59 protein-coding genes, 1 tRNA gene and 2 pseudogenes (1 of these 62 cut by a window edge) are annotated in these 55654 nt (G+C 63.0%); 27 read left to right on the top strand and 35 right to left on the bottom strand.

What is annotated here, in order from left to right:
* A protein-coding gene (locus HH110_RS04470) for a site-specific integrase (RefSeq protein WP_176988554.1) crosses the window boundary here: on the top strand, positions 1–552 show its 3' portion. The gene continues 840 nt to the left of window position 1, outside the view; the window shows 552 of its 1392 coding nt (coding positions 841–1392); its start codon lies beyond the left edge, outside the window; its stop codon occupies positions 550–552.
* Between the two features lie 89 nt (positions 553–641).
* Here the strand turns inward: HH110_RS04470 and HH110_RS04465 are convergent, their stop codons facing one another.
* Positions 642–905: a PQ-loop domain-containing transporter gene (locus HH110_RS04465; RefSeq protein ID WP_176989114.1), complete on the bottom strand. Its 264-nt coding sequence runs from the start codon at positions 903–905 to the stop codon at positions 642–644.
* Between the two features lie 5 nt (positions 906–910).
* Positions 911–1612 (bottom strand): glycosyltransferase, encoded by a 702-nt coding sequence (locus tag HH110_RS04460; protein WP_176988553.1) that lies wholly within the window; start codon positions 1610–1612, stop codon positions 911–913.
* A 180-nt stretch (positions 1613–1792) separates the two neighbouring features.
* Between HH110_RS04460 and HH110_RS04455 the strand changes: the two genes are divergently transcribed.
* The 4 genes and pseudogenes from HH110_RS04455 (at position 1793) to HH110_RS04440 (ending at position 4907) form a co-directional block, all read left to right on the top strand.
* The gene (locus HH110_RS04455) at positions 1793–1957 is read left to right on the top strand and encodes a hypothetical protein (RefSeq protein WP_165699825.1); all 165 of its coding nucleotides are present in this window, start codon (positions 1793–1795) and stop codon (positions 1955–1957) included.
* Positions 1958–1997: 40 nt separating this feature from the next.
* Complete coding sequence (locus tag HH110_RS04450) at positions 1998–2483, top strand: DUF4126 domain-containing protein (protein WP_153165302.1); 486 nt, start codon at positions 1998–2000, stop codon at positions 2481–2483.
* Positions 2441–2865, top strand: a pseudogene (locus HH110_RS19585) (sensory rhodopsin transducer). Before HH110_RS04450 ends, HH110_RS19585 begins: the two are co-directional and overlap by 43 nt.
* Before the next feature lie 353 nt (positions 2866–3218).
* Positions 3219–4907 carry a diguanylate cyclase gene (locus tag HH110_RS04440; protein ID WP_342589213.1) on the top strand — a complete coding sequence of 563 codons (1689 nt, stop codon included), beginning with the start codon at positions 3219–3221 and terminating at the stop codon, positions 4905–4907.
* 17 nt (positions 4908–4924) lie between these two features.
* On the opposite strand, the gene HH110_RS04435 is transcribed toward HH110_RS04440, so the two are convergent.
* The 5 genes from HH110_RS04435 to HH110_RS04415 form a co-directional block, all read right to left on the bottom strand.
* A complete protein-coding gene (locus tag HH110_RS04435; RefSeq protein ID WP_176988551.1) occupies positions 4925–5854 on the bottom strand; it encodes an NAD(P)/FAD-dependent oxidoreductase in 930 nt (309 codons plus the stop codon).
* Between the two features lie 90 nt (positions 5855–5944).
* Positions 5945–6493 (bottom strand): DUF488 domain-containing protein, encoded by a 549-nt coding sequence (locus tag HH110_RS04430; RefSeq protein WP_342589212.1) that lies wholly within the window; start codon positions 6491–6493, stop codon positions 5945–5947.
* 552 nt (positions 6494–7045) lie between these two features.
* Positions 7046–7612 (bottom strand): isochorismatase family cysteine hydrolase, encoded by a 567-nt coding sequence (locus tag HH110_RS04425; protein ID WP_342589211.1) that lies wholly within the window; start codon positions 7610–7612, stop codon positions 7046–7048.
* 5 nt (positions 7613–7617) lie between these two features.
* Positions 7618–8256, bottom strand: coding sequence for a DUF6766 family protein (locus HH110_RS04420; protein WP_176988549.1), 639 nt, complete (start codon positions 8254–8256; stop codon positions 7618–7620).
* Between the two features lie 377 nt (positions 8257–8633).
* Positions 8634–8870, bottom strand: coding sequence for a hypothetical protein (locus HH110_RS04415; RefSeq protein WP_176988548.1), 237 nt, complete (start codon positions 8868–8870; stop codon positions 8634–8636).
* A gap of 313 nt (positions 8871–9183) precedes the next feature.
* Between HH110_RS04415 and HH110_RS04410 the strand changes: the two genes are divergently transcribed.
* The gene (locus tag HH110_RS04410; RefSeq protein WP_176988547.1) at positions 9184–9618 is read left to right on the top strand and encodes a low affinity iron permease family protein; all 435 of its coding nucleotides are present in this window, start codon (positions 9184–9186) and stop codon (positions 9616–9618) included.
* 569 nt (positions 9619–10187) lie between these two features.
* The gene (locus tag HH110_RS04405; RefSeq protein ID WP_176988546.1) at positions 10188–10688 is read left to right on the top strand and encodes a ferritin-like domain-containing protein; all 501 of its coding nucleotides are present in this window, start codon (positions 10188–10190) and stop codon (positions 10686–10688) included.
* A gap of 229 nt (positions 10689–10917) precedes the next feature.
* Here HH110_RS04405 and HH110_RS04400 read toward each other — a convergent pair whose 3' ends face one another.
* The gene (locus HH110_RS04400; protein WP_176988545.1) at positions 10918–11190 is read right to left on the bottom strand and encodes a BLUF domain-containing protein; all 273 of its coding nucleotides are present in this window, start codon (positions 11188–11190) and stop codon (positions 10918–10920) included.
* 191 nt (positions 11191–11381) lie between these two features.
* Here HH110_RS04400 and HH110_RS04395 point away from each other — a divergent pair, with 191 nt between their 5' ends.
* Entirely contained in the window at positions 11382–11627 is a 246-nt protein-coding gene (locus HH110_RS04395; RefSeq protein WP_176989112.1) for a hypothetical protein, read from the top strand.
* A gap of 31 nt (positions 11628–11658) precedes the next feature.
* On the opposite strand, the gene HH110_RS04390 is transcribed toward HH110_RS04395, so the two are convergent.
* Positions 11659–12027 carry a response regulator gene (locus tag HH110_RS04390; RefSeq protein ID WP_176988544.1) on the bottom strand — a complete coding sequence of 123 codons (369 nt, stop codon included), beginning with the start codon at positions 12025–12027 and terminating at the stop codon, positions 11659–11661.
* A gap of 158 nt (positions 12028–12185) precedes the next feature.
* On the opposite strand from HH110_RS04390, the gene HH110_RS04385 reads away from it, so the two are divergent.
* Together HH110_RS04385 and HH110_RS04380 are read left to right on the top strand one after the other, a co-directional pair.
* A complete protein-coding gene (locus tag HH110_RS04385; RefSeq protein ID WP_176988543.1) occupies positions 12186–13328 on the top strand; it encodes a PAS domain S-box protein in 1143 nt (380 codons plus the stop codon).
* Between the two features lies 1 nt (position 13329).
* On the top strand, positions 13330–13686 hold the full coding sequence (locus HH110_RS04380; protein ID WP_176988542.1) for a response regulator: 357 nt from the start codon (positions 13330–13332) through the stop codon (positions 13684–13686).
* 113 nt (positions 13687–13799) lie between these two features.
* Here the strand turns inward: HH110_RS04380 and HH110_RS04375 are convergent, their stop codons facing one another.
* From HH110_RS04375 to HH110_RS04355, 5 genes are all read right to left on the bottom strand, one after another.
* Entirely contained in the window at positions 13800–14702 is a 903-nt protein-coding gene (locus tag HH110_RS04375; RefSeq protein ID WP_176988541.1) for a manganese catalase family protein, read from the bottom strand.
* A 711-nt stretch (positions 14703–15413) separates the two neighbouring features.
* Positions 15414–16532, bottom strand: a complete 1119-nt coding sequence (locus HH110_RS04370; protein WP_176988540.1) for a sensor histidine kinase — start codon at positions 16530–16532, stop codon at positions 15414–15416.
* A gap of 143 nt (positions 16533–16675) precedes the next feature.
* A complete protein-coding gene (locus HH110_RS04365) occupies positions 16676–17491 on the bottom strand; it encodes an OBAP family protein (RefSeq protein WP_176988539.1) in 816 nt (271 codons plus the stop codon).
* Between the two features lie 40 nt (positions 17492–17531).
* On the bottom strand, positions 17532–20105 hold the full coding sequence (ligD, locus tag HH110_RS04360; RefSeq protein ID WP_176988538.1) for a DNA ligase D: 2574 nt from the start codon (positions 20103–20105) through the stop codon (positions 17532–17534).
* A gap of 13 nt (positions 20106–20118) precedes the next feature.
* A complete protein-coding gene (locus HH110_RS04355) occupies positions 20119–20295 on the bottom strand; it encodes a DUF3606 domain-containing protein (RefSeq protein WP_176988537.1) in 177 nt (58 codons plus the stop codon).
* A 662-nt stretch (positions 20296–20957) separates the two neighbouring features.
* Between HH110_RS04355 and HH110_RS04350 the strand changes: the two genes are divergently transcribed.
* The gene (locus HH110_RS04350) at positions 20958–21458 is read left to right on the top strand and encodes a hypothetical protein (RefSeq protein ID WP_176988536.1); all 501 of its coding nucleotides are present in this window, start codon (positions 20958–20960) and stop codon (positions 21456–21458) included.
* Between the two features lie 71 nt (positions 21459–21529).
* Here HH110_RS04350 and HH110_RS04345 read toward each other — a convergent pair.
* The 3 genes and pseudogenes from HH110_RS04345 to HH110_RS04335 form a co-directional block, all read right to left on the bottom strand.
* Positions 21530–22038: pseudogene (locus HH110_RS04345) on the bottom strand (ferritin-like domain-containing protein).
* Positions 22039–22323: 285 nt separating this feature from the next.
* Complete coding sequence (locus HH110_RS04340; RefSeq protein WP_176988534.1) at positions 22324–22770, bottom strand: BLUF domain-containing protein; 447 nt, start codon at positions 22768–22770, stop codon at positions 22324–22326.
* Between the two features lie 72 nt (positions 22771–22842).
* Entirely contained in the window at positions 22843–23064 is a 222-nt protein-coding gene (locus HH110_RS04335; RefSeq protein WP_176988533.1) for a hypothetical protein, read from the bottom strand.
* A 261-nt stretch (positions 23065–23325) separates the two neighbouring features.
* Between HH110_RS04335 and HH110_RS04330 the strand changes: the two genes are divergently transcribed.
* Positions 23326–25125 carry a bifunctional diguanylate cyclase/phosphodiesterase gene (locus HH110_RS04330; RefSeq protein WP_241696406.1) on the top strand — a complete coding sequence of 600 codons (1800 nt, stop codon included), beginning with the start codon at positions 23326–23328 and terminating at the stop codon, positions 25123–25125.
* 167 nt (positions 25126–25292) lie between these two features.
* Here HH110_RS04330 and HH110_RS04325 read toward each other — a convergent pair whose 3' ends face one another.
* The gene (locus HH110_RS04325; RefSeq protein WP_342589229.1) at positions 25293–25958 is read right to left on the bottom strand and encodes a DUF3800 domain-containing protein; all 666 of its coding nucleotides are present in this window, start codon (positions 25956–25958) and stop codon (positions 25293–25295) included.
* Between the two features lie 54 nt (positions 25959–26012).
* Positions 26013–26339 (bottom strand): helix-turn-helix domain-containing protein, encoded by a 327-nt coding sequence (locus HH110_RS04320; protein WP_176988532.1) that lies wholly within the window; start codon positions 26337–26339, stop codon positions 26013–26015.
* A 106-nt stretch (positions 26340–26445) separates the two neighbouring features.
* Here HH110_RS04320 and HH110_RS04315 point away from each other — a divergent pair, with 106 nt between their 5' ends.
* The 4 genes from HH110_RS04315 to HH110_RS04305 all read left to right on the top strand — a co-directional run bounded on the left by HH110_RS04315 (position 26446) and on the right by HH110_RS04305 (position 29081).
* Positions 26446–27222 carry a hypothetical protein gene (locus HH110_RS04315; RefSeq protein ID WP_176988531.1) on the top strand — a complete coding sequence of 259 codons (777 nt, stop codon included), beginning with the start codon at positions 26446–26448 and terminating at the stop codon, positions 27220–27222.
* A gap of 40 nt (positions 27223–27262) precedes the next feature.
* A complete protein-coding gene (locus HH110_RS04310; RefSeq protein WP_176988530.1) occupies positions 27263–27565 on the top strand; it encodes a hypothetical protein in 303 nt (100 codons plus the stop codon).
* The gene (locus HH110_RS19360) at positions 27544–27930 is read left to right on the top strand and encodes a hypothetical protein (RefSeq protein WP_241696444.1); all 387 of its coding nucleotides are present in this window, start codon (positions 27544–27546) and stop codon (positions 27928–27930) included. Before HH110_RS04310 ends, HH110_RS19360 begins: the two co-directional genes overlap by 22 nt.
* A gap of 416 nt (positions 27931–28346) precedes the next feature.
* A complete protein-coding gene (locus tag HH110_RS04305; RefSeq protein ID WP_206677529.1) occupies positions 28347–29081 on the top strand; it encodes an NAD(P)-dependent oxidoreductase in 735 nt (244 codons plus the stop codon).
* Positions 29082–29228: 147 nt separating this feature from the next.
* Here the strand turns inward: HH110_RS04305 and HH110_RS04300 are convergent, their stop codons facing one another.
* The 8 genes from HH110_RS04300 to HH110_RS04265 all read right to left on the bottom strand — a co-directional run bounded on the left by HH110_RS04300 (position 29229) and on the right by HH110_RS04265 (position 36011).
* The gene (locus tag HH110_RS04300) at positions 29229–29843 is read right to left on the bottom strand and encodes a hypothetical protein (protein ID WP_176988528.1); all 615 of its coding nucleotides are present in this window, start codon (positions 29841–29843) and stop codon (positions 29229–29231) included.
* Positions 29844–30026: 183 nt separating this feature from the next.
* Entirely contained in the window at positions 30027–30350 is a 324-nt protein-coding gene (locus HH110_RS04295; protein WP_176988527.1) for a GrlR family regulatory protein, read from the bottom strand.
* On the bottom strand, positions 30337–31266 hold the full coding sequence (locus HH110_RS04290) for a Kiwa anti-phage protein KwaB-like domain-containing protein (protein ID WP_176988526.1): 930 nt from the start codon (positions 31264–31266) through the stop codon (positions 30337–30339). Before HH110_RS04290 ends, HH110_RS04295 begins: the two co-directional genes overlap by 14 nt.
* Entirely contained in the window at positions 31263–31847 is a 585-nt protein-coding gene (locus tag HH110_RS04285; RefSeq protein ID WP_176988525.1) for a hypothetical protein, read from the bottom strand. The genes HH110_RS04290 and HH110_RS04285 overlap by 4 nt, the downstream gene beginning before the upstream one ends.
* A 522-nt stretch (positions 31848–32369) precedes the next feature.
* Positions 32370–32747 carry a hypothetical protein gene (locus HH110_RS04280; RefSeq protein ID WP_176988524.1) on the bottom strand — a complete coding sequence of 126 codons (378 nt, stop codon included), beginning with the start codon at positions 32745–32747 and terminating at the stop codon, positions 32370–32372.
* A 470-nt stretch (positions 32748–33217) separates the two neighbouring features.
* Positions 33218–34690 carry a site-specific integrase gene (locus HH110_RS04275; protein WP_176988523.1) on the bottom strand — a complete coding sequence of 491 codons (1473 nt, stop codon included), beginning with the start codon at positions 34688–34690 and terminating at the stop codon, positions 33218–33220.
* 84 nt (positions 34691–34774) lie between these two features.
* A tRNA-Ser gene (locus HH110_RS04270) sits at positions 34775–34864 on the bottom strand.
* Positions 34865–35018: 154 nt separating this feature from the next.
* A complete protein-coding gene (locus tag HH110_RS04265; RefSeq protein ID WP_176988522.1) occupies positions 35019–36011 on the bottom strand; it encodes a LysR substrate-binding domain-containing protein in 993 nt (330 codons plus the stop codon).
* A gap of 123 nt (positions 36012–36134) precedes the next feature.
* Between HH110_RS04265 and HH110_RS04260 the strand changes: the two genes are divergently transcribed.
* Positions 36135–36716 carry an FMN-dependent NADH-azoreductase gene (locus HH110_RS04260; protein ID WP_176988521.1) on the top strand — a complete coding sequence of 194 codons (582 nt, stop codon included), beginning with the start codon at positions 36135–36137 and terminating at the stop codon, positions 36714–36716.
* Positions 36717–36818: 102 nt separating this feature from the next.
* Here the strand turns inward: HH110_RS04260 and HH110_RS04255 are convergent, their stop codons facing one another.
* Positions 36819–37472, bottom strand: coding sequence for a hypothetical protein (locus HH110_RS04255; protein ID WP_176988520.1), 654 nt, complete (start codon positions 37470–37472; stop codon positions 36819–36821).
* A gap of 321 nt (positions 37473–37793) precedes the next feature.
* On the opposite strand from HH110_RS04255, the gene HH110_RS04250 reads away from it, so the two are divergent.
* Positions 37794–38153 carry an SH3 domain-containing protein gene (locus tag HH110_RS04250; RefSeq protein ID WP_176988519.1) on the top strand — a complete coding sequence of 120 codons (360 nt, stop codon included), beginning with the start codon at positions 37794–37796 and terminating at the stop codon, positions 38151–38153.
* A 125-nt stretch (positions 38154–38278) separates the two neighbouring features.
* Here the strand turns inward: HH110_RS04250 and serS are convergent, their stop codons facing one another.
* Positions 38279–39559 (bottom strand): serine--tRNA ligase, encoded by a 1281-nt coding sequence (gene serS, locus HH110_RS04245; RefSeq protein ID WP_176988518.1) that lies wholly within the window; start codon positions 39557–39559, stop codon positions 38279–38281.
* Positions 39560–39671: 112 nt separating this feature from the next.
* Between serS and HH110_RS04240 the strand changes: the two genes are divergently transcribed.
* Entirely contained in the window at positions 39672–40307 is a 636-nt protein-coding gene (locus HH110_RS04240) for an energy transducer TonB (RefSeq protein ID WP_176988517.1), read from the top strand.
* A gap of 148 nt (positions 40308–40455) precedes the next feature.
* Positions 40456–41034, top strand: a complete 579-nt coding sequence (locus tag HH110_RS04235) for an energy transducer TonB (protein ID WP_176988516.1) — start codon at positions 40456–40458, stop codon at positions 41032–41034.
* A gap of 160 nt (positions 41035–41194) precedes the next feature.
* Here the strand turns inward: HH110_RS04235 and aroA are convergent, their stop codons facing one another.
* From aroA to HH110_RS04215, 4 genes are all read right to left on the bottom strand, one after another.
* On the bottom strand, positions 41195–42508 hold the full coding sequence (gene aroA / locus HH110_RS04230; protein WP_176988515.1) for a 3-phosphoshikimate 1-carboxyvinyltransferase: 1314 nt from the start codon (positions 42506–42508) through the stop codon (positions 41195–41197).
* Positions 42509–42625: 117 nt separating this feature from the next.
* The gene (gene pheA / locus HH110_RS04225) at positions 42626–43825 is read right to left on the bottom strand and encodes a prephenate dehydratase (protein WP_176988514.1); all 1200 of its coding nucleotides are present in this window, start codon (positions 43823–43825) and stop codon (positions 42626–42628) included.
* A 52-nt stretch (positions 43826–43877) separates the two neighbouring features.
* Positions 43878–44963 carry a 3-phosphoserine/phosphohydroxythreonine transaminase gene (gene serC, locus HH110_RS04220; protein ID WP_176988513.1) on the bottom strand — a complete coding sequence of 362 codons (1086 nt, stop codon included), beginning with the start codon at positions 44961–44963 and terminating at the stop codon, positions 43878–43880.
* Positions 44964–45099: 136 nt separating this feature from the next.
* On the bottom strand, positions 45100–45900 hold the full coding sequence (locus HH110_RS04215) for an FHA domain-containing protein (RefSeq protein WP_176988512.1): 801 nt from the start codon (positions 45898–45900) through the stop codon (positions 45100–45102).
* A gap of 121 nt (positions 45901–46021) precedes the next feature.
* Here HH110_RS04215 and HH110_RS04210 point away from each other — a divergent pair, with 121 nt between their 5' ends.
* From HH110_RS04210 to HH110_RS04200, 3 genes are all read left to right on the top strand, one after another.
* On the top strand, positions 46022–46297 hold the full coding sequence (locus HH110_RS04210) for a polyhydroxyalkanoic acid system family protein (RefSeq protein ID WP_176988511.1): 276 nt from the start codon (positions 46022–46024) through the stop codon (positions 46295–46297).
* Positions 46298–46395: 98 nt separating this feature from the next.
* Complete coding sequence (locus HH110_RS04205; protein ID WP_176988510.1) at positions 46396–46890, top strand: phasin family protein; 495 nt, start codon at positions 46396–46398, stop codon at positions 46888–46890.
* A gap of 261 nt (positions 46891–47151) precedes the next feature.
* Complete coding sequence (locus HH110_RS04200; protein ID WP_176988509.1) at positions 47152–48177, top strand: restriction endonuclease; 1026 nt, start codon at positions 47152–47154, stop codon at positions 48175–48177.
* A 3-nt stretch (positions 48178–48180) separates the two neighbouring features.
* Here the strand turns inward: HH110_RS04200 and hutC are convergent, their stop codons facing one another.
* Positions 48181–48909 carry a histidine utilization repressor gene (gene hutC, locus HH110_RS04195; protein ID WP_176988508.1) on the bottom strand — a complete coding sequence of 243 codons (729 nt, stop codon included), beginning with the start codon at positions 48907–48909 and terminating at the stop codon, positions 48181–48183.
* A 27-nt stretch (positions 48910–48936) separates the two neighbouring features.
* Complete coding sequence (locus tag HH110_RS04190) at positions 48937–50313, bottom strand: formimidoylglutamate deiminase (protein ID WP_176988507.1); 1377 nt, start codon at positions 50311–50313, stop codon at positions 48937–48939.
* A 63-nt stretch (positions 50314–50376) separates the two neighbouring features.
* Between HH110_RS04190 and hutI the strand changes: the two genes are divergently transcribed.
* From hutI to hutU, 4 genes are read left to right on the top strand one after another with little or no spacing between them, the layout of a single operon-like run.
* Complete coding sequence (hutI, locus tag HH110_RS04185; protein WP_176988506.1) at positions 50377–51576, top strand: imidazolonepropionase; 1200 nt, start codon at positions 50377–50379, stop codon at positions 51574–51576.
* 23 nt (positions 51577–51599) lie between these two features.
* Entirely contained in the window at positions 51600–53141 is a 1542-nt protein-coding gene (hutH, locus tag HH110_RS04180) for a histidine ammonia-lyase (RefSeq protein ID WP_176988505.1), read from the top strand.
* Positions 53138–53971 (top strand): N-formylglutamate deformylase, encoded by an 834-nt coding sequence (gene hutG, locus HH110_RS04175; RefSeq protein WP_176988504.1) that lies wholly within the window; start codon positions 53138–53140, stop codon positions 53969–53971. The genes hutH and hutG overlap by 4 nt, the downstream gene beginning before the upstream one ends.
* Positions 53968–55635: a urocanate hydratase gene (hutU, locus tag HH110_RS04170; RefSeq protein ID WP_176988503.1), complete on the top strand. Its 1668-nt coding sequence runs from the start codon at positions 53968–53970 to the stop codon at positions 55633–55635. The genes hutG and hutU overlap by 4 nt, the downstream gene beginning before the upstream one ends.
* Positions 55636–55654: the final 19 nt, after the last annotated feature.

Below are 55654 nucleotides of genomic sequence, written 5' to 3'. Positions count from 1 at the left end.
GAGGACGAGGATTTGGCCAAGAACCCTCGCTTGAAGCGGACCAGTCGGCAAAGCATGAAGGGCAAGGGATGCACCCGCATCATCCCCATCGCACAGCCGCTGTTGGACGCTGGAATACTTGACTACGTCGACGACGTGAGAGCGACAGGCCACCATCGTCTATTCCCTCATCTATCTGCTGGGACGAACCGCAAAACCGGTGAGACAAACGCACACTACAGCCAGACTCTGGTTGCTGAGTTCGGTCGATATATGAAGACCTTAGGATTTGGAAGAGGCATCGGATTCCATGCGTTTAGGCACACACTGGTAACCAACTTGAGTGCGAGCGGAGCTTCTCATAGCGACATCGCCTTACTTACAGGTCACGCACCACGACAGATTGACGTAGTGCCTGTTCTCGATAAGTTCTACCAGCACCGCGAAGCGATCGCCCATCTGCGCGGGAAGGCCAGCACACTCGCTCGCTACCAACCTCCGGTGCAACTGCCCTTGTATCAGCGCGGCCAGTTTGGCGATTTGCTAGCTGACCCAAGCAAGTTTCACCCGTGAGCAACGCCTTTTTACGGGTGCCCCTAGTGGGTGAACCTCAGTGGCCCGAATCCGTTTGATGGTTGTTGGCTGCGCTCGGAATGCTGAGCCTACGAGTGGCGCCGTCGCCGGCGAACAGCCAAGATTTGGCCAACCACGGCGGTGATGAGGATCAGGGTGTTGGTGACTACGAAGACCGTGGACCCCATCAGAGCACTGTAGGCGATGAAAAGCACCGAGGCGGTCATCTGACCTACGAAAAGCCACGTCGATACCGCCTCCACCGAGCCGGCCTGCTGCTGCTTGTAGATCTGTCGAGACAGCGTCGCAATCAGCACTGCCGTGGCTGCCCACCCCAGCAAGTCAGCCGGCATCGTCGTCATCGCGCCAGTTCCCGCGACGGCAACAACGTCGCACCCGCTTCGAGCACTTCGCGCTCCAGGGCACGCAGGAAGCCACTGAACCCGTGGGGTGCCCTGGCTGACCGGCGGGCACTTGTGGTAACCACTGGTCGAGCTCGCCAAGCGATCAATGCGCCTGAGCGCTGAAGTGCCTGAACCAGCGCCACATCCTCGCCCGTGACCAGCGGTGGGAAGCCGCCCACCTCCCGATAGGCCGCAGCACTGACACCCATGTTGGCACCGTGGATATGGCGATGGCCTTCGCGCGCATGCTCGCGCCCTGCGAATGCTTGGCGCACGGCAGCCGGGTAATCAAGCCAGTCACGCACCTCCACTACCCCACAAAACGCATCGGCCCCCAAGTTCGCTTGTTTCCAGAGCCAGTCAGACGGGACATGCGTATCGGCGTCAGTGCTGGCTATCCAGCGCGCGCCCAAGCCCAGCGCATGGTTGGCAGCCGCCGCACGTGCCACGCCCACGCACCGTGCCTCAATCGAGATGGCCACGGCACCGTGGTGCAAACACACGTCAGGCGTTTTATCGGTGCAGGCATCCAGTGCCACGACTGCAACTACGGGCTCGCCTCGAAGTCCAGGATGCCTGGCAGCCACGGTGATTGATTCCAGGCAGCGGCCAATGTCTGCTGCCTCGTTGTGGGCCGGCACTATAACTGCGATCACCGCAGGCCCTCCTTGGTCGGTCCGTGCATCGTAAGGTCCTCCGCCCGTAACGACGAACAGATACCCGCGGCGACGTAGCCAGACGGTGACCGCAGCGTGGTGAAAATGTGGAGCCCGCCCAAACGCCGTTCTCATGGCGGCGGGAGCAGCATAGAGGGCGACACCAACACGGAGCGACCCATGAGCAAACTCCCCCTCAATCCCGGCGCCGACGTGGATGACCAGGACAAAGCGCACACCCCGGACAAGCTCCGAAACGATGACGCCACGTGGAAAGACAAGGACATGCCTGAGGCGGACCACACCGCCAAACCGGAAGATTACGAGCGTCCGGCAAAGCCCTGAGGGCCGGCTCCGGCGATTCCACCCTATTCAGGAGAGCCAGATGGCCTTGATCCATTCGATTCTGATGGGAGCCGTCGCGGGAATGCGCGCGATGACCCCTTTGGCCGCAGTGACCAATGCCGCGCGGAGCGGTAACTTGCCCGCCGACAACGGTGCCCCTCGCCTTCTGGCCAACAAGCTCGCCTCCGCAGGGATGCTCGCATTGGCAGGCGGAGAGCTCGTTGGTGACAAGATGAAAACGGCCCCCGACCGCATCGTTCCGGCAGGCATGGTTGCGCGCGTCGCTACCGGGCTCATTGCAGGCGCGGCGCTCGCTCCCCATCGGCAGCGAAAGCTGGGCGCGCTTCTGGGGGCCGGCGCCGCCGTTGGTATGGCCTACGTCACCTTCAACCTGCGCATTCGGGCGATCGCCCGCTACGGTCAGCGCAGCACCGGCGCCGTGGAAGACGCCATTGCCGTGGGCAGTGCTGCCCTCATCACACAATGGGCTGCCGGGGGCGCCAAGCCAAGAGGACGTCGCGGATGAACCTCAATGAGCCCACGTCCCTCGGTCGGCGGTGCTGGGCTATCGCCGAGGGCTACATCCCTGCGTGGAGCAACGGGCCGGAACCAGAGCTGCAAAGCCACGAGACCTGCTGCATCCTCAACACCGGTTCCACCGATGCGGCGATCACCCTGATCCTGTATTTCGAGGATCGCGACCCGCAGGGCCCTTACCGCTTCACCGTCCCCGCCCGGCGCACGTGTCACAAGCGCTTCAACGATCTGAGGTGCCTGCCCCGGTGCCCCGTGGCGTGGGTTTTTCGTGCGTCATCGAATCCGATGTTCCGGTCGTCGTCCAACACACCCGGCTTGATTCACGCCAAGCCGAGAACAGCATCATGACGACCATCGCCTCCCCGCTCTGACCCTCCGGTCGCTCCGGTCCCTGCACATCGCATCGACACCACTGGGCCGCGGAACCTGGATCGATGAAGCCTGCCCATAGAGATGCGCCAGTAGTATGAGGGCATCTGTCAGGTCCGCGGCGGATATCAAATCTAAGAATGAAGCGCTGCCTGCCGTGCAGAGGAGCCCCCTTTCCAGATCTGAATGATTTAGACATCAGGACCTGCTTGACCGCCGCGACGAGCTGTGAGGGGAATCCCACGCGCGCGTGTGCAGGGCATTCAGGCCCCGAATACGACGCTATTCACGGAAAACTGGCTGAAATTACCCTACCCTTCGGCCCATGTCTGCACAAAGCCATGGAGGGACGCCTGTGATTGAGCAAGCCCGACTGTCTGCTTTGCACTCATTGAACATCTTGGACTCTGACCCGGAGCCGTTTTTTGATGCCCTCACTCGGGCTGCGCGATTTGCGACAGAGATGCCCACCGCGTTGATCTCACTGGTGGACGGTGGCCGTCAATGGTTCAAATCCCAAACAGGCCTAGAAGGCGTGCGCGAGACCCCGCGCGATATCTCCTTCTGCACGTGGGCCATCCTTTCAGAAGACGTATTTGAGGTGGAAGACGCTTCCATTGATCCTCAGTTTTGCGAAAATCCATTGGTGCTGGGCGCGCCATACGTTCGACACTACGTGGGAGCACCGATTCAGGTGGCCGGGGGCCTACGCGTGGGGACGCTGTGTCTGCTGAGCCAGACTCCTGGCAAACTCACGCCCTCCCAGAGGGCGCTCCTGCTGTGCTTGGCTGAAGCTGCTGCCGCGGGGATGGAACAACGATCACAACTGCTCGAGCGGGTGTCCGAGGCCACTCGACTTCACGACGACCTGCAGAAGAGCCAGGCGCTCCTCGAACAGACCAATGCCTTGGCCAAGGTGGGCGGCTGGGAATTCAACGTTGATACGAATGAGCTGGAGTGGACCCAAGAGACCCGCCTTATCCACGGCGTGCCCCATGCGTCACCCTCCTTGGAAGCAGCGCTTGCCTTCTACCCTGAAGCGGTCCAAGGGCTCATTCAAACTGCCCTCGCAAGCTGCGCCCAGCACGGCACCCCGATCGATCTGACGGTGCCCTCGACGAAGGTGGACGGAGAGCGGATCTGGGTTCACGTGGTCGGACAGCGGCTCCGAGATGAACGGGGCAGTCGGCTGATCGGTGCGGTTCAGGACGTCTCGCTTCAGCGCGCCGCGAGTGACGCGTTGGCACTCAGCGAATCCAAATACCGTCGCTTGTTCCAGCACAGCATGGGCTTGATCTGCACTCACACCTTGGAGGGAATCGTCACGTCCCTCAATCCGGCCGCCTCCCTTTCATTGGGTCGGGAAGAGCGCGAGCTCATCGGCCGTCCGCTGTCGGTGATCCTTCCGCCAGACAGGCATATTTATCTGCAAGCTTATCTGGCCAAGATCAAGGAAGATCAGAGCGACTCGGGGGTGATGGAACTCGTTGCCTCGGATGGGTCTCGGCGCTTTTGGGCCTACCACAATGTTCTAGATACGGAGGCGGACCCTCCCTACGTGCTGGGGCACGCCCAAGACATCACCACGCAGCATCTCCAAGAACAACAACTCCAGGAGCTGGCCTCCCGGGATCCCTTGACCCGTTGCTTCAACCGGCGCTATCTCACCGAGCTCGCTCAACGCCAGCTGGCCGCCTGGGGCTGCCTAGTGTTCGACCTGGATCACTTCAAGGAGGTCAACGACACCCAAGGCCACGCTGAGGGAGACGCCGTATTGATCAAGTTTGCTGCGTTTCTGGAGTCCAAACTCCTAGGCGAGGAGGTCGTCATTCGCCTTGGAGGCGATGAGTTCCTGGTCTTCGTTCCCCGCGCTACGATTGAGCGCATGGACCAGCTGGAAACGTGCTATCGAGACCGGGCTGATGAGGCGCCGATTCGATTTTCAGGCGGATGCGCCGTCAGCCGGCCAAATGAGTCGGTCGGTGACACCATCAATCGGGCCGACATGAAGCTCTACGATCGACGAAAGCAAGAGCGCTCGTGACACCTATAGGGCATCCGTCAGGTGAGTAAGCCCAGTAAGGATCGATGGGCAGCCACCCCCGCCAACGCTCCTTCGCCAACCGCCAGGGCAACGTTCCCCGCAAACCGGGCCGCGTCGCCGCAGGCGAACACCCCAGGGATCGTGGTCTGCTTGGCCGAATCGGTGGTGATGCATCCTGCATCCTCGATTGCGCAACCCAAGCGTGTAGATAGATCTGAGGCCAGCGAACTGTCAGGCTGAACGAACAAGGCTTCCATCTTCCGCACGCTGCCGTCGGCGAGACGGAGGGTCGCTTTCTCGGTAACGCCGACTAAGGCGCTTGCCTCCAAGGCCGCACCGATGGCCTTCAGGTCCCTGGATAGCTCTTCCACGTCGGTGGTGGTCAACGCCCCGGCGTGGAACGCCGTGATCGCTCCCCACTGAGAAAGCGCCTTGACCTGATCCATCGCCTCCGCTTTGGACGCAATGAGCACGCCGATGTTTGTCCCGCAGATTTCATAGCCGTGGCAATAAGGGCAATGCAAGACCGTCTCACCCCACCGCTCTGCTAGGCCTGGAATGTCGGGCAACTGATCGACCACCCCGTGGGCGAGGATCAACCGCCGAGCCTGGTAGCAAGAGCCAGATGCGCAATGGATGGCGAAGCCCGTCTCCAGCGAACCGGTAGCCGTGATGGCCTGGTCGGTCGCCCATTGCACTCGGTCATAGGCGAGCAACTGTTGGCGGCCCATCTCGAGGATGTGTGCGGGGGCAACCCCATCCCATCCCAAGCACCCGTGCGCCTTCTCAGCGCGCTCGTTGCGCGGCTGACCTTGGTCAATGACCAGCACCGTGCGGCACGCTCTGGCTAGCTGCAAGGCAGCCGACATGCCGGCATAACTTCCGCCGACCACGACAGCGTCGAAGTGGGGCAGGTCTTGGGAAGTTGGGCTGTTTTGGTTGATCATCGTCGTTCGTTCGCTTTCGTCGACTGGGGAGTGAGTTACTGATGGGTGCAAGGGGCTTGACGCATTCATTTCCTCGCCACGCAGGTCGACTCAGAACAGCTTAGCCTGCACCGGCGGATAGATCAGACCTTGCCCCGCCCCATGCGCCATCGGGCTCAACGGATGCGGTTTGGGTTCTGCGTTGGACACGATGTGCAGGACCTCATCGCCCCGGTGCGTCAGCAGGTCGGAGATGAGGCGTCGATGGCAGCGCCACCACGGCGCCTCCGCGCACATCAGAGCGGTTCGGTGCGCACTCGCCATTGCAAGAGCCTTCTCTAGCCCACTGGCAAACTCGGCAGACGCCATGTGGTCAGCGTAGCCTTGGAATGCAGAGTTATCCCACGCTCCGTTCGGCGAGTTGGGCTGCACCCTGCGCCGCCCGCCTAATTCCGGAATCCACTGATACGTCATGCCGTGGGCAGGCAATGTGTCAGCCATCTGCTCCGTAGAAAACCAAGGGTGGCGGCGCGAACCCGGGAAGCGCCGCACATCCGCGATGGCGGATATCCCTTGCGCGGACAGCAATTGCAAAAACGTATCCAAAGGCCGAGTGGAATGGCCGATGGTCCAGACAGTCAGCGGGTTGCGGGAAGGCACGCTCGGGCCACCTACATCGCGTCTTAGGATCGGCCCCACGATTATGTCTCTCTCCAGTCCAACAAGCGCACGTGATCCGCCCCATCTGCAAGGTGTGCACGCCGATCCTTGAGGCGCGTAGTCCAAGGAACGGCCCACAGGCCGCTGCTACTGACTTCTGCGCACCCCTCTGGACTGTCGAGCTCGACGCTTATTCGAACAGTCCCCTTGGCCTCGCGATGCAGCGCGTCCCACCGCCGCCATCTCCCGCGAGAACCATCGGTAACCTTGGGCACAGATCTCGACAGGCTGGTCATTGGAGTGGGGGTAGTGCGGTAGCAGCTCCGCCAAGTGCTGAGCTGCCTCCGATACCGTTTGATCGGAAAACGCTGTTGAGGCGGCCCACCGCTCCAATAGGCATAGCGATTGGGGGGCATAGCAGGCCCTCATGTTCCACCTGTGAAGGACCTCATCGTGAGGCCATAGGGGTAAATGCGGCGCGAAGGACCACTCGCATGCTTGGTCAACTGGGATGGACGCTCAACGTCGCGCGGGCGGAAGAGCTCTGCCTGATCACCGCCGTGCTGAGAGAAGTGACTTCAACGATACCAAGCTGACGGTGCTGGATTCCTCCAGCAGACGAAGTGCCCGTGCCTTCTTCGCGCCGCTTCCGGCCACCGCCTCAGGCACAACGACCGTGTCGTATTCTCTGGCCTTGCTGTCGTAGCACGTCGACGCGATGCAAGAGTCGGCAGCCATGCCAGTGACCACCAGTTGCGTGCAACCGAGCTTGGCCAGAAGTATCGGCAGGGGCGTGGCGAGAAACGCCGAGTGCTTTGGCTTCAAGACAAAGTAGTCCCCTGGCGTCGGCGACAAGAGCCGTGCGATTGCGGCGGGCGCGCCGTCGCACTTCAGACACACCTGCACGAGTTCCTTGAAATCCATCTGCCAGTCGGCAAAGTTGTCGTTGGCGTAGATCACGGGCCGGTCGGCTGCGTGAAAGTGCTCTCGAAGCCGCGCGATGGTCCGAGCGGCCGAGAGCGCACTAGGCTCCAACGCCTTTGCGTCCGGAAAATCGAACCGGCTGAACATGTCTACGATCAGCAGCGCGGGCCTCGTCTTGGCGATTCTGGACCCCACGGCGATCAATCCCCCGTTTGACTGTGAGGGGCTGCCAGAGGCTTGGATTGCGGGGAATCCTTCTGACGCAAGAAGATGGTCAGGACCACCAACGCAAGGACAGCCAGAAACTCACTTTGCCAGTTCTGGAAGGACTCGAACCAAAAGCTGCTGCTGAAGAGGTGATCCAGCAGGGTCGGTGCCGGCAGGCTTTTAGACACGCTTTCGTCCACCTCACTGCGCCAACTGCCCGCCAAGTGCAAGGAAAAGCTCACAACGAACAGCAAGGTGAAAGCAATGGCTAGGGAGTGGCCATACAGCATTTTCCAAATGCCGCCCTTGCGCACGGGCCAAGGCGTTGGCCCCTCCTCAACCCGTTCTTCCTCTTCGCTCTCAGACAGCGGCCGAGACTCGGCCGAGCCCTTCTGGCGCAATGAGACCGTCAGCAGAACATACATGCCCATCTGAAGAAACTCACTCTCCCAGTTCTCAAACGTAGCGCTGACAAAGTGCCCGCTGTGAAGGTAACCCCACACATCCAGGATTGGTCGATGGGCCTCGCGAAGCTCATCGTTGTGCGTCAGGAAGCCACTCCAGACCTGTCCCAATAGGGATGCAATCAGCAGCAGGAGCAAGACTATCGACAGGCCATTTCTCTTCCACATGTCTACTGTTCGTCCACTTTTTTGGCTTCGAGGACCGGGACCGACGCAAGGGATTGGTGCTGTAGCTAGGGAGCGCCACCCGTTTTGGGATGTGATCGGCGGAAACCTCAACCCCGCTTGGTCTGCAATCAATCAGGCAGTCCGCAATGGGGACGATAGGAGCCGGCTCGTGGGGGCGGCGTGAGCACCGCGGCATCAAGGAGTAAAGTCGGCCGGGCCGGTTCGCCGTTGACGGCGATCGGTCACGTCCGAATGAGAGTTTGGAGCGCAGGACGGCATGGTCCGATCTGCATGCTGGGGGCCGGACAACGCCTTCAAAACTAGAGCGGCCCAGCGAAGCGCGGTAGTCGCGAAGCTCCGCCCCAAGCATTGCCGGGCTACCCGAGTCGGCCCTCCGCGATCAGGTCGACCGCGATCACCTCGGCGTGACGCAGCGCTCCTTCTAACGAGGCGAAGGGGGGCGCCGCCACGGGTCTACTGGGGCCCGACTCCAGCCGAACCTCCTGAAGCGTCCAACCCACGACCGAGTCGCCCCAGAGCTCTGCGGCGTAGTTCCTGCCGTTGACCCCTAGCGTCACGCTGCTGTAGCGGTCGTCATCGCGCTCGATGCTCATCTGAATCACCTATCGTAGGAACCGGCGATCCAGTCCAGACCGATACGGCATATCGATTCGAACTGTCCACCAGTGACTAGCTAAATGCCAGTTCTATGGGTCGCGTCTGCGCCCTGCTGGCTCAATGATTCACCATTACGGCGGCAATCAATGAGCCTGCTCTACGCCTCACCTCGAAAGATGAGGGGCGACGAGAGCCCGAGACTCAGGATACGCCGGACAGAGCAACCGTTCACATTGGCTGACCTACGCTGAGAGCACCAACATAAACCCACCCCGACCTTGGTGTCGATTATCTTTTGCAGAGGAATGAATGAGTAAGCGAACCTTTGGACATTTTGCTGCCGTGGCCGCTCGTGCCTCCGGAAGCCTCGGGGCTTTTGTCGCGGCCCTGGGTGTGGTGGTGGTATGGGCCGGCAGTGGGCCGCTGTTCCATTTCAATGACACCTGGCAACTCGTTATCAACACTGGCACCACTATCGTCACCTTCCTGATGGTCTTCCTCATTCAGCACACTCAAAACGGGGACACCGCCGCCCTACACATCAAGCTTGATGAGCTCATCCGGGTCACCAAGGATGCCAACCAAGAGCTGCTCAACCTTGAATCCATGGAGCCTGCACACCTGGAAGAGATTCGCAAACGATACGAGTCTCTGGCAAAGACCGCGGCGGACATCAAGAGTAAAAAGGAGCGCTGCATGCCTTGCGAAGCCGCCGGGGCAAAAGCTGAGGCAACCACGTCGTAAGCTCTGCGAGTTGAGGCTTTGCTCACATCGACTGGCATAGGGTCTATTCAACCCTCACAGTCCTTTTCCTATGCCAAGCAGCAAGGCTTATCCGGCGGTCCACGGGGACATTCTTGTCCTCGAGGACGACTTTGACTTGGCGCCCCTACTCAAAGACGTGCTGGTCATGGCCGGATACGACGTTTGCTTGGCGCGAACGGTTGCGGAAGCCCGAGCACTGCTGAGCAAGGGATCAGTGGTGGCAGCCGTGTTGGACTGGACCGTCCCAGGCGGAAGTGCGGAGGACCTGGCTGACCAGTTAAAGGCCGGGCGCATTCCCTACGTTTTTGCTTCTGGCGGCAGTCCCTCCGACGTGCCGGAGCGGCACCGATGGGCCCCCTTCTTCGCGAAGCCATTCGCCATTACCGCCCTTATAAATGCGCTGGAGGACGGGCGATCCGGCGGTGTCCCACTAGCCCGGTAGTTCGTGCGTTCCGGACATCACGAACGCTTGAACTCTTTTTCACGCCGGGTCCGCCTCCTCAAGTGCATCGTAATGGCTTGACACACCCTCAGATCAGGAGCTTTCCATGGCCATTAAGACCGCAGAAGAACTGTTCGTGCACGAGTTGTCTGACATCTACAGCGCGGAGAAGCAGCTGACCAAGTCGCTGCCCCGCTTGGCCCGCGCTGCGGAGAATCCTGATCTGGCTGCCGCCTTCGAAATGCACTTGGAGGAGACCCAAGGGCAGATCGAGCGCATTGACCAAGTGGTGGACGTGCTCGGAATTCGCCTCAAGCGCATCAAGTGCGCTGCGATGGAAGGCTTGGTGGAAGAGAGCAAAGAAGTGATCGACTCGATTGAAAAGGGGCCCGTGCGTGACGCTGCCCTGATCGGCGGTGCCCAGAAGGTCGAGCACTACGAGATTGCCTCCTACGGCACCATTGCAGCATTGGCCAAGCAGCTCGGCTACAAGGACGCCCTGCCCTACCTCCTGGAGACCCTGCAGGAAGAGAAGTCCACGGACGAAAAGCTGACGTTGCTCGCCGAGCAGGGCGGCAACCAGAAAGCCGCCGCCGGCAAGAAGTGAAATGACCAGACGGGCCTTCGGGCCCGTCTCTTATAGGGTCAGGTCGTATTCTGAACGTGTCTTCATCGCTACGCGACCTCGCCCCCAATGTGGGGCTCCACGTAATGGTGAAGATGGCCCATGGCCGTCGTTGGCTTCCCGGCCTGCCGGCCAAAGCACACAAAGCCTGTCCAATCGGCTTGTATCATGGTGCGCATATGCAGGGGGTCTGCCAGCAGCCATCGCATGCTCAGTAAGGAAGAATGCGTCGCCCTACCGAACCACGGCAAAGTTCCACGAGATCTTGGTGGTAAGAAGATCCCTGAATTCGGTGGTAGACGGCGGACGTTCCGTCTTCGGGGCCTTCAAAGTACTGGAGGAACCGGACGCCATCGAAGAACAACACGCCCGTAACCCCTGCCTGCACGTTGAAGGACGCTGCGCGCTCCACCATCGCGTCGATTCCCTCCCTGCTCCAGGGCTGGACTGCTTCGCTGACGTAGGCAACTGCGCGAATCGGCATTTCATTCCTTGTGCGTCTCGACCTGCAGAGCCTACCCCTAGTGTGGGAAAGGCGTGGTGACAAAGTGTAGAGATATGAAATCAAGACTCAGGCTATCTATCCGCCTTCGCTCAGGTCACCGTGCTAACGGGTCTGTCACAGCTTGCGCTCCATGCTGCTTCCACCGGCTGCGCCTAGAACTTCCCGTGTCGATGATGATCGGGTTGTTCACCATCACGCGCTACGACGCTGTCTTAAATGCGGTCGGAGGAGTGGAGAGGGTCACGTCGCTGACGGTCGAATGCGGGCTCTGCCACGCCACCACTACGTCAGACTATGAAACCCTGGTGCACCTGCCCGGCGGGACCTTGGTCAGCTGTGAACACTGTGGGACGCATCAGGCCGTCAGCAATTTCAAAGTCGCTGAATGGGGTCGGGTCGCGCCGGCGAGAACCTAGGCTGCGCGCCGAAGGGCGTCTTGGCGGACGCTTAGACCGATTCGGCCATTCGGCTCAGCACTTGGCCAATATCGCGCAAGCGAAACGGCTTCTCCATCAGTGGACTCCCGCGGAACCGTTCTGGAAGGTGGTTGGATCCAAACCCTGTGGTGAAAACGAACGGGATGCCCCGTGCGATAAGCACATCTGCCACAGCAAACGAGTCTGCACCATTAAGGTTGACATCCAGCATGGCTACGTCAAAACCACCTTCCGCTGCCCGTGCCAAAGCGTCCTCGAGTCCATCTGCTCGATGTGTCACCTTGTGACCGAGCTGGGCAATCGATTCGCCCACCACCTGCATCAGGGTCGGCTCGTCCTCCACCAGCAGCACGTTGAGCTTCTTTTCTTCAGTAGGCATGTGCCACTCCCTCGCTTATCTTTGACACTCACGATGAGCGCCTCGGGGTCGATCGCCCGTCGGTGTCCTAGTGTAGAACGTGAAAGGCGCCAGCTCGCCTTCTTTACGCTTTTTTTACATCTGCGGACCTAGTGTGTCCCCAGCCAAGAGGACGTCCTGTGATCGAACCCCAGCGCCCCCGAGTCGCTCTGATTGATGAGTCCCGTCAGTTCACCCTGCTGGTGAACTCTGTCACAGATTACGCCCTCTACATGCTGGACCCGGACGGCGTCATCATGACGTGGAACCCTGGCGGACAGCGCATCAAGGGTTACGCGGCCACCGACGTGGTCGGAACGAATTTCTCCCGCTTCTATCTGCCCGAGGAGGTTCAGGCGGGGATTCCCCAGCGGAACCTACGCACGGCTGCGACGGAGGGACGATACGTCGATGAGGGGTGGCGCTTGAGGCAGGATGGCTCCCGCTTCCGTGCCAGCGTTGTGATTGATCCGATCTGGGACAACGGGGACCTGCTGGGATTCGCCAAAATCACTCGCGATATCACCGAGCGGTATACGGCCCAAGAGCGACTCCAAGAAGCCCAGCAGAGCCTGATGCAAGCCCAGAAGATGGAGGCCATCGGCAAATTCACGCTGGGCCTTGCCCATGACTTCAACAACCTGCTGACCATCATCATCAACTGCCTTGATCTGGTCAGGTTAAAAACCAAAGACAGCGCGGTGGCGGGACTCGTTGAGACGGCTCAACGCGCGGTGGAACGTGGAGCGCTGTTGACTCGCCAGCTTCTCACCTTCGGCCGCGGACAGGCATTGGTGCCTGAGAACTTGGATCTGGGAGCACTACTCGAGGAGACCAAACCTCTGCTTCAGCGGTCGGCGGGAAGTGAGGTCTCAGTCGCGTTGGACATTCCCAGCAACCTTCCCACCCTCCGCTTGGACCGAGCGCAGCTTGAAGCCGCGGTGCTCAACTTGGTATGCAACAGTCGCGATGCCCTGCCCCAAGGTGGGCATATTCGAATCACAGCGTCCAAGCAATTGCTGCAGGATCCTGCCAAGCCGGGGGTCGCCCCATCCCCTTACATCTGTCTCGCTGTCAGAGACGATGGGGAAGGTATTCCATTGAATCAGCAGGCCCGAGTATTCGAGCCTTTCTTTACCACCAAGCCCGTGGGCAGGGGCAGCGGCCTAGGCCTGAGCCAAGTGTTTGGGTTCACGACGCAGTCGGGCGGCTTCACCACGCTCGAGAGCGCTCCCGGCGCAGGCACCCAAATCACGCTTTGCTTCCCCGTCCCCGAGGAATGACATGCCCATCCACGTTCTTTTTGTCGAAGATGAAGCAGACCTGCGGACGGTCGTGGTGGAGGCACTGACGGACCAAGGGTTTGCAGTGACAGCAGCCAGCAACGGGGTCGAGGCGATCAGTGAGCTAAGGGGCGGCATCCAATACTCTATGGTCGTCACTGACGTGTGCATGCCGGAGGGTGTTTCCGGATTGGACGTCGCTGCCGAGGTCGCCCACAGCCAGCCCCAAGCCCGCGTAATGGTGGTTTCAGGCTTACCACGGGCGCAGCTGCCCCCCCTCCCGCCTAGCGTGCGCTACTTGCCCAAGCCCTACCGGTTTTCGCAACTCATCAGGGCCATCCACGAGGAGCTGGGGTGAAATGGCGCTCACGGTTGCTTTAGCGACCGGTCGTGGTCGCCCGTGGAGGCCAGCAAGCAAAGAGCAAAAAACGGGGGCCTGCGCGGCCCCCGTTTCCTTTCCTACCGTCCCGATTAAGGCTCTCGAGGGTTGGCGTCCACCGCGCCGGCACCAGGGCCTGCCCCAAGCTCCGCACCCGTCGGCGGGCGGGCATCGGGATCAGACAATGTTCGGGCCGCCAAGGCTTCCAACGCCGCCGCCTCCTTCTCGTTGAGCGTCACGCCACAGCTGCCGTCGCCACCGTCGAGCGCGGCTTGCGCATCCTCATCCGTTACGCGCTCCCACAGCTCGCCGCTGTTCCAGCTGCCTTCCACATCGCCCTCGCCTTGGGACATGTCCATGTAGAGGTCGGTGAACGCCGGATCGCCGGGGAGCTTGCCCGACGGGAAGTTCGGCTGGATGCTGTAAAGAGCTTTTTCGAACGACTTTTGATGAGCAATCTCACGCGTCATCAGGAAGCGAAGAGCGTCCTTGATGCCCGGATCGTCAGTGACGTTGATCAGCCGCTCGTAGACGATCTTCGCGCGGGCCTCTGCGGCGATGTTGGACCGAAGATCGGCGGTGGGCTCACCAATACTGTCGACATAGGCAGCGCTCCAGGGCACGCCACTGGAGTTCACCAAAGCCGGACCGCCGCCATAAAGAACCTGCTCAGTGTGGCTGGTGCTGTTTTGCCCCATCAAGCGCATGTCCTCGGCTTCCATCATGCCTTCGGAGAGAACTGCCTTAGGCCCCTGATTGAGCATGGCAATGATGGTACCAATGATCTCTAGGTGGCTGATTTCCTCGGTGGCAATGTCCATCAGCAAATCCTTTCGGCCCGGATCGGTCTCCCCGATGCCTTGGGTGAAATACCGCATCGCCGCAGCAAGTTCGCCTTGCGGACCTCCGAACTGTTCAAGCATCAACGCCGCCAAGGCAGGGTTGGACTCTTTGACCCGAACGGTATACATCAGCTTTTTATGGTGAACGAACATTTGCGCATCTCCTGGGCTGGCGTTGGCTTGCCTTACTTGACCGCGGCGGGGTTCTTTTTCTCATCCGTGGTGGATGCATGGTGCGCGCTTTGCCATGGTCACCCTGTGCAAAGATGTGACGAAACAACGTTCCCAACCAACACGCAGTGCTGATGCGTGCGTAACGTAAAGTGGGGAGGCGAAGGATGTATATCGGTGGCGAACGCCCTCAAGCCCCTCGATGAAAGGGCCGATCGGCACTGCGCCCCGCCGGTTGGCCGGTGGCGCAGTGTGGCCGACCTTTAGTCGACGTAGGGCTCTAAGCCTGATTCACTTGAGCGGCGAATCGGGTCTGCTGACACGTCCCAACGAAGGTCCCTTACGTCATTAGATCGCCCTTGGCGGCGTTAAGCACCTTGTCGCGCGTTGCACCCAGCGTGAGGTCGAGTGTCCTGTGCAACGCCAACACCTGGAAAAGGTAGTGGCGGGGCGGGTCGCCGACCCGCTGAGCAAGGCCGCACAGCCGCCTGCGCAGAACTCGCTCCTACCCGGTAGACACGCGGGGCGTTGCCTACACCTACGCCCAAGTCGGTCTCAAACGCCTAGGCGCGGGGTCAGTTCAGCATATGTCGCTGAAGGACAAACTCGGCGCGTGGCTGGATGGTGGTCCCACCTACCGCCTGCTGATAGCTACGTCGGCAAACGGCGAGAATCGGCCCCTGTCCCAGGCGCTTACGGCTGGGCCAATCGCAACTCGAAGGTCGTCTTTCCTTGAGACGACTCTACAGATACGTTTCCCCCATGAGCACGTGCAATCTGCTTTACAACAAACAGTCCCAGCCCGAGGCTGACGCGCTCCTCGTCGCCGCCGGATGCTCCCCCACGCTTCAGTGGATCGAAAATCTGATTGAGAACTTCTTGCGGAATGACGGCGCCAGGATTCGTCACGGCGAGAATCGCCTCACCACCGTCGACCCTCAATTCAACATCAATATTTCCTCCGCGCTGCCCGTATTTATGGGCATTGCCCACGAGATTTGAAATAGCCTCCCGGACCCGACTGGCATCGCACACCATGCGAAGCACCTCTGGTGCATAGAGGTGAATTCGCGCATTCGGCATCGCAGAGCGAAGCAGTTCAATTTCTTCGCGGCACGCGGCTGCTAAGTCAACATCAACCCGGTCGACGTTGATTTCGCCTCCGAGCTGCGCCTGATTGTAGACAAGAAGTTTGTCTAGCAATTCACGCATGTGCTCACAGCTACGCACAGCGCGGTCTGCCGCCTTCACTGTTACTTCGTCCGAGGCGCGCGCAGCGATAAGTTCGGAGGTGAGCAGGATAGCATTGAGCGGATTACGAAGATCATGGCCGAGAACGCTCAGAAAAATGTTGCGCCAACGATCCGTCTCGGCGGCGTAGTAGAGCACGGACTCGGCAATCGCTTCGTCGACCGCCTCGTTGAATCGCGCAACGTCGCTTGGAGGGATCGCGTGCTGCTCTGTTGAGTCGGACCATAGATGCAGGACGGACGTGCGTAGAGCACGATACTCTGACACCAAGTGGACAATGCTGTATCCACTATTCGCACGATGCAGTGCGTGCGTGCCTGCGGCCGATGGCTCTTGGCCTGCTGGAGTAGGAGCGTCCCCAACAGATTTTGCGATCGCCTCAGCCCGCGTCTGACGACTTCGTAGGTCTGCCACTATTGCGCCGATGATCTCAGGAAGGTGATCGCGAAGCTCGACTTCCCCCAAAGCCGGACTCACTTCCACTGATTTCGCGAATTCTATGGCCCGGCCAACAATCGTCTCCGCATGCTCCTCTATAAAATCCGCCAGCTTGCTTTTCATGCCACCAACCTTCGGTCCCAGAGGTTGGATACTAAAGCAAGAGCGCCGGAGAGGCGTGGGCGCGCGCCGAGCACTCTGGCCACACTGGGCTCCTGCTCCAAATACGGCCGCTGATTTTTGGCTCCCGCCTACCCCTCCATCCCCTATTCATCCGTTCGGGGGCCTGCCGTCGCGTTTTCTTCTCCCCTCCTCGGCTCACCACTTCTGCTGCGGCCCCTCGTAGCATGAACGTGGGCAGCGGTAGGATCCTCGATCTGGATGACCTCGCCTCTCTGCCATGCATCTGCTCCTGCATCGATGTGGGGCGCGGCAATGTCGGCACGACGCTTCCGCTTGTCCTCGCTATCGACCCCGAGTCGGGCGTCGCGTGCGCCCACCATCGCCGGGTCGGCTTGGCCATCCGCCGTGAACCCCATCATCAACTGCGGCATCCCTCGGGGCAAATCCCTGTCCAGATCTGTGTGCCAGGTGTGCCAGGTCTTTCCATACGTGTGGATGAGCTTCTCCATGAGTTCATGCTCAGCCACGTCCGGAATCCCTGGTGCAATCAGCTGCCCCGATTTCACTTCGTGGACGTGGCTGTGCCAAAGCGCCTTCTCTTTCTCGGGGAGACCAATGAATAGCTTCGCGCTGATGATGTATTCCACGCCCATCAGCTTGGCGTCTTTCACGTTTCCGTCGTAGATCGTGCACTGGATGACCTCCTCGTTGAGGATCGAGCAGTAATGGTGGGCTTCCATTTGGCCCTCCGGCTGACCGTTGTAGAAATGAAATCCGTCCAGGTAGGCGTTGATAGCATCGATGGGCGGACGGTCCTGCAGCACCGCCGCGCCGGTCTCCAACGCCTTGGTTTTGGCCGTTTCCTCAGCCCCCGGAGCTTGCACACTGGACTCGGTGTTCCCGCCTCCGCAGGCGGTCAAGGCAAGGACTGCTGTGGCAGATAGGATGGGTCGACGCATCGTGCTTTACTCCCAAATCGGTTTCGAGGCAGGGGCCAGATCACTCGTCTTGCGCCCACCGGGCCAGATTTTGCTGGATCGTGTTGACGTCCGCCCAAGGATCTTTGCGGCGCCGCTTCAGCTTTTCAGGCACGTCCTTCATGGTGAAAGCATCCGCACGGGTCAACTTAGCCAGATCGCTCCAGGCGATAGGCATGGCAACGGGCGCGCCGGGCCGACCGCGTAAAGAATACGATGCCACCGCCGTGGCACCGCGGCCGTTTCGCAGGTAGTCCACAAAGATGCGCTTGTTCCGAAGGCTCTTGGTCGAGGTCGCTAAGAAGCGGGTCGGCTCCGACTGCGACAACGCCTCGGCGAACCCCTTGGCAAACCGCTTGGTCAGATCCCAATCGCACCCCGGGTTCAAGGGCACGACCACGTGCAGCCCCTTCCCTCCTGACACCCGCAAGAAGGATTCCAGCTCCAATTGTTCGAGCAGCCTGCGAATGTCCACGGCTGCCTTTTTGACCTCGGAAAACGGCACATCTGGGCCGGGATCCAAGTCGAAGACCACGCGATCGGCCCGATCAGGGGCCTCCGCGTGGCTGCCCCATGGGTGAAACTCCAAGGCGTTGAACTGCACCAGCTCCAGCAGGCTGGCCGCGTCGCGGACCACCAAGTAGTGCGCATTGATGCCGCTGTCTTCTTTCAGGCGGACCGAGTCCACCAGCTCCAAGCCAGCGGTGTGGTGCTTCTGGAAGAAACAAGGCTTGCCTGTCCCGCTGGGGCAACGAATGACCGATAAGGGGCGATCAATCACCTCCGGCAGCAAATGGTCCATCACAGCCGTGTAGTAATCCCATACGTCCTGCTTGGTGACCTTGATGTCAGGAAAGATCACCTTGGTAGGGCTGGACAGCTTGGGCGGCGTGCGCGCTTCACCTGCTGACTTGGCCGCCTCGCCCGCTGAAGATCTTCTGGACGCCTTCCGGGACGGCTTGAGCTGGGCAGCGTCCGTAGGCTTTTCCGCTGGAGGCGCGCTGTCTGAGTCAGCCAGATCAGCTACGCCCTTGTCACGCCGGACGGCCTTAAGCGAGGCTTGGCGCAGCAGTTGCTGCCCGCCGATGCCTCGGTAAAACACCTCCACCACGAAGCGGGGCTTAAACCACGTGGCCGACCGTAGATCGGTCTGCTTCGTCGGCACATGCGCCGTAGGTGTCTTTCCGCCGGCTCGCCCGATAAGGTCGCTCAGCTCTTTGATGAGTTCATCTGAGAAACCCGAGCCCACCCGCCCGACGTAGAGCCAGCCGTGCTTTTGGTCAGGCCTGGCGAGAAGAAGCGATCCAAACCCGGCGCGGTTGCCCTTTGGGGAAGTGTAGCCAACCACCGCAAACTCATCGCTGGCCAACTGCTTGGTCTTCTTCCAGTCCTCGCTCCGGCCTCCGTGATAGGCCCGGTCAGCCCGCTTGGAAATAATGCCCTCGAAGTGGCGTTCACCTGCCAATTGGTAGGCCGATTCCCCGTCGCCCTCGATGTGTGAGCTGTAGGCCAAGTGGTCAGGGCTTTCCTTCAGGAGTTCCTGCAGGACTTGCTTGCGCTCCGACAGGGGAGCGTCGGCAATGTCAATTCCATCGATGTGGAGGAGATCGAACAAGGCGTAGGCCAATGCCCCTTGGCGCTCTCCGGACAACATCGCTTGGAGGAGGTTGAAGTCCTCCTTCGTGCCGCTGCCTGCAATGAGCTCCCCGTCCAATGCCCCCGACTTGAGTCCTAAGGTGGCCACAGCGTCCCGAATTTCAGGGATCTTTGATGTCCACTCCAACGCATTGCGGGACCAAAGCCGCACCTCGCCCTCGGTGATCGTCGCCAGGATGCGGTAACCGTCCCACTTGATTTCGTGGACCCACTGGTCGCCCTTGGGTGGGGCATCGCCAAGCTTGGCCAGCTGCGGTTCGAAAGGGCCCTCGGGAGGTTTGGCTTTCTTTGCCTTGGTCAGCGCCGAGGCCTTCTTCGCCCAATCAATTCGCCGCCGTTTCTTCGGCAATGCCACTGCATTGAGCTTTTTCTTGTCGGCCTTGCCAGCGCCTGCCCGCTTCAGGTCTTCCGCCGGAGGCGCGGTGACATCGCCCAGCAAATCGTCCGCTTCCACGTCACTGGCGAAGGCATCGTCGTCTTTGAACAACAACCACTGCGGCTGCTTGGCTGGCTTTCCCGACCGGACCAGATGCCACGCACCCTTCAGCTTTGTGCCGAACAACTCAAACCGAAGATGCCCCTTGGCAAGCTGCGCTTCGGGGTCGCCCGATGTCGCCCAGACACCGTGATCAAACTGGGCGACGTGCCCGCCTCCATATTGCCCTTTCGGGATGTCGCCCTCGAAGCCGGCATAGTCCACGGGATGGTCTTCCACCTCCACGGCCATACGCTTGACCTTGGGGTCGTAACTGGGCCCTTTAGGAACGGCCCAGCTCTTGAGGGCGTCTCCTACCTGGAGCCGAAAATCGTAGTGGCGCCGGCTGGCGTGATGCAGCTGGACCACGAAGATCGCCCGTTGACCCTGCGGCAACCCTTTACCGGGCTCTGGTTCCTTAGTTTTGTCAAAGCTACGCTTGCGTCGGTATTCGGTGAGGGACATGCCCTACTCCGTCTCACTTGCCCAGGTGCTTGCGAACCGCCACAGAAGTCGGGCCCACTGCCTTTACCGCCGCCCGAAGTTCCTCAGCACTGACGCCCAGCGTCTTAGTCCAATATTGAAGCTCATAGCCCTCGTTGACGTTGATGCGGTCGCGATCCGGACTACCTGCGTTCTTCTTGTCATCAGCCATGGTGATCTCCTCACTTTTCCTGAAAGCACTTGGTCAGTCGGCTTTTACTGGCCCCAAGTCATTGGACCGCTACGTCCACAGCCGAGACAAAGACTGACGGCCGAACGATGTTGGGGGCATAGGCCATCTCGCCTGCCGCCGAGATGACCTCCAAAAGGCGGGGCGCAACAGGGCCGACAGCCTTCCGCACTCCGATGAAGTGGACCCACGAACCCTCCACCTCCACCTTTGCTCCAGTGAGCTCTGGGCACTGACTCACCAATGCTCGAAGGTTCTGGATCCAGGCCTCGCAGGGGAGCGCGTCCAGCTGGACCACGGTTGTGTCGTCGCCCACGTATAGATCAGCCATCTCCATCCGAGTTACACGCGGCGTTGCTGCCCTAAATTGTGGATAAGCGCTCATACGCTTCTCCTAACAAGGTTGGAGACGAATATCCCCTGCACAGAGAGCACGGGGTGTCAGCGTGGCGTCAAGGGTCCGTCAAACCGTTGAAGCCCCTGGTCCGCCAAGCGCAACGGCTAACAGGCCCATACCGAAAACACATTGTCGTGCGGGCAGCCTTCCTAGAATTCCTTGGTCGGCCGATGCTTGACCTGTCAGGAGGAATCGCTATGAGCTATAGACGCAGCCAGACTTTCGACATCGAAAACCCGATCCCTCCATGGACGTAACCATTTGGCATGTCCTGTATGTGCTCTGGTTGGCTGCGGGCGCCATGGATTTCTGGCTGCACAGGGCCAGCAGTATTGAATCCACCTCGGGCATTCCGGAGTCAAGGCTGCACTTGGCTCAGATAGCGATCCTCGGGCTGGGGACGGTTCTCTGGCTGGGATTCCGAGCTTCGCATGGACTTTTCGCCATCCTCTTGGCACTGGTGTGCCTGCACGCAATAACAGGCTATTGGGACACGCGGGTGGCCTATCCCAAGCGCGCGATTCGTCCGTTGGAGCAGCACGTTCACAGCATTCTGGATTTAGCGCCGTGGGTCGCGACAGGTGCCGTTTACTGGTCACTGCCTAGCGCCCATGTCGGGCCAGTCTTGGCATTTGACCCGGCCCCATCCGCCTCATGGGCCTTTGCGCTTGTGCCCGCGATGCTTCTGGTGGTCTTGCCGGCGCTGGGTGAGTTCCGTCGATGCTTGAGCTATCGGCGGACAAGATAAACCGGGCGTCCCCGTCGCCCCGTCGGAGAGTGCCCCCCTCCGACGGGGCGTTGGCGATGATGAGCAGGACCTTACTTCTTCGCCTCAACACCAGGGGTGGCATCGCGCACCAGGAACTCCTCGGCAACTTCCGGCAAGTGCGTTGCAAGCCAGTCGGCCATCGCCTCTTCCTGGACCAAAATTTCCTCACACACGCGTGCGGTTTCCGGGTCACCGGCGGTCTTGGCCGCTGCGATCAAAGCGGTGTAAGAGGCAATTTCAAAGTGCTCGAACACGTAGCCGGCCATCGCGCCTTTCACGATTTCGTCGGATGCGGTCATCCCACCTAGCGCCTGGCCGAATGCGGCCATCTTTCCCATCACGTCTTTGATGGTGGATGGAGACCCGCCGAGGCGCTTGATGCAGCCCTCGAGCAGCTCTCGTTGTCCGATCGTCTCCTGGATGTGCTCTTCGATCCGCGCCTTCAGCACGGGGTAGTGCTCAATACGGGACGCCTGCCCCTTCAACATCGTCTCCGCCTGCTGCTCCATTGCGTGGGCGTCGCGCAGCCAGTCAGCAAGTTCTCTTTAGGTTCGGCCATGGAAATCTCCTGGTTGGACAAGGGAGAAAGCACCCTATCCAGCAAGGCATCGCCGCGAGGCGATGTTTGGGTGAAGACTAGGCGAAGTCATAAGATTGGTTCTGACCGGGATGCGGGTTCTGCTGATTCTGATTGGCCATAATCATTCTCCATGTTCGGGGTCAACATGAAGCCGACGGGCAATCCCTACGTTGCGATCAGTTAGGTTTGCGTAGCCTGCGAAGCGCACGCCTAGACAGGTCGCGCACCTTCCTAACACGTTCACAAAGCTAAGGGCGTGGGCGCTTACGTTGTCGGCGGGACTTGCACGGACCAGAACTCGGCCAAGAGACGCAGGCCCGGGTTGTGCTCAGCATCTTCTTCCAAGTAGGGGTGGCTGCGCTCGCTCCAGCGCGCGGCTTCTATCCTCTGGATCAGGGACGCATCGGCGTGCTGGCAAGCCATCGACCAGTTCCAAAAGTAGCGTTCGGGCACCTCACCACTGGTGAGCACTCGGATATCCGCATGCCGCTTAGATTGCTTTATGCGGTCAAAAACCGAGGCAACCCCCTCCTCGGGGCCTTCCAGGTACTGGAGAAACGTTGTGCCGTCGTAGAGCAGCACCCCCGTCACATCCGCCATTCGATTCTGGGCCGACGCTTCGACGAGGATCTCTTCCAGATCCGAGTTGTCGAGATTTGAAGAGGAGCGGCTGGCGTAGGCCAGCGCGTAGATTGGTGGGCTGTCGGTCATCACCGCTATGTTATCTCAGCGTCTTCGGCCAACGGAAGGGAGTCTGCTGCTATGCATTGAACGCTGAATTGTTCACATAGAAGCCATCATCGGATTGATCGGGCCGGTGAATGGTTGATCATAGCTAGGGTGCCCATTGGCTGAGGGCTTGAGCACGCGATGCACAGACAGAGGAGATGCCGACATGCTTGTGACTGAAAAATTCATCATCACCAATGTCACCGAGGCGAAGCGCTTGACGACGAGCGCACCTAGAAAGGAGTACGGGTGGCCTGGGGCTGAAAGCATGGACATCGAGTGCCTTTCCTGCCACGGCCGCTGGGCGGCAGTACTGACAGGTGTAAACGGCTTTGACCGTCGTGATGGTGCAACTGTGGTTTGGTGCCCAAAGTGCGGAGCAGCCGAACCAGTGCCTGACGCGGCACTTCAAGATGAAGCGACACGATAGTTTTCCGACTTGAACAGGCAGCCTCGACTCGCGCGGGGTTTCATGGAATGTGAGTCGGAATGATGGTATAGAGCTAAATTCAGTGGAATGGCTCTCGCGCAGTTGCTATGAATATGTCTATCACGGAAGTTCCGGAACGGATGGCGGTCTTGGGGATGATGCATGTCTTGGATGCAGAGTCCGGCCCATCCTTGGATCGCATCACCGCGCTGACTGCCTTCGCCTTCAGTGCCCCTGTCGCCTTCGTCTCCATTGTCAGCGAAGACAAACAGCGGTTTATTTCCCGAATCGGCTTGCCAGTCGCCGAGACAGATATTCGGGTCTCGATTTGCGCGCATGCGATCTCTTGCAACGAGGTGATGGTCGTCCCAGATCTCCGGGAGGACCCGCGCTTTGAACACAACCCCTTGGTCGTCGCGCCGCCCCACCTGCGCTTCTATGCTGGAGCGCCCCTTGTAGCGAAGAATGGCGTATCAATAGGCGCCATTTGCATCATGGACACGAAGGTCCGCGAATTCTCGGAGTCAGACCGCACTCAGTTGTCCACGCTAGCACAGTTGGTGATCGCTCAACTCGAACTGAGAAACATGTTCGGGCGCTTGGAACCTGTCAGCGGCATCGCCAATCGGCACCAGTTCCAGATTGACTATGCCGGCTTGGCAGAAAGGCACAGCGGACGGCGGATGTTCGCGGTCCTCTTAGACGTGTTCGATATCCCCAGCGCGAATGAGGCCGGCCAAGCCCTGGGCATGCGGCCGTTAGAGGTCTTGATTCGGCGAGCAGGCATTCGGCTCAAGCTTGCGCTGGAAGGATTGGCGAACATCTACCACGTCGGAGTGACGCATTTTGCATTCTTGGTCGACCGGACCAGTGCAAGAGAGTTGGAGGCACTGGTGAACGAACTTCGCCACCGGATGTCCCGGCCGCTTATGGCTGCCGGGGTTCCTATGTCTCCTCGCTTCCACGCTGGAATTTGCGCCGTGACTTTGGGCGAAGATACCGGTTATAACGTGATTCGCAAGGCGCTAATCGGACTGCACGAATCCTTCGAGGCGCGGCAGCCTTTCGCCTGGTATTCCGAGCAGCGCGACAATCAGATGCGGCGGGGATACCGCTTGGCCGCGGACGCCGAGCGCGGGCTCCGAAAGGGCGAGTTTTACTTGCAATATCAGCCGCGCTACCGCGCGTCTGACCTTCAGCCGGTGTCGGCGGAGGCATTGCTTCGCTGGACGCACCCACGCTTGGGACCGGTGAGTCCGGGGGAGTTCATCCCGATATTCGAGCGGACCGCGCTGATGGAAACCGTCACCCCGTGGGTACTCGATGCCGCGCTGGATCAACTGCTCGCCTGGCGCGCCGCGTGTCACTACTTTGCCCTGTCCATCAACCTGTCCGGCACTGATCTTTCCACTGAAGATGCCTGGACAAGACTTCGTTCAATGCTTGAGGCGCGCCGCCTGCCCTTTGACTGCATTGAAATTGAAATTACGGAAGGCGAGTGGCTACGTGCCGACTCGGTCGCTGGGCGTCAGATCAGGGCAATGGCCGAAGCCGGCATCAAGATTGCGATTGACGACTTTGGGAGCGGTTACAGCAATTTCGGCTACTTGTCTGACCTGCCGATCGACACCATTAAGATGGATAAGTCCCTGATCGTCAATCTGGAGACCGATCCCAAGGCCAAGCCCAAGGTCATGGCGATCATCAACCTAGCTCGCGAGCTCGGTTACCACACCGTGGCAGAAGGTGTAGAGACACCGGCTCAACTCCGCTTTCTGCAGGAGCATGGATGCGATCAGATTCAAGGATACCTCCTCTCCCGCCCCCTCAATCCCGAAGCGCTACTTCAGGTTTTCAGTGACGGCGGAACCGGAGAGAGCGAGGACACGCCCCTCGTGACTTCTTAGGAACTTCACGCAGCGGGGAGGTTGGATTCGCTTCCGTCGTGACCCTTTTGCGGCAGTGACCTGCCCAACACCTGCAACGCATGTGTCGCACCAACCCCCGTGTAACGCTGGTCCGCAATGCGCGTCGGTGGCTCCTTTTTGCTGGCCGCTCTCGGCTTCTTGGCTGGTCACGAGCCGCGACTAGGATGCCTTGCGGAGGCGATGAGTTGCGCAACACGGTCCTGAATGGCGGAGCCGGTGCCCGCCCCAAAGCCCACGAAGAAAAGCCAATGCCCGTCCAAACGCACGGCCACTATTAAGACCCGCCGCCACGCCGACGCCAGCAGGTCGGCCAATTGGACACCCGGGATGTCATGAGAACGGACAAACTCCCAGTCGCGCATGACGGCCGCCAAGTTCACCAACAGGTCTATTTGAGCCACCATCTGCGTGTAGAGCTGTGGAGACGAGCGCTCCAGCCTTCCCGAGAGATCATCGATGGAGGCACGTCCCCCCTGATAAAGCATGCTGGGCCGATTGGCTCTAACGCTCTGGACCTGGTTGGCCTGGTGACACGTAACCACCTGAATGTCTTGATGGCCAAGGTCGATCGCAGAGATAAAGAGAGCTGCCTCTAGCTCGCCAAGCTCTTTCAAGAGACGCTTCAACTGCGACTCCGACAGATGCTTCAGTTTGACTTCGTCCTGGTATCCGCACCCCAGACGGCGCTTGAGGAGCTTCAAGGTGCGTTCGACCCGCCTCCGACAGACCTCGGGCACCACGTAAGCCGCAACGACACACCAGCTGTTGGTGGCGTCCGCTGACTTAAAGGTTCCTGACTCGTCAACATAAATGAACGTCGCAATTCGTCTTTGGCCTCATCGGTGAGCGGCGGGAACCACTGAGTGTCACCGCCTGAGCTTTTTCAACAACCAACGCGCCGCATCAGCGCGATCCTCCGGCGAAAGCTCTTCTAACGCCAGGATGACGTCGGCCGTGTGGTCGTCTCTAGCGACCAAGTAGGCCATCGGAACCTCCAACGTGTCCGCCAACTTCCCCAGTGCATCCAGATCGATCCCGCTGGTCTCGTTCTCGTAACGGTTGACCCGGCTGCTGGCCAGCTTCTTATCCAGCCCCATGAGCACCCCCAGCGCGCGCTGGCTCGGAATGGCACGGAGCTCTCTGGCCTGCTTCAGGCGGGCGGCAAATAGGGAACGCGGGGAAGCCTTGGGCACGTGAACAGATATTGAAAACTTGGGAAGACAGCATGACTTGGTCCCTCAATGCATGGCAGACTCTTCATGAAATGTAGCACCCTCCCGACCAACCACAGGGGTTTTCATGAAGAAGATCGAGACAAGGATGGCCGCCGGCCTGGCTGCCGCGCTGCTTTTGGCCGCCTATTCCGCAGGAGCCCAGAGCCACCCCGAGCAAGAGGAAGCGCCAAATCGCCCCGGTTTCTTCAGGCAGCTGGGCACCAGCCTGAAAAATGCCGGCGGGCAGATGGTTGGGGTCAAGCCGGCTCAGGGCGGCGCGAAGGCGGCCGCCGGCGCTGGGGCGATCTACGCCCCGGTCAGCGGAGGCGGGAAGCTGCCCGGATTGTTCAAAGGTGACAATCATCAGTTGGCCCAGCAGGGCAAGCTCGACTGGCCCCGGGTGGCACTGACCTACACCGAGTGGGGCGCGTCCCTGCCCTGCTGGACCGTCGAGGCTCGGATCTGGACCAGTCCTGCGTCATCCACCACGGAAACGTTCCGGACCTGCGCAAGTGCGGCAGTGACGGAAACGGACGACCTCGGTGAAGTCGCCGAGCTCAACGACGCGGCGCTTTGGAAGGGAAAAGACACCCTGCGCGGCATCCGGGTCCTGCCGAGCAAGCCGAACACCGGCGCCCAGAGGTCGACCGGGCCGAACCCGCCGGCGCAACCGTTCCAGGTCAACGTGAGCCGGGATGCCGTGGCCAACCGTGCAGTCGAGGTCGCGCTACGCGCTGCCTGGGTCAGTGGGTTCATCCAGACCGCGGACCTTCACCCGGGTGCCTCGGGCCTGCTGACCCCCTTCAAGGATTCCCGGATGTGGATCGCCGGGTTTAACGCCGGTGGCAACCGCGACCGCTGAGGCACCCCGGGCCTTGCGCCCTCACCAATAGGGAAACGACATGAAAGCATGGATCCTTGCCGCCGCCGCGGCCCTTTGCCTCACCGCCTGCAGCAAGCCCTCTGAAGGAGAAGCCAAGCAGGCCCTGGCCGACTTGATGGCCCAGAGCGCCTCCGCACCGGTTGTCACCATCGAAGGGTTCTCCTTGACCGGGTGCACGCGGGCCGACGACACGGACGGCTACCGGTGCGATACCCGTGGCACCGTAATCATGGACTTGATGGGCAACCGGGTGCCGCTGCCTGTCGACAAGAATCTGCGGTATGCCAAGGCCGACGGAACCTGGAGGGCCTACGCCCAATGAAGAGCGAGCCCCCTTCCCTGCACTTTGCCCACGCAGATCGCGTAACTGCGCCATCTATCAGGACCATCAAGAGCGTCAGGACTTCCCGGGAGCGCTTCTTCTGGTGGTATTCGCTGTCCCTGCTCTTCCTCGGACCTTTCGGGTTCATTGTCGGGCCGTTGATGGCCCGGCGAGGAACGCGGAAGGTAGAACGCCTGCATTCGGCAGCAGCTTGGGAGGCTCGGCAGCGGGATCATGGGTTCACGTGGTGGCAGTGGTGGGTCATGGCCCCGCTGACCGTGCTCGGCGCTGGCTGGGTCTTCGGGTTGCTGAGCGGGCTGCCCATGATTCTCCTGGTTCTTTGGGCGCAAGTGGTCCAAGGCTAGGCGGATGCGCTAAGTAGCAGGACCCGATACCTCGGACCTTTCCTATAGGAAAGGTTGGCAGGAAGCGGGCCGGCCAGTTAGCCGGAGCCATCAGGACTTCTGCCGCCTGGACATCAGATGCTTCTTGCGGGAGCGAAGCGGTTTGGTGCGTCGCATTGAATCCAGCGCCGTCCTGGTCCTAGGTCTACTGGACGTGCAATCATTCCCATTGTCTGCGCCGCATGTTGCCAACTGAGGGGCTCATTGAGTTGGCAAGTGGGACTTCCCGCAATGCGTTGGTCCGCTTAGTCGGCCGTTGATATGGGCGCAGCGCTGAAACGGTGATAGCCGCCGGCATTGGCGAACGTTGGACAAAGACATGGGCTTGAGCATCTCCTATGCCTTGCAACACACACTATCTGCCAGAAGGTACCACCGTGAAAGAACAGAGAAAAAAAGTCGTACTTCTGACCGGCGCGGCGGGTCGCATTGGCACCGCGTTTCGGCAACTGGCACCGGAACGCTTCCACCTAAGGTTAGCTGATCTCAACGTTTCAGAGTTTGCCGATGACGATGCGTCAGTTGAGCTCGATATTTCTGATTTGGAAGCATGCAGAAGCGCCTGCCATGGCGTTGATACGGTGGTTCACCTTGCGGCTGATCCTGGGCCCGACGCCGATTTCTACGGATCGCTGCTGGACGCCAACATCAAGGGCACGTTCAACATCTTTCGTGCTGCGGCGGATGCTGGGTGCCGTCGTGTGGTTTTTGCTAGCAGCGCACAGACCATCGAGGGCTACCCAATCGATCGCCAGGTTTCGGTTTCCGATCCAGTGAGGCCCAAGAATCTCTATGGCGTGACCAAGTGCTTTGGCGAAGCGCTGGGTTCCTACTTCGCGACGGAAGAAGGTCTATCGGTCATTGCAATTCGAATCGCGAATTTCGCCACGTTCGTCCTTGGGGAGCAGCATTCCGCACGAGATGTAAGCGCCTTCCTCAGTCACCGAGACGCCGTGCAGCTATTGGTCCGAGCCATTGAAGCTGAGGACGTACCCTTTGCGATCGTCAACGGTGTTTCGAACAACAGGTTCAAGCGATTGAACTTGGAGGAAGCCCGCAGGGTCCTTAGCTATGCGCCCGAAGACGACGCCTTCGAGATTCTTGGATTGTAGGCGCGCGCAACAGGGTGGCGCGGTGCAAGTCCTCCGCATGGAGTTCTAGGTCCGCCGCCCAACTTTGAGGCGCGGCGATCACCTCATCCAACTTCGCTCCAGGTCTGCCGACGAATACAGCCATCCGATCGAAGTTTGAAGGTGAGGTTACAGGTCCGCCAAATCGGTGATGGTCACTTGCCCCTTTCGCAGATCGGCGACCAGCAGCCTGCCCCCGGCAACGGTCCGACCCACGCTTTTGTTGAGGTAGGCCGCCTGCAGCCGGCCGGCCTCCAGGACGGCATCAAGTTCGAAGCTATCTTGCCGCCCACGCAACGGATCCCCAGGCGATGCCAGTCCGCCTTCCAGCGGCTGCACCCGTGCCGGACCACCCCCCGCATCCTTGGCATAGGCCGTCGCGATCATCCGGCCGTTCTTCGGTGACCAGCCGCCCAGAACGAGCTCGCTATGCAGGATGTCGCGAGGCATCCCCGCCTCGGCAGCCGCTTGGACGTAGTCCGGCCAAAGATGGTCCATGACCAGCCCCAGCTCGGCCATGAGCTGCTCCATCGTGAAATCCGCGCGGAAGCTGGCCTGAAGGCACAGCTCGTAGATCTTCAAGAAAAACTGGGCGGAGCCACGACTGGCCAGCACCAAGTTGTGCTGAGGGATCAGCAAGAGCTTGGCGCCCACCGACGGCTTCTGAGTCAGTGCGTCCTCGGCCCACGTATCGACCGCGATGAGCAGTTGGTCGGGGCGTAGCAACACATTCAGGATGCTCATGGGATGGTCGTGGGCCGAAAGACGGAGACTATCGTCAGCCCGTCCCGGCTGTCCATCTGGAAGGTTCAGTTGGTGGCGGTGGTGGACCATGACGCGCCTGAGCATGCTGGGAGCGTCTTCGGTCTTGCTCTGCGAGGGCTGGCCCATCACTCGTCTGCTGCTTTGGGCGCAAGTGACCCAAGCCTAAGCAACGTAGCGCCCTTCCACTACCAAGGTGGCTTCAGAGCGCCCGACGATGCTGCCTTGGGCACTAAAGCCGGCTTCCGTGGCATCGCCCCGGAACTCGAGTTCGAACTGGTCGACCCCGCCACACAGACATTCGGAGCCCGGATCCCAGCATTTGATGGTCAGCTTGGCCGTAAATCCAGCGCCGTCGCCCTGCTTGGATCCCCAATACGTATAGCCCGAATCGCCGCCATTGACCCTCTCCCCCTTAGATACAGCGATGCCCTCGCCCACTCCCTGCATCAAGTTAGACTCGGCAGCCGTGGTGTCACTGAACCGCATCGACGCGATGGCCGTTTGGCACGTCATACATGATCGCGGTGATCTCGCTGATGAGGCGCTGATCCAAGAGCAGCTTCATGATCACCGCAGCCGTTTCTTTAGTGGGAATGATCAGCCCCTCGCTGTCGAACTGCACCCCCCATTTGTATTTTTCGCACACCTCGCGCAACGAGCCCAGATACTTGGGATTGTCGTAGAGCTTGCGCTCCTGGATGACCGCCATGCGGCGCAAATGAGTGCCGTTGCTTCCGACATGCGCGACCAAAGGGGCCATGTCGGTGAACAGCGATACGAACTGCTCTTCGTCCTGAAGTTCACCAAACGCGCTCACGAAGCCTGCGCGATACCTCATCATCGACTCGAAGGCACGCTTGTTGCCCACGAGCAGCGCGTTATCCAAGGCAAACAAATCAAATCCTGGCTCCAAGGTGAAATCCACCCCCTCCACGGCGCTGAGCTCGCCGTTCTGAAACAGCATGTTAACGACCCCCTTCTTCCGATACGCGGTCTTCCAGGTGGCCGGAGAACGTCGCACCGCATACAACACACTCTCCCCCTGGTAGAACTTCACCACATAGCCGATGGCGTTCTTCAGCTGGTCCCGGCTTTTTACCGCGTGTTCGAGCTCTGGACGGTCCACAAGCGCCTGAAGTAAGGCAAAGTCGGTCTCGACCGCGGAAACGGACAGACAGCCATTGTCCGTGGGCTGGGCCAGATGCCCATAGGGAATCCACTCGGTCATCATCGCCCTCTCCGCCTTGGCGAAGTCGCGCAACGCGTCCTCCAAATCCCCATCTATGCGGACAAAGTTCGCAGAAAAGCGGTCCGCCGTTGCGCTCGACTTAAAAACCCACAAATGGACCCCTGCGCCGTCGAGGTCGAATTCCTGAAGCGCCTGCAATGCTTGATCGGTCACGGGTCCCCCATCAGATAAACGTCCTGTATTTCTTCGGCCATCTGAATGCTGGGTACAAGCGGGCCCTTTTTCAAGACCCTAACCATTCGAATGGCCCCTGCCTGACCCAATGCAACCTTGGCCTCGTATAGCCTCCACCCCAATACGATCAGCAGCGGATTCATCAAAATTTGGCCGGACCGATACGTGATCATGAACAATCCCACCCAGAAGACCAGAAAGCCGCCGAGCTTTTGCGGGTCCCCGTAGCTCAAGCCCATAAAAGACACTACGTAAGGAAGCACGTAGTTGATCAGATCATTGGGAATGGCCTTGACTTCTTGCACGTGAACGCGGTGGGTGAGACGGACCGAGCGCAGCGCCAGCACCATCAAAAGAAGCGCTCCCGAGGTCATAGCCACACTCCCCCACGCAAACCAAGGGTGGGCAAAGACTTGGAACTGACAGCTCCATTGCCATTTCCAACCGCACAGGGGAGCCCCCCAATACTTCGCAGAAATGTCTTGAACCATCAGGATCAAGGCCAACGGCAAATAGGAGCCCAAGAAGATGAAAAGCGCTGACCAGAACTGAAACTGCATGCGTTGGGCTCCCACCTTTGTTACCCGACATTGTCGCCAATGTGCATCGCACCGAGTGAGAACACGGCCCGACCTCCATGCCAGGCGGCCCGCCAGAGACAACGCCCCACCACTGGCACCCACTTTATGAGCCAATGATGCCTCGCCCGCCTCGGTTCAAAAGCACCAGCGCGGACCGACCTCCTCCAGCCCGTAGGGACAGTGGTTAGACCCGCCCCATCGGCGCCAATTTCGAGTGCGAGACTCGTTCTGACGTCCCCGCCGCCTGCACCAGTTGGTCAGCAGCCACGCCACCAATGCTGTCTTCCACGGGGCGGGCGCGACCTGCATCGGTGTCGATCCAATGTCCTACCCAGTTCCAGACCCAGCACAGCAAGGTTGCCCGACCTATGCTACCTCTCTCTTAGGCTTAGCGAAACGTCACGGGCTATTAAGGGGGAGGACGATCCGACCACAAAGGGTTGCTGCTACGTTCATTTGGGTCGGCCCGTCGCCGTCCTCCAGAAGGCCCCAACTTCCACGTCAAAAGACGGTTACGTTCATTCCAATGAGTGCTTGACGGAAGTCCAAGGGGGCAGCAGCCAAGAGGGCTTTGACCTGATCCTCAGAAATGGGCGCGTAGTAGATCAAGCCATTGAGTGCCTTGTAGAAACAGTAAAAACCGGAAAGGGTGGGCTGACCGAATATCTGATAGATGCCTTCTTCCTGGATTTTTACATGGAGATGTTTAGGGGAGCCATCTGGATGTTTTGACGTCACCGACTCAGACATCCACTTGAACTGACCGTCCTGCAGGTGCCGTTTGACAACAGATTTTTTCTCCGACTTGTTACACTGAAGAATTATTCCTCTCTGCCCGCCAATCGTCTCGAACGTTAGCTTTTTCCTGTATTCCGGCATTTGACTAATTCCTTCACTTTGCTAATAAGAGCACATCAAACTTGGCAAGGCGATAATTATGTATTGGATCGATGCTACGTCATCTAATGGCGAAGCGCTGCAAATCGATGGGATCAACGAGGAAGCCCTAACCCTACTCATCCCATTCCTGGGAGTTTTGGGAGCCAGTTCTTCGTTCGGGAAAACTGATAGAAACGGATTAAGGATTCTCCTAGGGGGATGCCTCGGCATGGCAACCGACGGAACAGATGGGCAGTCTCTTTTCATAGAGACTCGACTCACGACGCACTGATGGGCACTAGTCCCTTGCACCTAGTACAACGGCCAATTGGCGGCCACCTTGAGGTGCCAAGATAGATTCTGAGACGGGCGTCAAATTTATGACCCCATCGACAGGTGACGCAATCTCTTCTGACTTATCTGCAAACAGTTGGGGCGGGTCACAGTTGTCCAAGCGATGCGGACGGTTTCTATCTGAGGCCCCATGTAAGGGCCCTGATCCCGGGCGAGTGCTTAGCCAGTCCATTCAACTTCTCGACGACAGTAAAGTCCCTGCTGTAGGTCGCGTGGTGTTCGTCATCGAGCTCATGCCCCACAATCTGAGCCCGCAGCTCCGACGTCACGCCCGCGCCCTGCAGCTCCTGGATGAACGTCTTCCGGAGCGAGTGGAATCCGCGCTTCGCCGGCTCCCATTCCTTGCCTACTTCGCCAAGATGTCGACTAAACGCCTTGGTGATCCAGTTGCCCTGCCCATTGACAGCAGTGGCCTTAGCGGCGGGGAACAGCCTCATTTCACCGGCCTTGCGCTTTTCATCGACCCACCCCAGCAAGCCCATCTTGAGGAGCTCAGGATGTAGCGGGACCGTGCGAAGGCTCACTTCGGTCTTAACCTTCTGGTGCTCTCCCTCATCCGAAATGCGGATGCACGGGATGCCATCCTCCTCGAACACGTCCTTGATGAGGAGCTGCCCGACCTCAGAAGCCCTGGCACCGGTGTAGAGTCCAATGAGGGACGCCCAGCGGGCCGATTCAGAAAGCTTGGCCAGCGCCTCGGGCGCGAACAGAGCGTGGATCTGCGCTCGGTCGTAAGCCTTGAAGCCCAGCTTCTTCCGGGCACGCTTCTCGCGCTGGGAGTAGCTCACATGGCCGGAGGCTGGGTTGTCGCCACGCGGGTAGTGACCAGAGGCCATGGCCCACTCGAAGAAGCCGCCCTTGCCTCCGATGTAGCTCTGCTTGTTAGTGAGGGTGGGCGTGGACGCGCCCTTTTCCCGCATGTCCTGATACCAGCGGGCCAAGTCCGAGCGCGTGATGGTGTGGACCTTGGCCTTTGGGCCCAAGAACGCCACCAATGCCTCGATCGCGGTCTTCTTGATCGTGTAGGTCTTGGGCAGCGTGGAAGGCTTGAGCGTCGCGAGGAACGCGTCGCGCGCCTTTCCCAGCGTGATCGTCTCGATCGCCTCGGCCGGTGGCGGTGCTGCGGCTGCGAGGGTCGCCTGTGGCCATATCTCGCGGGCCGGTCCACGGTGGGCTGCTTCAGGCTGCTGGAGCGTTGCCGCCATCGCCTCAAGCTCCATCAACTGCCGATAGAGTTTCAGATCCTTGGGACTGTCGATCTGCCATTGCTCCGTGACCGTCCCGTCCGTCGCCCGGGTGCGGTTCAACGTGAGCTCGCGCAGGTTCTCAGCGCTCGTCAAACGATCGATGAGGAGGTCAGCATCCGTTTTGCTGAGCTTGGCCACGCGTTGATCCTTCAACTGTGCGAAGAGTCGAGCATAGCCTGCACCCAGCACGACCGCACGCACGTGCGCCTGGGCGAGATCTTTCGTTCGGAGGGTGCGTTTGATCAGCCGGCAGTCGAGCACGGCTTGAAGGTCAACAGGAACGCGCTGGACGAACGACCAGCGACCGGTCTCGGACCGACTCAAATGGTGAGGGATGCGCATGCGATTGTCGCCTCTGCATGCTTTCCGCCTACCAATCAGGACACATCAAAAATTCATATTTAGAATCAATGACTTATACGTGATTGGCGGAGAGAGTGGGATTCGAACCCACGGAAGGAATGACCCTTCGCCGGTTTTCAAGACCGGTGCCTTAAACCGCTCGGCCATCTCTCCGTATCGGCAGCGCTTCCGCGCCCCGCGTGCCCAGGTCATTGCAACCCAGGCAACCGGTCGGGGCAGCGCCCCGTCCGGCATGGCTCCCCGGCTTTGGCCGGGGGTCGCATTCTCGCATTTCAGGTGGGATTTGCCCACCCGCCAGCGGTCGGGCTCAGCCCGCATCCACCGCCAAGGCACCCAAGGCACTGGCCTTGATCTTCTCCTTGGCACGCTCGCACGCGCCACCGCAATCCAGGCGCGAAGCCTCCAGCTGCGGCGGCAGGTGCTCGGCCAGGAAGTCGATGAACACGCGCACTGCCGGCAGCAGGCCGCGGCGGGAGGCGAAGACGGCGTGGCAGATGCCCTGCGGCAGCGACCAGTCCGGCAGCACCACTTCCAGTTCGCCGTTGCGCACGGCGTCGGCGCAGACGGTTTCCGGCAGCATGGTGATGCCGAAGCCGTCCTTGACCATGCTCTGCAGCAGCGGGAAATCAAAACCGGCCACGCGCGGCTGCAGGTCCACGCGGCGTACCGCGCCTTCCGGGCCGTGCAGTTCCCAGCGCTGGCGGGCTTCGTCTTCGCTGATGCTCAGGGTGACGTGGTTGGTCAGCTCGTCCGGGTCCTTCGGGCGGCCGGCGCGATCGAGGTACTTCGGGCTGGCGACCAGCAGTTCCTGCACCTGGCCGAAGCTGCGCATCACCAGGCTGCCATCGTCATCCAGGCGCGAGCGCACGCGCAGAGCGACGTCGTAGCCTTCATTGATGATGTCCACGCGGCGGTTGCTGATGTTCAGCTGCAGCCGCACCTTCGGATACTGGGCCAGGAACTTGGGCAGCAGCTTGGGCAGCTGCATCTGCGCGAGCGAGACCGGCACGCTGGCACGCACGAGGCCACGTGGCTCGGCGCTGAGGCGGTCGACCACCTCACGCGCGGCCTGGGCCTCGGCGAGCATGGTCTGCGCGTGACGATGCACGCTGGTGCCGACGTCGGTCACCGCGAAGCGGCGCGTGGAGCGCTGCAGCAGGCGGACGCCCAGGTCGGTTTCCAACTGGCTGATACGGCGGCTCAGGCGGGATTTGGGGATGCCGAGCGCGCGTTCTGCTGCGGCGAAACCACCATGATCCACCACCATGGCGAAGTAGTAGAGGTCGTTGAGGTCTTGCATACCGAAGTTCCAGATATAGAACAATACGTGGTATTCAATCACCTTTATTCCAATCAAGCAACAACCTAACCTGTTCTCCGTCGGCGGCGTCTACCGCCCCTCCTTCAGAATCAGGTGATTGCCATGAAGCTTCTTCACATCGACGCCAGCGTGCTTGGCGAAAACTCGGTCTCCCGCCAGCTGTCCGCCGCCGTGGTCCAGCAGTGGCGCGACCAGGTCCCGGGCCTGGAGGTGAGCTACCGCGACCTCGACGCCCAGCCCGTTCCGCACCTGCGCAGCTCATCCCTGACCCAGTCCGACCCGGCCGAAGTGGCCGACGCCGAGCAGGTGCTGGCGCAGTTCCTGGCGGCCGACGTGGTTGTCATCGGCTCTCCAATGTACAACTTCAGCGTCGCCTCCACCCTCAAGGCGTGGATTGACCGCCTGGCCGTGGCCGGGCGCACCTTCAAGTACACCGAGAACGGCCCGGTGGGCCTCGCCGGCGGCAAGCGCGTGATCGTGGCCAGCAGCCGCGGCGGCCTGCACACCGGCGCCCCGACCGATTTCCAGGATCCGTACCTGCGCCAGGTCTTCGCCTTCTTCGGCATCGACAACGTCGAGTTCGTGCGCGCCGAGGGCATCGCCTACTCGCCGCAGCACCGCACCGATGCGATTGCCCAGGCCCTGGCCGCGCTGCCGCAGCCGGAAGAACTCGCCGCAGCCTGAGCCACGCGCGACCCACACCGTTCCCTCCCCCTCGTCGTGACGGTGTGGGTGTGGCAGAGATGGCCCTTCCCGGGGCCATCTTTTTTTTAACGCGGCTCTGCCTTACTGGAGTTCGCAGTCCCGCGTCACCGGTGCGCCCTGGATCATGCCGTTGCCTGTGCAGGCCGCGAGCACGGCGTCGCCTTTGCTGAGCGCGCCGGCCGCCTCCCTTGAGAGCCCGGAGATCATCACCTGCTCGACGCTTCCGGCCTTCAGCAGCACCTGCGGTTCATCCAACAGGTCGGTCTGGATGGCGGCAACGCCGCCCGAGATCAGCAGCCGCTTGCCTTTGTAGAGGACGTCGGCGGCGACCTCATTGGCCTCGTAGTCCCGATAGAGCTGGCGCGCCGTGATCTCGACAGGCGCAACGGGCGCGATGGCGATGTCCTGATGGCTGCTCTTGTCCGCGGGAGCCTTGCCATCGAGGGCCGGCTGGCTGATCGCGCTGACGGCGCCCGCGAACACCACCACGCCCACCAGGTAGACCAGCGGGGAGACGACGAGGGACAGCAGGAGCTGGGCGATGCCCTTGCCTGCGCCGCCCTTGGCCATCGCGACGACGGCCAGGATGAAGGCGACCATATTGAGCGGCCAGCCGAGGAACATCCCGAGCCCCGGGAACGGGATCAGGAAGCACAGCCAGGCGATGCCCAGCATCAGCCACGCGGCGATGCCGGCGGGATTGGAGGATGGGAGAGGTGCAGCCGCTGTTTTCACCGGGCGTCCTGTGGAAGTAGAGGTCAGTGCCCAGCCTGTTCGCTGTGTGCCGCAGGAAACGGGCGTCGATCACACCGCCACATACGGGCCGTGCGGGCGGCCCACCGGATGCTCAATCCGCGAAGCCCCGTGCCTGCCGTCTCTGGGGCCCTTCACGCCGACTTCCGCCCACTCGGCTCTCAACTTCTCCTACATTTCATTAAGGCTCTTTCTGACCTGTCTCTCTTCCTTTCTGGAAGCCGCACCGATGACGCAATCAACGCTGCAGCGTCGCGGGAATGGCCGCTAAGCTGGGGGCCCTTTGCACACAGCTGATTCCGCATGGATTACCGCGTCGTCCAGACCCACCGCAGTGAGTTCCCCCACCCGATCACCCTGCAGCCCGGCGACGCGCTGCAGGTCGGCGAGCGCTATCAGGGGCCCGAAGGCTGGGACAACTGGTATCTGTGCGAGACCCCGGGCCAGGCCGCAGGCTGGGTACCGGCGCAGGTGATCGGCAGGAACGCGCAGGGCGATGCGATGGCGGCCGAGGCCTACTGTGCGCGCGAACTGGATGTCGACGTGGGCCAGCACGTGCGCGGTGAGCGCGTGCTCAACAGCTGGGTGTGGTGCGAGGTGGTCGGCGGCACATCGTCTGGGTGGGTGCCGCTGGGCGTGCTGACGCCGATGTCGGACGGGTAGAGCCACCCCATGGGTGGCTGCAGGTGATGCATGACCGGTTGGGCAGCCACCCATGGGGTGGCTCTACCGGGGCACCAACAAAAAACCCGCCTTTCGGCGGGTTTTTTGTCCGTCAAGGCGCTGGATCAGCCGATGACCTCCAGCCCGCCCATGTAGGGCTTCAACACGTCCGGCACGGTGATGCTGCCGTCGGCGTTCTGGTAGTTCTCCATCACCGCGATCATCGCGCGGCCGACGGCCACGCCGGAGCCGTTGAGCGTATGCAGCAGCTCGGGCTTGCTGGTCTCCGGGTTGCGCCAGCGGGCCTGCATGCGACGGGCCTGGAAATCACCGCAGTTGGAGCACGACGAGATCTCGCGGTAGGTGCCCTGCGAGGGCAGCCACACTTCCAGGTCATAGGTCTTGATGGCCGAGAAGCCCATGTCGCCGGTGCACAGCAGCACCTTGCGGTACGGCAGGCCGAGCTTTTCCAGCACGACTTCCGCGCAGCGGGTCATGCGCTGGTGCTCTTCATCGCTCTGTGCCGGGGTGCACGCGGCGACCAGTTCCACCTTCTCGAACTGGTGCTGGCGGATCATGCCGCGCACGTCGCGGCCACCGCTGCCGGCTTCGGCACGGAAGCACAGCGAATGGGCGGTCATGCGCAGCGGCAGCTGCTCGGCGTCGATGATCTCATCGCGCACGATGTTGGTCAGCGGCACTTCCGAGGTCGGGATCAGGTAGCGCGTGGAGTCGCCCACGGCGGTCTTGAACAGGTCGTCCTCGAACTTCGGCAGCTGGCTGGTGCCACGCAGCGACTCGGCATTGACCAGCGCGGGCACGTTGGTCTCTTCATAACCGTGCTCGCCGGTGTGCAGATCGAGCATGAACTGCGCCAGCGCGCGATGCAGGCGCGCGATCGGGCCGCGCAGCACGGTGAAGCGCGAACCGGACAGCTTGGCCGCGGTCTCGCCATCCAGCCAGCGGTTGCGGGCGCCGAGCTCGACGTGATCCAGCACCGGGAAATCGAACGCACGCGGGGTGCCCCAGCGCTTCTGTTCGACATTCTCAGATTCATCCTGGCCGGCCGGTACATCCTCGGCCGGCAGGTTCGGGATGCCCAGCGCGATCGCTTCGATCTTCTCGCGCAGCGCATCCAGGGCCACTTCCGAGGCCTTCAGCTCATCGGCGAACGCGGCCACTTCGGCCATGATCGCCGAGACGTCCTCGCCCTTGGCCTTGGCCTGGCCGATGGCCTTGGAACGGCTGTTGCGCAGGCTCTGCAGCTCCTGGGTACGCACCTGGATGCGCTTGCGATCGGCCTCCAGCGACTCCAGCCCGGAGACATCCAGCTCGAAACCGCGCGAGGAGCGCAGGCGTTCGGCAAGGTCGGCGGGCTGTTGGCGGAGCAGGGCTGGATCGAGCATGGCGGCAGAGGGGTCGACGGGTACGGAGGGGGATTATCGCCTGTTATGCGTTTTTCTGCCGCCGGTTCATCCCGGGCGTGGCAGAATCGCGGTGATCCATACGGTATGCCCCATGTCTGCTTCCCGCTCGACTTCTGGCAAGAACATCACCTTCCACCTGCCCCGCCGCAGCCTCGTGATCGCCGCGATCGCCTTCGGCGTAGGCCTGCTGCTGTTCCTGGTGGTCTGGCTGAGCAGCCGCAACAACGAGTTCTACAAGGCCGACCCGGCCGCGCAGACCCCTGCGCAGGTGGCCGAGGTGGTGCCGCTGCCCGAGCCGCTGGCCGCCGCTGCCGGCTCCAGCGACATGCCCGATGCCAAGGCACCGCCGGCCAACGAAGAGAAGCCGCAGCTGGTGGAGACCGCACCACCCCCGCCGCCGGTCGCCCCCGCTGCGCCCACCGCACCGGCCGCGCCGACCGCGATGGCACCGAGCGATCGCCCGCAGCCGATCGCCGATCAGTCGCCGCCGCCGAGCTATCCCCCCGCTGCATTGCGCCGCGGTGACCGCGGCACCGTGGTGGTACGCGTGGATGTGGATGCCACGGGCTATCCCTCGGCAGTCACGTTGATCCAGCGCAGCGGTTCACGCGATCTTGACCGCGCGGCCTCCGACGCGGTGCGCCGCTGGCGCTTCCAGCCGGCGCAGAACAACGGCGTACCAGTGCCTGGCAGCCTGGAAGTGCCCTTCGACTTCACGCCGCAGTGATGCATCGCCGCGTGACGCGGCGATTTTGCAACGGCTCAGCAAACTGAACCTCGATGGGAATGCAGTCATCGCGTTGACGGTGCGCTGACACATCCGCAACCGGGTACAGGCAAGACTGCAGGTGTCACATCGACACCAGGAGTCAGCCATGAGTGTTACCCATGCCCCGGACATGCCCCGCTCGCCGCAGCGTCAGCGCGACGTGATCGATGAGCCCCATAACCGCCGCACGTCGCCCTGGTTGTGGGTCGCGTTGATCGTGGCGATGTTCGCCGCCGCGCTGGTGTGGCTGCGCTATGCCACCCCGGGCGATACCAACGATGCACCGGTGGGCCAGCGTATGTTGCCGGCCACTGAAACCGCACCCGTCGCGACGACGCCCGCCCCGGCTGCACGCCAGGCCGCACCGGCCGCCGATCAGCGCAAGGCGACCCCGGCTGTGCGCAACCGCGAGGCCCGTCCGCTGGCAAGCAACGTGAAGCCGGCTTACCCGCGTACTGCCCTGCGCAGCGGCGTGGAGGGCAGCGTGGTGGCCAGCCTCAACGTGGATACCCGCGGCCAGGTGACCGAAGCCAACATCGTGCAGCGCAGCGGCACGCGTGACCGCGACCTGGATCGCGCGGTGCTGACCACCGTGCGCGACTGGAAGTTCGAGCCGGCGATGCACAACGGCCGCGCCGTGGCCAGCGTGGTTCGCGTGCCGGTGGATTTCCGCACCGAGCGCTAACCTGATGCGCTGAGGCCGGAACGAAAAGGGAGGCCAATGGCCTCCCTTTTTTGTTCTGCGAAGCGCCGCGACGGCGCGAGGTCAAGGTAGTGCCGGGCGCTGCCCGGCAACCACGCATACCCGACATCTGGACGCAGCAGCGGCAGAACCCGGCATTATCTCAGCCGGCGCGAAGCCCGAAGCCCGCACCGGTCGCCAGGCCATCGAAATCGGGGAAGGACGTCGCCACGTTGGCGATGTCATTGACCCGTACTTCGCCGCTGCTGAGCTGGCCGGCAATCGCGAAGGCCATCGCGATGCGGTGGTCGCCGTGGCTTTCGATGGTGCCGCTGCCCAGCACGCCGCCACCGTGGATGGTCGCGCCGTCCTCGGTTTCGTTCACCTGCACGCCCAGCGTGCGCAGGCCGGTCGCCATCGCGGCAAGACGATCCGACTCCTTGACCCGCAGTTCGGCCGCACCGCGCACCACGGTGTTGCCCTGTGCGGCGGCAGCAGCCACGAACAACGCCGGGAACTCGTCGATCATGTCCGGCACCAGCGCTTCGGGAATCTCGGCGCCGTGCAGCGGCGCATGGCGCACCACCAGATCGGCCACCGCTTCCCCACCCTGCTCGGCATGGTTCTCTTCGGTTATATCGGCCCCCATCAGCCGCAGCGCGGCCAGCAGGCCGGTGCGGCGCGGGTTGAGGCCGACCGCACGCAGGCGCAGCGCGGAGCCTGGAATCACGCTCGCCGCCACCAGGAAGAACGCCGCCGAGGAGAAATCGGCGGGCACCACGATATCGGTCGGGCGCAGGCGCTGGCCGCCACGCAGGCGGGCCTTGCCCGGCGAGAACTCGATGTCCACGCCGAACGCGCGCAGCATGCGCTCGCTGTAATCGCGGGTCGGGTGCGGCTCGGTGACCGATGTCTCGCCGTCGGCATAGAGACCGGCCAGCAGCACCGCGGATTTGACCTGCGCGCTCGCCACCGGGGAGGCGAATGCAATGCCGCGCAGCGCTTGGCCACCGTGCACCCGCAGCGGCGGCGTGCCGTCGGCCTCGGTGTCGATCTTCGCGCCCATCTCGGCCAGCGGACCGGTCACGCGGCGCATCGGACGACGCGACAGCGATTCATCGCCGACCATCACCGAATCGAAGGACTGTGCAGCCAGCAGGCCCGCCAGCAGGCGCATGCCGGTGCCGGCGTTGCCGCAGTCCAGCGGGGCGCTCGGCGCCTTCAGTCCATCCACGCCGACGCCATGCACGACGCGCTGCGAGGGCGACGGGGTGTCGATGCGCACGCCCATCTGCGCGAAGATCGCCGCCGTGGCGCGGGTGTCTTCGCCTTCCAGGAAACCGTCAATACGCGAGACGCCATCGGCCAGCGCGGCGAACATCACCGAACGGTGCGAGACGGACTTGTCGCCGGGAATGGTCAGGCTGCCCTGCAGGGGCTGGCCCTTGTGGGCGATCCAGTACGGAGAAGCGGTCATCGGAAGTCCTATGGGGCGGGCCGCCGCGGCGGCGATGCAACAGAGTGCGGGAGGGGCCGCAGCGCCCAGAGGGGCGCCGGACCAGGCGCAGCGCGCGAGGCGGCTGCGCCGTTCGGATCAGGGCACGGCGACCGGATAGGAGCCGAGGATCTTGATCTGTGCCGAGTGGGCTTTCAGTTCGGCCAGGGCCGCCTGCATCGCCTCGTCCTCGACATGGCCAGCCAGATCGATGAAGAAGCCATATTCCCACTTGGCGTTGTGCGACGGACGCGACTCGATCCGGTTCATGCTGATGCCATGCCGCGCGAACGGGCTGAGCACGTCGAACAGCGCACCGGGCTTGTCGTGGATGAACACCAGCACCGAGGTGCGGTCGTGGCCGGAGGTCGGGAAGATGTTGCGGCCGATGACCAGAAAGCGCGTGGTGTTGTCCGCGTCGTTCTGGATCGGCTTGGTCACCACCTTCTTCAGGCCATACACATGCCCGGCGCTCTCGCCACCGATGGCGGCGGCATCTTCAGCATTGCGGGCGCGGCGTGCGCCCTCGGCGTTGCTGGAGACCGGAATCTTCTCGGCCTTCGGCAGATTGGCGCGCAGCCACGAAGAGGTCTGCATGAACGACTGCGGGTGGCCATACACGCGCTCGACATCCTCCAGCCGGCCACTGCGCGACATCAGGTACTGCTGCACGCGCAGCTCCACTTCACCGCAGATCTTCAGGTTGGAGGTCAGGAACATGTCCAGCGTGATCTGGATCGTGCCCTGCCCCGAGTTTTCCACCGGCACCACGCCGAAATCGGCGTTGCCTGCTTCCACTTCCTGGAAGACTTCTTCGATGCTGGCCAGCGGCAGGCCCAGCGCGGAGCGGCCGAAATGCTTGAGCACCGCCTGCTGGCTGAAGGTGCCTTCCGGGCCGAGGTAACCGATCTTCAGCGGTTCCTGCTGGGCCAGGCAGGCGGACATGATTTCCCGGTAGACGTGGACCAGCACTTCATCGCTGAGCGGGCCTTCGTTGCGGTCCACCACCATGCGCAGCACCTGCGCTTCGCGCTCGGGGCGATAGTAATCCACGGCCGCGGCGAGCTTGCCCTTGGCCTTGCCGACCTGGTGGGCGAAGTTGGCGCGTTCGGCGATCAGCGCCTGGATGCTGCGGTCGATATGGTCGATCTTGGCGCGCACGTCCGACAGCACGGGCGCGGCAACGGCCGGCGCAGCATCGCGCTTGGCGGCCTTGGCCTTCTTCTTCGCAGGTGCAGCCGAGGTGGACGTGCTCGGCGCCGGCGTGGCGGCCTTGGGCTTGGCGGGTTTGGTGGCCATCTGGGGGTTCCGGTGCAGTGGGGCGGCGAGCGCCCCGGGGAAAACGAATGCGTCAGCCGTTGCGCTGCTGGAAATCGCGCATGAAGGCGGCCAGCGCCTGCGCGCCCTCCACCGGCATGGCGTTGTACAGCGAAGCACGGATGCCGCCGACCGCCTTGTGACCCTTCAGCGCCAGCAGGCCGGCGGCTTTGGATTCACTGACGAAACGCGCGTTGAGCGCCTCGTCAGGCAGGAAGAACGGGATGTTCATGCGCGAGCGGGCGGCCGGGACGACTTCATTGCGGTAGAAGCCGCCGGACTGGTCGATCGCCTCGTAGATCAGGCCCGACTTGACCGCGTTGCGGCGTGCGAATTCTTCCACGCCACCTTCGGCCAGCATCCACTGGAACACCAGCCCGGCCAGGTACCAGTTCCAGGTCGGCGGCGTGTTGAGCATGGAGTCGCGGGCAACGTGCGAGCGGTAATCGAAGATGTCCGCACGTGGCTGGCCAGTGCGTTCGAGCAGGTCGCGGCGCACGATCACCACCGACACGCCGACCGGGCCGAGGTTCTTCTGCGCGCCGGCATAGATCAGGCCGTATCTGCTGACATCCAGCGGCTCGCTGGCGATCGAGGAGCTGAAATCGGCGAACAGCGGCACGTCACCCACGTCCGGGGTGTCACGGAACTCGACGCCGTGGATGGTTTCGTTGGCGGTGATGTGCACGTAGGCCGCGTCATCGGAGAGCTGCCAACCGGCCCGCGCCGGGATGTCGTGGAAGCCGTTGGCCTCGCTGCTCGCGGCGACATTGACCGTGACATAGGGGCTGACCTGCTTGATCGCGGTCTTGCCCCAGTGCCCGGTGAGCACGTAATCCACGGTCTGGCCGGGCTGGGCGAAGTTGAGCGCGAGCAGGGCCTGCTGCGTGGTCGCGCCACCGGCCAGGAACAGCACCGCGTAGTCGTCCGGGATGCCGATCAGGCGGCGCAGATCGGCCTCGGCCTGGGCGGCGACGGCCATGAACTCCGGGCCGCGGTGGCTCATTTCGACAATGGAGGCGCCCGCGCCGTTCCACTCCAACATCTCTTCCTGCGCCTGGCGCAGGACCGATTCCGGCAGGGTTGCAGGGCCGGCACTGAAATTGAACGCGCGCGTCATGTCACACCTATGGGGCAAGACCCCTAGTATGCCGCAGCGCACCAGCCTTTAGGCCTTGCAGGACAAGGCGAATTTGGTTGCAAACGAATCTAATGACCCGCGCCGGGCGTGCCTGGTTGCCGGCCAGCGGCCGGCACTACCTCGCCCCGAACCAGAGGAGGCCACTAAGGGCGGCCGCCAGCAGCAGTGCACTGGCCAGCAGCCACGGCCAGCGACTCACGCGCTTGGGCGCAGCGACCGGTTCCGGGCGCTGGCGTGCTTCGAAGCCATCGTCCTCTTCCTCGATCACGATGCGCTTGCGGCCGTCGTGCGGCACTTCGAGCACGAAGCGGTGCTGGGCATCGAAGACCAGCTGGTCGCCGGGCTGCAGCCAGCAATGGCGAACGGTGACGCCATTGACCCGCGTGGACTCGCCTGCGCCCAGGTCGCGCAGCAGCAGGCGCTCGCCGTGCTGTTCCAGGCGCGCGTGCTGCTCGGCGAAGGCCGGGTCGTCGATGACGATGTCCGCCTCGGGCCCGCGCCCGATCACGCGCGGGCGGTCGAGGGTGAAACTGCGCCCGTGGTGCTGGCCGCCGACCCCGCGCAGCAGGCGCTGGTCGTCGCCGCCATCGTCGCTGCGCGGCGGCGCATGGACCAGCGCCTCGCAGTCGCCCTGCACCACCATCTCCACGCCATCGGCGTAGACGGCGTCGCCGGCGCGCAGCAGCGCCATCCGGCGCACGGGGCGGCCGTTGACGTGGATGCCACGGATGCCGTTGGCCACCTGCAGCCACAGGCCACGGTCGTCCAGGCAGAACTGGGCCAGCAGCAGGGTGCCGGGGGTGTCATCGCCAAGCCGGACAGTGCCCGAAGCATGACGCACGATGCGCTGCACCCCGGGCCGCAGCGGCTGGTCGGGGTGTTGGCGTTGAGTGAAGTGAACTAGCAGGTTCTGCACGCGGCGCAGCCTAGCAGGTTGAATGTCAGGGAAGAAGAAGTGTGACGCAGACCTTGGAGTTGTGCCTGAGGATGCGCACAATGCACGCCCAAATCCGCGCTGTTGTCCGCCAGGAGTCCGCATGTCCAGCATCGATATCCGTCATCCCCATTCCCTGCCCGCTGAAAATGCGCGCCAGGCCATCGAAGACGTCGCCGCCAAATTGTCCGAGCGTTTCGGCCTGCAATCGAACTGGGTCGGCGACGTGCTGAACTTCAGCGGCTCCGGCGTGGACGGCGAGATCGCCCTGCAGCCCGGCCAGGTGCAGGTCACCGCCAAGCTCGGCTTCCTGCTGTCGGCGATGAAGGGCATGGTGGAGAGCGAGATCCAGCGCGTGCTCAAGGAAAAGCTCGGCTGAACCGACGCACGGCCCGGCGTCGCACAGGCGCCGGCCATCACATCGCTTGAAGCCGGCGATGCATACGATCCAGGGGTGTCCACCCAAGGGATCGCCCCATGAATTCACCCAACGACTTCGACGATCGCATCCCAGGCGAGAAGCCCTCGCTGCAGGATCAGGCCGAGCGCTTCTCGCGCAAGCTGACCGACTCGGCCCAGCAGATCTGGCTGGCGGGCCTGGGCGCCTTCGGGCGTGCGCAGGCCGAAGGCAGCCGCGTCTTCGACAACCTGGTCAAGGAAGGCGAGAACATCGAGGCCCGCAACCGCGAGCAGACCGGCGATGCGCCGCGCTGGCGCGACAATGTCGAGGAGCACCTCGGCGAGGCCCGCGAGAAAGCCAGCGGCACCTGGGACAAGGTCGAGAAGGCCTTCGATGACCGGGTCCAGGGCGTGCTCAAGCGCCTGCACATCCCGACCGCCGAGGATGTCGCCGCGCTCAACGCCCGCATCGATGCGCTGAACACCCGGGTCAACCGGGCCGAGGCCCGCAATGCCTCGCCGTCCGGCGCACCGTCCCCGGGCACCCACCAGTCGCCCACCTCCGACGCCTGATCCCTCGATTGTTGCAAAGCAGCAGAACTTTGTTGACAATCGAAACCGACCCGCCAATCGCTTCCACCGCCGTTTGTTCCCTCCCCTCACGGCTCTGGATTGGCGGGTTTTTTGTGGGCGGCCGGTGGGCGGATCGGCGCAAAGTGAGACCGCCGTCACTGACGTGATCGCCGGATGCGAAACGCCCCGGAAACGACGCGCCGCAGACGTGCAAAGGCGCATATAAACTGTCTGTCGCACTTCCCTGTTCATATCCCCTGCATGCTCTCCTGGATCCTGGCCCTGCTGTTGGCCCTCATCGTCTGGTTCGTGGCCACGGCCTACTTCTGGCTGATCAAACGGAAGCGCAAGGAGACCCAGCTCGGCCTGAATGCCCTGGCCGGCATGCACTGGCGCGAGTTTTCCCTGATCGTGCGGCGTGCGATGCACGAGCAGCGCGGCCTGCAGGACGTGCCCGACGAGGCCGCCGACAGCCGCGAACCGCGCAGCGATTTCCTGATGCACGATGGCCCGCAACGCTGGCTGCTGTCGTGCAAGCACGGTCGCGCCTACCGGATCGGCACGGCGGCGGTGAACGAGCTGGGCGCCGCCGCGCGCCTGGCCGGTGCCCGTGGCGGGATCCTGATCACCGAGGGCAAGGTCGAACGCGACGGTCGCATCGCCGCTGAAAAGCAGGGGGTGGAGGTGCTCGACGGCCCGTTGCTGTGGCCGCTGCTGAAGCCTTACCTGCCGGGCGACATGGAAGCCCGGGTAGAGGCCGGCGCCCGTGGCGAGGCGATCCGCCACATCTCGATCGCAGCGCTGGGGGCGGTGACGCTGGGCCTGCTGGTCGGGCTGGGCTCGCTGACCGCCGGGCTGGAAAAAGACTGGTCCGACGACGAAACCGCGGTGGCCGCACCTGCCGCCGCTCCATCTGCCGCGGCGGATGCCCCCGCAACGGTCGGCACACAGCCCCCTGCTGCAGCGACGGCAGCCCCGGGCAGCGCAGAAAACCGCGCCGCCGATGCTGTCCCGTCTGCGATGGAAGCGAACCCGGACAACGCGACGCTGGACCGGTATCAGCAGGAACTCTCCCGCAAGGTCGCCAACCGTCCCGGCGTGGCCAGCGGCATCTGGCTGACCCGGCAGACGCTGGCGATCAACCGCACCGGCGAGATCGACACGATCTGGCCGCTGATCTGCGAGGAAGTGGTCCGCTATCCGGCGCTGCGCACCGTGCGCATCCAGCTCAACCCGCGCCCGGGCGTGGATGAGCCGGTCCGCTGGCGGCAGTGCACGACGCTGTAAGGCTCAGCGCGCGCCCGGCGAGAACCGGGCGACCAGATCGTAGGCATCGCCAAGGAACATCTGCCGCACGCAGGTGATCGGCTGCTCGCCGCGCCAGGTGAGGCGGTCGATGACCAGGCACGCCGTGCCGGGTTTGACCTGCAGCAGCGTCGCTGCCGCGTCATCGGCGCCCCAGGCGCTGATCCGGTGCTGGGCGCGTGTCCACGAGACGTTCTGCAGCAGCCAGCTGCCCGGCGCCGTCGTCTCGAAGTCCACCGCCAGCACCTCCGGCACGCCGACCGGGCTGATCAGGCGGTGCTCCAGCGCCAACGGCCGGCCATCGGCCAGATGCAGGCAGCGGATCGCCAGCAGCTTCTCACTCCCGGACAGCGCGGTTTCTTCGGCCACGTGCTCACGCGGCAGCCGGTAGGCGCGCTCGAGCAGCTGGTAACCGTAGACATGGCCACGCGCCTGCACTGCCATGGCGATGTCGGGAATCTCCAGCGCCACCTGTTCCAGGTGCGGCGGCTGGCGCGCGACGAACGAGCCCGCACGGCGGCGGCGCTCGATCATGCCGCTCTCGGCCAGCGCGGTCAGTACCTTGTTCACGGTCATCCGCGAGCAGCCGTACTGCTCCATCAGCTCGTGTTCGTAGGGGATGCGGAAGCCAGGCTCCCACTGTCCACTGAGGATGCGGCTTTCCAGATCAGCACGGATGCGCTGATTGAGGGTTGCTGCTTTCTTGCCCGTCACTCTGGATTCCTGCATGGGAGGGTCGGATCAGACCCCCAACAACGGTCGAAGTGCCGCGGCGAACCGTGCGGCCACCGCCTCGCGTTGCGGGTGGCGACCGTCACGGACCAACTGGCGCCCTTGGCGCCACACCGATCGCACGGCGCCATTACGTGCGGCGAACACCCAGCTGTCAAGCAAGGCATCACCGTCGCGGGCGATCAGCGCCGGGTGGTCCGGATCGAGTTCGACCAGGTCGGCCGGCGCGCCGGCCTGCAGCCCGGTGCGCACGCCCAGGGCCTGCGCGGCACCGTTCAACGACTGTTCGTACAGCCAGCGGCCGGTGGACTGACCATCGCCCGGCGCCAGCACGTTGCGGCCTTGCAGCTGCAGGCGCTGGCCGTACTCGAGCAGGCGCAGCTCTTCGGCCGCGTCGATCAGCACGTTGGAGTCCGAGCCCACGCCGAACCGGCCACCGGCACGCGCGAAGGCCTGCATCGGGAACAGCCCGTCGCCCAGGTTCGCCTCGGTGATCGGGCACAGCCCGGCCACCGCACGGCTGCCCACGATCCGCTGCATCTCCGCCTCGGTGATGTGGGTGGCGTGGACCAGGCACCAGCGCGCATCCACCGGGGCGTGCTCGTACAGCCACTGCACCGGGCGCATGCCACTCCAGGCCACGCAGGCATCGACCTCGCGGGTCTGTTCGGCGATGTGGATGTGGACGGGCCCCTGGTTGAGCGGCAGCAGCGCCGACAGCTCCTCGCCGGTCACCGCGCGCAGGCTGTGCGGGGCGAAACCGAGCACCGCATCGTCCTGGCCCTGCAGCGCGCGCGTGCAGCCCTGCAGCAGTTCAGCAAAACCGTCGACGTCGTGGATCAAACGGCGCTGGGCCGGGTTCGGCGCGGCGCCACCGAAATCGGCATGCGCGTAGAACACCGGCAACAGGGTCAGGCCGATGCCACTGGAGTGGGCTGCGGCGGCGATGCGTTCGGCCATCTCGGCGCGGTTGGCATACGGCACCCCATCCGGCCCGTGGTGCAGGTAATGGAACTCACCGACCCGGGTGAAGCCGGATTCCAGCATTTCCACATAGGCCTGCTCGGCGATCGCCTGCATGGCCTCGGGCTGCAGATGCGCCAGGAAACGGTACATGAGCTCGCGCCAGCTCCAGAAGCTGTCGCCGCTGTTGCCGCCGATCTCGGTCAGCCCGGCCATGCCGCGCTGGAAGGCGTGGCTGTGCAGGTTGCCCAGGCCCGGCAGCGCGATCGCCAGCGCGGTATCACCCGGTTCGGCCGACGCACCTTCGGTCACCTCGATAAGCCTGCCGCCCTGGCTGAGGATGCGCACATCGCGCGCCCAGCCGTGTGGCAGCAGCGCGTGGGCAGCATGGAAACGAAGGATCGGTGCGGGGTTGGCTGGCATCACTGGACATCCCGGAAGAGGCGCCTATATTGTATAGACATATACACCGATGTGGTTGCTGCCATGCACTGTGACACCCTCTGGTACCACGCCAACCTGATCACCGTCGACGGCCCGGGCCTGGGCGTGATCGAGGATGGCGTCATCGCCGCCACCGATGGCCGCATCGTGCATGTGGGGGCGGCGGGTTCGGCCGATCATCTGCAGGCGGCCCAGCGCATCGACTGCGCCGGGCGCTGGATCAGCCCCGGCCTGATCGACTGCCATACCCATCTGGTCTATGCCGGCAACCGTGCCGGCGAGTTCGAGCAGCGCCTGCAGGGGGTGAGCTATGCCGACATCGCCCGCGCCGGCGGCGGCATCGTCTCCACCGTGCGCGCCACCCGCGCCGCCAGCGAGGCCGACCTGCTGGCCGCCAGCCTGCCGCGGCTGGATGCCATGCTGGCCGAAGGCATCACCACGCTCGAGATCAAATCCGGTTACGGGCTGACCCTGGCCGATGAGACCAAGCAGCTGCAGGTCGCGCGCGAGCTGGGCCGCCGGCGCGCGGTCGAGATCGTGCCGACCTTCCTCGGCGCGCATGCGATTCCGCCGGGCCGCGAGGCGCAGGAGTACATCGACGAGGTCTGCAACGTCATGATTCCGGCCGTTGCGGCCGCCGGACTGGCCGAAGCGGTGGACGTGTTCTGCGAGAACATCGCCTTCAGCGCCGCGCAGGCCGAACAGGTCTTCGTCGCCGCGCAGCAGCACGGGCTGGCGATCAAGATCCACGCCGAGCAGCTCAGCAACCAGCACGGTGCTGCCCTGGCGGCGCGCCATGGTGCCCTGTCGGCCGACCATATCGAACACCTCGACGCCGACGGCATCGCCGCGATGCGCAGCGCCGGCACCGTGGCGGTGCTGCTGCCGGGCGCGTTCTACTTCACCCGCGACACCACCCTGCCCCCGATCCCCGCACTGCGCGCGGCCGGGGTGCCACTGGCACTGGCCACCGATTCCAACCCGGGCACGTCGCCGCTGACCAGCCCGCTGCTGGCGATGAACATGGCCGCCACCCTGTTCCGCATGACCGTGGACGAATGCATCGCCGGGTTCACCCGCGAAGCGGCACGTGCACTGGGCCGGCAGGACCGGATCGGCCGGCTGGCGGTCGGCCTGGACTGCAACCTCGCCCTGTGGGACATCGAGGCGCCTGCCGACCTTGTCTACCGCATGGGCTTCAACCCCCTGCACGCCCGCGTGATGCGCGGCCAACCCGCATGAACCCTGTGATGTCTGGAGATTCCATGAGCACTACCCTGACCCTGCACCCCGGCGCCGTGACCCTGGCGCAATGGCGCGCCATCCACGATGGCGCGCGGGTGCGGCTGGACCCGGCCTCGGCCGCGGCCGTGCTGCGCAGTGCGCAGACGGTGGCCGACATCGTCGCCAAGGGCGCCCCGGTGTATGGCATCAACACCGGCTTCGGCAAGCTGGCCAGCGTGCGTATCGAGCGCGAGGATCTGGAAACCCTGCAGCGCAATATCGTGCTCTCGCATGCGGCCGGCGTCGGCGAGCCGATGCCGGCCCCCGTGGTGCGCCTGATGATGGCGCTGAAGCTGGCCAGCCTGGCCCAGGGCGCCTCGGGTATCCGCCCGCAGACGCTGGCCCTGCTGGAAGCGTTCCTGCAGCACGACTTCATTCCGGTCATTCCGTGCCAGGGCTCGGTCGGCGCCTCGGGCGATCTGGCCCCGCTCTCGCATTTGGCGAGCGTGATGATCGGTGTCGGCGAAGCCTTCGTCGATGGCGAGCGCCTGCCGGCTGCCGAGGCGCTGGCCAAGGTCGGCCTGGCCCCGCTGGTGCTCGGCGCGAAGGAAGGCCTGGCGCTGCTCAACGGCACCCAGTACTCCACCGCCTACGCACTGGCCGGCCTGTTCGCGATCGACACCGTGTTCCGTGCGGCGCTGGTCACCGGCGCGCTCTCGGTCGAAGCGGCCAAGGGCTCGGACACGCCGTTCGACCCGCGCATCCACAGCATCCGTGGCCAGCGCGGGCAGATCGCCACCGCCGCCGCGCTGCGCACCCTGATGCAGGGCTCGGCGATCCGCGAATCGCACCGCGACAACGATGTGCGCGTGCAGGATCCGTACTGCCTGCGCTGCCAGCCGCAGGTGATGGGCGCCGCGTTCGACGTGATGCGCCAGGCGGCCACCACGCTGGCGATCGAAGCCAACGGTGTCTCCGACAATCCGCTGGTGTTCACCGATACCAACGAGGCGCTGAGCGGCGGCAACTTCCACGCCGAGCCGGTCGCCTTCGCGGCGGACATGCTGGCGATGGCGGTATGCGAGATCGGCTCGATCAGCGAGCGCCGCACCGCGATGCTGGTCGACCCGGCGCTGTCTGGCCTGCCCGCCTTCCTCACCCCGAAGCCCGGCCTCAACTCCGGCTTCATGATTCCGCAGGTCACCGCCGCTGCGCTGGTCTCGGAAAACAAGCAGCGCGCCTATCCGGCCAGCGTGGACTCGATCCCGACCTCGGCCAACCAGGAAGACCACGTCTCGATGGCCGCACACGGTGCGCGCCGCCTGATGGCGATGGCCGAAAACGCCGCCAACGTGATCGGCATCGAGCTGCTCGCCGCCGCGCAGGGCTGCGATTTCCACGCCCCGCTGCGCTCCAGCAACGCGCTGGAAGCGGTCCGCCAGCGCCTGCGCGCGCAGGTGCCGACGCTGGAGGACGACCGCTATTTCCATCCGGACATGGTCGCCGCCACTAACCTGGTGCGCGGCGGCGTGCTCGCTGAAGGCCTCGGCGACATCCTGCCGCCCCTGGAGCCGCTGTCATGACCGCGTATCCAGACTGGCTGCAGATCCACCGCGGCGACGTGCCGTTGATCGTCAGCTTCCCGCATACCGGCACCGAACTCCCGGATGCACTGGCCTCGCAGTTCCTGTCGCCGTGGCTGGCCCGCCGCGACGCCGACTGGTGGGTACACGAGCTGTATGCCTTCGCGCAGCAGATGGGCGCCACCACGGTGCGCACGGCGGTGTCGCGCTCGGTCATCGACGTCAACCGCGACCCCAGCGGCACCTCGCTGTACCCGGGCCAGAACACCACCGGCCTGTGTCCGCTGACCACCTTCGACAACCAGCCGTTGTACCGGGATGGCCACGGTCCGGACGCGGCCGAGATCGCGCGCCGCCGCGATACCTGGTTCGTGCCGTACCACGATGCGCTGGCCGCGGAGATCGCGCGCCTGCGGGCCAGGCACGGCACCGTGGTGGTGTACGACGCGCACTCGATCCGCTCGCACATCCCGCACCTGTTCGATGGCCAGCTGCCGCAGTTCAACCTCGGCACCAACGGCGATACCACCTGCGACAACGCCTTGACCGACGTCGTCGACAACCTGTGCGCGATGAGCGGCATGAGCCATGTGCGCAACGGCCGCTTCAAGGGCGGCTACATCACCCGCCATTACAGCGACATCCCGGGCGGCGTGCACACGCTGCAGATGGAGCTGGCCTGCCGCGGCTACATGCACGAGCCCGAGGCCGTGGATGAGCACAGCTGGCCCACGCCATTGGATCCCGATCACGCCGCCCCGCTGCGCGCCACGCTGCAGCAGGTGCTCGATGCCTGTCTCGACTTCGCTACGTCCCGGAGTGCTGCATGACCCGTCTCGATTCCACCCGCACCATCCTCGCCCCGACCGGCACCACGCTGACCTGCAAGAGCTGGCTGACCGAAGCCCCGCTGCGCATGCTGATGAACAACCTGCACCCGGACGTGGCCGAGCGCCCGCAGGAGCTGGTGGTCTACGGCGGCATCGGCCGCGCCGCGCGCGACTGGGAGAGCTACGACAAGATCATCGAGACCCTGCAGCGGCTCGAGGATGACCAGACCCTGCTGGTCCAGTCCGGCAAGCCGGTCGGCGTGTTCCGCACCCATGTCGATGCCCCGCGCGTGCTGATCGCCAACTCCAACCTGGTGCCGCGCTGGGCCAACTGGGACCACTTCAACGAGCTCGACAAGAAGGGCCTGGCGATGTACGGCCAGATGACCGCGGGCAGCTGGATCTACATCGGCGCCCAGGGCATCGTGCAGGGCACTTACGAGACCTTCGTGGAAATGGGCCGCCAGCACTACAACGGCAGCCTGGCCGGCAAATGGCTGTTCACCGGTGGGCTGGGCGGCATGGGCGGCGCGCAGCCGCTGGCCGCGGTGATGGCCGGGGCTTCCTGCCTCGCGGTGGAATGCCGCAAGAGCAGCATCGAGATGCGGCTGCGCACCGGGTATCTCGACACCTGGACCGATGACCTCGACGAAGCGCTGCGCCTGATCGAGGAATCCTGCACCGCGAAGAAGCCGCTCTCGGTCGGCCTGCTCGGCAACGTTGCCGACGTGCTGGACGAGCTGCTGATCCGCGGCGTGAAGCCGGACCTGCTGACCGACCAGACTTCCGCGCACGACCCGGTCAACGGCTACCTGCCGCAGGGCTGGACGGTGGAGGAATGGGACGCCAAGCGCGTCTCGGCGCCGAAGGAAGTGGAAGCGGCCGCGCGCGAGTCGATGGCCAACCACATCCGCGCCATGCTCGGCTTCCACTCGCTCGGCGTACCGACGGTGGACTACGGCAACAACCTGCGCCAGATGGCGCTGGAAGAAGGCGTGGAAGATGCCTTCGACTTCCCCGGCTTCGTGCCCGCCTACATCCGCCCGCTGTTCTGCCGCGGCATCGGCCCGTTCCGCTGGGCCGCGCTGAGCGGCGATCCGGAGGACATCGCCAAGACAGATGCCAAGGTCAAGGAACTGATCCCGGACAACCCGCACCTGCATCGCTGGCTCGACATGGCCGCCGAGAAGATCAAGTTCCAGGGCCTGCCTGCGCGCATCTGCTGGGTCGGCCTGGGCGATCGTGATCGACTCGGTCTGGCCTTCAACGAAATGGTCGCCAATGGCGAACTGAAGGCGCCGGTGGTGATCGGCCGCGACCATCTGGATTCGGGCAGCGTCGCCTCGCCCAACCGCGAAACCGAGGCCATGCAGGACGGCTCCGATGCGGTGTCCGACTGGCCGCTGCTCAACGCCCTGCTCAACACCGCCAGCGGCGCCACCTGGGTGTCGCTGCATCATGGCGGCGGCGTCGGCATGGGCTTCTCGCAGCATGCCGGCATGGTCATCGTCTGCGATGGCACCGAGGCCGCGGCCAAGCGCATCGCACGCGTGCTGTGGAACGACCCGGCCACGGGCGTGATGCGGCATGCCGATGCGGGGTATGAGATCGCGGTGGACTGCGCGAAGGAGAAGGGGCTGGATCTGCCTGGGATTCTGGGCTGATCCGGGAGGGCCCCGGCCG

The organism is Stenotrophomonas sp. SAM-B (assembly GCF_013387485.1).
Classification (GTDB): Bacteria; Pseudomonadota; Gammaproteobacteria; order Xanthomonadales; family Xanthomonadaceae; genus Stenotrophomonas; species Stenotrophomonas maltophilia_AA.
This window is presented reverse-complemented; position numbering and strand designations above follow the sequence as displayed.

What these genes read in the sequence shown, in the direction of transcription:
- HH110_RS04235 (WP_176988516.1), top strand. Translation starts at nt 40,456, where the DNA reads ATGAGTGTTACCCATGCCCCGGACATGCCCCGCTCGCCGCAGCGTCAG.
- HH110_RS04405 (WP_176988546.1), top strand. Translation starts at nt 10,188, where the DNA reads ATGGCCATTAAGACCGCAGAAGAACTGTTCGTGCACGAGTTGTCTGAC.
- hutH (WP_176988505.1), top strand. Translation starts at nt 51,600, where the DNA reads ATGAGCACTACCCTGACCCTGCACCCCGGCGCCGTGACCCTGGCGCAA.
- HH110_RS04310 (WP_176988530.1), top strand. Translation starts at nt 27,263, where the DNA reads ATGAAAGCATGGATCCTTGCCGCCGCCGCGGCCCTTTGCCTCACCGCC.
- HH110_RS04210 (WP_176988511.1), top strand. Translation starts at nt 46,022, where the DNA reads ATGTCCAGCATCGATATCCGTCATCCCCATTCCCTGCCCGCTGAAAAT.
- HH110_RS04420 (WP_176988549.1), bottom strand. Translation starts at nt 8,256, where the DNA reads ATGTGGAAGAGAAATGGCCTGTCGATAGTCTTGCTCCTGCTGCTGATT.
- HH110_RS04285 (WP_176988525.1), bottom strand. Translation starts at nt 31,847, where the DNA reads ATGCAGTTTCAGTTCTGGTCAGCGCTTTTCATCTTCTTGGGCTCCTAT.
- HH110_RS04380 (WP_176988542.1), top strand. Translation starts at nt 13,330, where the DNA reads ATGCCCATCCACGTTCTTTTTGTCGAAGATGAAGCAGACCTGCGGACG.
- HH110_RS04350 (WP_176988536.1), top strand. Translation starts at nt 20,958, where the DNA reads ATGGACGTAACCATTTGGCATGTCCTGTATGTGCTCTGGTTGGCTGCG.
- HH110_RS04355 (WP_176988537.1), bottom strand. Translation starts at nt 20,295, where the DNA reads ATGGCTGATGACAAGAAGAACGCAGGTAGTCCGGATCGCGACCGCATC.
- hutU (WP_176988503.1), top strand. Translation starts at nt 53,968, where the DNA reads ATGACCCGTCTCGATTCCACCCGCACCATCCTCGCCCCGACCGGCACC.
- HH110_RS04340 (WP_176988534.1), bottom strand. Translation starts at nt 22,770, where the DNA reads ATGACCGACAGCCCACCAATCTACGCGCTGGCCTACGCCAGCCGCTCC.
- HH110_RS04365 (WP_176988539.1), bottom strand. Translation starts at nt 17,491, where the DNA reads ATGCGTCGACCCATCCTATCTGCCACAGCAGTCCTTGCCTTGACCGCC.
- pheA (WP_176988514.1), bottom strand. Translation starts at nt 43,825, where the DNA reads ATGGCCACCAAACCCGCCAAGCCCAAGGCCGCCACGCCGGCGCCGAGC.
- HH110_RS04280 (WP_176988524.1), bottom strand. Translation starts at nt 32,747, where the DNA reads ATGCCGGAATACAGGAAAAAGCTAACGTTCGAGACGATTGGCGGGCAG.
- HH110_RS04370 (WP_176988540.1), bottom strand. Translation starts at nt 16,532, where the DNA reads ATGAAAAGCAAGCTGGCGGATTTTATAGAGGAGCATGCGGAGACGATT.
- HH110_RS04465 (WP_176989114.1), bottom strand. Translation starts at nt 905, where the DNA reads ATGCCGGCTGACTTGCTGGGGTGGGCAGCCACGGCAGTGCTGATTGCG.
- HH110_RS04335 (WP_176988533.1), bottom strand. Translation starts at nt 23,064, where the DNA reads ATGTCCATGCTTTCAGCCCCAGGCCACCCGTACTCCTTTCTAGGTGCG.
- HH110_RS04200 (WP_176988509.1), top strand. Translation starts at nt 47,152, where the DNA reads ATGCTCTCCTGGATCCTGGCCCTGCTGTTGGCCCTCATCGTCTGGTTC.
- HH110_RS04275 (WP_176988523.1), bottom strand. Translation starts at nt 34,690, where the DNA reads ATGCGCATCCCTCACCATTTGAGTCGGTCCGAGACCGGTCGCTGGTCG.
- HH110_RS04250 (WP_176988519.1), top strand. Translation starts at nt 37,794, where the DNA reads ATGGATTACCGCGTCGTCCAGACCCACCGCAGTGAGTTCCCCCACCCG.
- serC (WP_176988513.1), bottom strand. Translation starts at nt 44,963, where the DNA reads ATGACGCGCGCGTTCAATTTCAGTGCCGGCCCTGCAACCCTGCCGGAA.
- HH110_RS04400 (WP_176988545.1), bottom strand. Translation starts at nt 11,190, where the DNA reads ATGCCGATTCGCGCAGTTGCCTACGTCAGCGAAGCAGTCCAGCCCTGG.
- HH110_RS04240 (WP_176988517.1), top strand. Translation starts at nt 39,672, where the DNA reads ATGTCTGCTTCCCGCTCGACTTCTGGCAAGAACATCACCTTCCACCTG.
- HH110_RS04330 (WP_241696406.1), top strand. Translation starts at nt 23,326, where the DNA reads ATGAATATGTCTATCACGGAAGTTCCGGAACGGATGGCGGTCTTGGGG.
- ligD (WP_176988538.1), bottom strand. Translation starts at nt 20,105, where the DNA reads ATGTCCCTCACCGAATACCGACGCAAGCGTAGCTTTGACAAAACTAAG.
- HH110_RS04265 (WP_176988522.1), bottom strand. Translation starts at nt 36,011, where the DNA reads ATGCAAGACCTCAACGACCTCTACTACTTCGCCATGGTGGTGGATCAT.
- HH110_RS04260 (WP_176988521.1), top strand. Translation starts at nt 36,135, where the DNA reads ATGAAGCTTCTTCACATCGACGCCAGCGTGCTTGGCGAAAACTCGGTC.
- aroA (WP_176988515.1), bottom strand. Translation starts at nt 42,508, where the DNA reads ATGACCGCTTCTCCGTACTGGATCGCCCACAAGGGCCAGCCCCTGCAG.
- HH110_RS04455 (WP_165699825.1), top strand. Translation starts at nt 1,793, where the DNA reads ATGAGCAAACTCCCCCTCAATCCCGGCGCCGACGTGGATGACCAGGAC.
- HH110_RS04375 (WP_176988541.1), bottom strand. Translation starts at nt 14,702, where the DNA reads ATGTTCGTTCACCATAAAAAGCTGATGTATACCGTTCGGGTCAAAGAG.
- HH110_RS04205 (WP_176988510.1), top strand. Translation starts at nt 46,396, where the DNA reads ATGAATTCACCCAACGACTTCGACGATCGCATCCCAGGCGAGAAGCCC.
- HH110_RS04415 (WP_176988548.1), bottom strand. Translation starts at nt 8,870, where the DNA reads ATGAGCATCGAGCGCGATGACGACCGCTACAGCAGCGTGACGCTAGGG.
- HH110_RS04390 (WP_176988544.1), bottom strand. Translation starts at nt 12,027, where the DNA reads ATGCCTACTGAAGAAAAGAAGCTCAACGTGCTGCTGGTGGAGGACGAG.
- HH110_RS04300 (WP_176988528.1), bottom strand. Translation starts at nt 29,843, where the DNA reads ATGAGCATCCTGAATGTGTTGCTACGCCCCGACCAACTGCTCATCGCG.
- hutI (WP_176988506.1), top strand. Translation starts at nt 50,377, where the DNA reads ATGCACTGTGACACCCTCTGGTACCACGCCAACCTGATCACCGTCGAC.
- HH110_RS04315 (WP_176988531.1), top strand. Translation starts at nt 26,446, where the DNA reads ATGAAGAAGATCGAGACAAGGATGGCCGCCGGCCTGGCTGCCGCGCTG.
- HH110_RS04190 (WP_176988507.1), bottom strand. Translation starts at nt 50,313, where the DNA reads ATGCCAGCCAACCCCGCACCGATCCTTCGTTTCCATGCTGCCCACGCG.
- hutG (WP_176988504.1), top strand. Translation starts at nt 53,138, where the DNA reads ATGACCGCGTATCCAGACTGGCTGCAGATCCACCGCGGCGACGTGCCG.
- HH110_RS04295 (WP_176988527.1), bottom strand. Translation starts at nt 30,350, where the DNA reads ATGCGGTTCAGTGACACCACGGCTGCCGAGTCTAACTTGATGCAGGGA.
- HH110_RS04435 (WP_176988551.1), bottom strand. Translation starts at nt 5,854, where the DNA reads ATGATCAACCAAAACAGCCCAACTTCCCAAGACCTGCCCCACTTCGAC.
- HH110_RS04410 (WP_176988547.1), top strand. Translation starts at nt 9,184, where the DNA reads ATGAGTAAGCGAACCTTTGGACATTTTGCTGCCGTGGCCGCTCGTGCC.
- serS (WP_176988518.1), bottom strand. Translation starts at nt 39,559, where the DNA reads ATGCTCGATCCAGCCCTGCTCCGCCAACAGCCCGCCGACCTTGCCGAA.
- HH110_RS04395 (WP_176989112.1), top strand. Translation starts at nt 11,382, where the DNA reads ATGATGATCGGGTTGTTCACCATCACGCGCTACGACGCTGTCTTAAAT.
- HH110_RS04450 (WP_153165302.1), top strand. Translation starts at nt 1,998, where the DNA reads ATGGCCTTGATCCATTCGATTCTGATGGGAGCCGTCGCGGGAATGCGC.